Annotated in this window: 50 protein-coding genes and 1 pseudogene; 23 read left to right on the forward strand and 28 right to left on the reverse strand. The window is 74.3% G+C overall.

Features of this window, described 5'->3' with window-relative positions; genetic code table 11:
- Positions 1–279: pseudogene (locus tag H596_RS24980) on the forward strand (IS110 family transposase); the annotation flags it as partial.
- Here the strand turns inward: H596_RS24980 and H596_RS0112390 are convergent.
- The 9 genes from H596_RS0112390 to H596_RS0112430 all read right to left on the reverse strand — a co-directional run bounded on the left by H596_RS0112390 (position 276) and on the right by H596_RS0112430 (position 10,831).
- Entirely contained in the window at positions 276–1,418 is a 1,143-nt protein-coding gene (locus H596_RS0112390; protein WP_037301249.1) for a benzoate/H(+) symporter BenE family transporter, read from the reverse strand. The pseudogene H596_RS24980 and the gene H596_RS0112390 overlap by 4 nt on opposite strands.
- On the reverse strand, positions 1,418–3,700 hold the full coding sequence (locus H596_RS0112395) for a penicillin acylase family protein (RefSeq protein ID WP_027285160.1): 2,283 nt from the start codon (positions 3,698–3,700) through the stop codon (positions 1,418–1,420). Before H596_RS0112395 ends, H596_RS0112390 begins: the two co-directional genes overlap by 1 nt.
- Position 3,701: 1 nt before the next feature.
- Complete coding sequence (locus tag H596_RS0112400; RefSeq protein ID WP_027285161.1) at positions 3,702–4,685, reverse strand: Bug family tripartite tricarboxylate transporter substrate binding protein; 984 nt, start codon at positions 4,683–4,685, stop codon at positions 3,702–3,704.
- Positions 4,686–4,690: 5 nt separating this feature from the next.
- The gene (locus H596_RS0112405; protein ID WP_027285162.1) at positions 4,691–5,080 is read right to left on the reverse strand and encodes a cupin domain-containing protein; all 390 of its coding nucleotides are present in this window, start codon (positions 5,078–5,080) and stop codon (positions 4,691–4,693) included.
- Positions 5,077–6,300, reverse strand: coding sequence for a M20/M25/M40 family metallo-hydrolase (locus H596_RS0112410; RefSeq protein WP_027285163.1), 1,224 nt, complete (start codon positions 6,298–6,300; stop codon positions 5,077–5,079). The genes H596_RS0112405 and H596_RS0112410 overlap by 4 nt, the downstream gene beginning before the upstream one ends.
- The gene (locus H596_RS0112415; protein ID WP_027285164.1) at positions 6,297–7,688 is read right to left on the reverse strand and encodes an amidohydrolase family protein; all 1,392 of its coding nucleotides are present in this window, start codon (positions 7,686–7,688) and stop codon (positions 6,297–6,299) included. The genes H596_RS0112410 and H596_RS0112415 overlap by 4 nt, the downstream gene beginning before the upstream one ends.
- Positions 7,689–8,654 (reverse strand): D-2-hydroxyacid dehydrogenase, encoded by a 966-nt coding sequence (locus H596_RS0112420; RefSeq protein ID WP_211225275.1) that lies wholly within the window; start codon positions 8,652–8,654, stop codon positions 7,689–7,691.
- Positions 8,651–9,697, reverse strand: coding sequence for an alpha/beta hydrolase (locus H596_RS0112425; RefSeq protein ID WP_027285166.1), 1,047 nt, complete (start codon positions 9,695–9,697; stop codon positions 8,651–8,653). Before H596_RS0112425 ends, H596_RS0112420 begins: the two co-directional genes overlap by 4 nt.
- 75 nt (positions 9,698–9,772) lie before the next feature.
- Positions 9,773–10,831 (reverse strand): trypsin-like peptidase domain-containing protein, encoded by a 1,059-nt coding sequence (locus H596_RS0112430; RefSeq protein WP_037301252.1) that lies wholly within the window; start codon positions 10,829–10,831, stop codon positions 9,773–9,775.
- Between the two features lie 85 nt (positions 10,832–10,916).
- On the opposite strand from H596_RS0112430, the gene H596_RS0112435 reads away from it, so the two are divergent.
- From H596_RS0112435 to H596_RS0112445, 3 genes are read left to right on the forward strand one after another with little or no spacing between them, the layout of a single operon-like run.
- Positions 10,917–13,262 (forward strand): heavy metal translocating P-type ATPase, encoded by a 2,346-nt coding sequence (locus H596_RS0112435; RefSeq protein WP_027285168.1) that lies wholly within the window; start codon positions 10,917–10,919, stop codon positions 13,260–13,262.
- On the forward strand, positions 13,259–13,642 hold the full coding sequence (gene cueR / locus H596_RS0112440; RefSeq protein WP_027285169.1) for a Cu(I)-responsive transcriptional regulator: 384 nt from the start codon (positions 13,259–13,261) through the stop codon (positions 13,640–13,642). Before H596_RS0112435 ends, cueR begins: the two co-directional genes overlap by 4 nt.
- Positions 13,643–13,644: 2 nt before the next feature.
- Positions 13,645–13,842 carry a heavy-metal-associated domain-containing protein gene (locus tag H596_RS0112445; protein ID WP_027285170.1) on the forward strand — a complete coding sequence of 66 codons (198 nt, stop codon included), beginning with the start codon at positions 13,645–13,647 and terminating at the stop codon, positions 13,840–13,842.
- 66 nt (positions 13,843–13,908) lie between these two features.
- Here H596_RS0112445 and H596_RS0112450 read toward each other — a convergent pair whose 3' ends face one another.
- The 3 genes from H596_RS0112450 to H596_RS0112460 form a co-directional block, all read right to left on the reverse strand.
- Entirely contained in the window at positions 13,909–14,697 is a 789-nt protein-coding gene (locus H596_RS0112450) for a Bax inhibitor-1/YccA family protein (protein WP_027285171.1), read from the reverse strand.
- 91 nt (positions 14,698–14,788) lie between these two features.
- Complete coding sequence (locus H596_RS24865) at positions 14,789–17,287, reverse strand: ABC transporter permease (protein WP_027285172.1); 2,499 nt, start codon at positions 17,285–17,287, stop codon at positions 14,789–14,791.
- The gene (locus H596_RS0112460; protein ID WP_027285173.1) at positions 17,284–17,994 is read right to left on the reverse strand and encodes an ABC transporter ATP-binding protein; all 711 of its coding nucleotides are present in this window, start codon (positions 17,992–17,994) and stop codon (positions 17,284–17,286) included. Before H596_RS0112460 ends, H596_RS24865 begins: the two co-directional genes overlap by 4 nt.
- On the opposite strand from H596_RS0112460, the gene H596_RS0112465 reads away from it, so the two are divergent.
- The 7 genes from H596_RS0112465 to H596_RS0112495 all read left to right on the forward strand — a co-directional run bounded on the left by H596_RS0112465 (position 17,993) and on the right by H596_RS0112495 (position 22,602).
- Positions 17,993–18,652, forward strand: a complete 660-nt coding sequence (locus H596_RS0112465; protein ID WP_084602743.1) for an arylesterase — start codon at positions 17,993–17,995, stop codon at positions 18,650–18,652. The genes H596_RS0112460 and H596_RS0112465 overlap by 2 nt on opposite strands.
- A gap of 27 nt (positions 18,653–18,679) precedes the next feature.
- A complete protein-coding gene (gene thpR / locus H596_RS0112470; protein ID WP_027285175.1) occupies positions 18,680–19,216 on the forward strand; it encodes an RNA 2',3'-cyclic phosphodiesterase in 537 nt (178 codons plus the stop codon).
- A gap of 40 nt (positions 19,217–19,256) precedes the next feature.
- Complete coding sequence (locus H596_RS0112475; protein ID WP_027285176.1) at positions 19,257–19,628, forward strand: hypothetical protein; 372 nt, start codon at positions 19,257–19,259, stop codon at positions 19,626–19,628.
- Positions 19,629–19,695: 67 nt separating this feature from the next.
- Complete coding sequence (locus H596_RS21390; RefSeq protein ID WP_037301255.1) at positions 19,696–20,181, forward strand: copper chaperone PCu(A)C; 486 nt, start codon at positions 19,696–19,698, stop codon at positions 20,179–20,181.
- A gap of 131 nt (positions 20,182–20,312) precedes the next feature.
- Entirely contained in the window at positions 20,313–20,987 is a 675-nt protein-coding gene (locus H596_RS23840; RefSeq protein WP_027285177.1) for a hypothetical protein, read from the forward strand.
- Between the two features lie 14 nt (positions 20,988–21,001).
- A complete protein-coding gene (locus tag H596_RS0112490) occupies positions 21,002–21,694 on the forward strand; it encodes an NAD-dependent deacylase (RefSeq protein ID WP_027285178.1) in 693 nt (230 codons plus the stop codon).
- A 134-nt stretch (positions 21,695–21,828) separates the two neighbouring features.
- Positions 21,829–22,602, forward strand: a complete 774-nt coding sequence (locus H596_RS0112495; RefSeq protein ID WP_051212921.1) for a trypsin-like serine peptidase — start codon at positions 21,829–21,831, stop codon at positions 22,600–22,602.
- Between the two features lie 276 nt (positions 22,603–22,878).
- Here H596_RS0112495 and H596_RS0112500 read toward each other — a convergent pair whose 3' ends face one another.
- The gene (locus H596_RS0112500) at positions 22,879–23,277 is read right to left on the reverse strand and encodes a metallopeptidase family protein (protein ID WP_027285180.1); all 399 of its coding nucleotides are present in this window, start codon (positions 23,275–23,277) and stop codon (positions 22,879–22,881) included.
- A 27-nt stretch (positions 23,278–23,304) separates the two neighbouring features.
- Here H596_RS0112500 and H596_RS0112505 point away from each other — a divergent pair, with 27 nt between their 5' ends.
- The 5 genes from H596_RS0112505 (at position 23,305) to H596_RS0112525 (ending at position 26,947) form a co-directional block, all read left to right on the forward strand.
- Entirely contained in the window at positions 23,305–23,592 is a 288-nt protein-coding gene (locus H596_RS0112505; RefSeq protein WP_027285181.1) for a 4a-hydroxytetrahydrobiopterin dehydratase, read from the forward strand.
- Positions 23,585–24,061 carry an MmcB family DNA repair protein gene (locus H596_RS0112510; protein WP_027285182.1) on the forward strand — a complete coding sequence of 159 codons (477 nt, stop codon included), beginning with the start codon at positions 23,585–23,587 and terminating at the stop codon, positions 24,059–24,061. Before H596_RS0112505 ends, H596_RS0112510 begins: the two co-directional genes overlap by 8 nt.
- Positions 24,062–24,082: 21 nt before the next feature.
- Entirely contained in the window at positions 24,083–25,012 is a 930-nt protein-coding gene (locus H596_RS0112515; RefSeq protein ID WP_027285183.1) for a class I SAM-dependent methyltransferase, read from the forward strand.
- A gap of 61 nt (positions 25,013–25,073) precedes the next feature.
- Complete coding sequence (locus H596_RS0112520; protein WP_027285184.1) at positions 25,074–25,394, forward strand: c-type cytochrome; 321 nt, start codon at positions 25,074–25,076, stop codon at positions 25,392–25,394.
- Positions 25,395–25,528: 134 nt separating this feature from the next.
- Positions 25,529–26,947 (forward strand): M20 family metallopeptidase, encoded by a 1,419-nt coding sequence (locus H596_RS0112525; RefSeq protein ID WP_027285185.1) that lies wholly within the window; start codon positions 25,529–25,531, stop codon positions 26,945–26,947.
- A 144-nt stretch (positions 26,948–27,091) separates the two neighbouring features.
- Here H596_RS0112525 and H596_RS22975 read toward each other — a convergent pair whose 3' ends face one another.
- From H596_RS22975 to recG, 8 genes are all read right to left on the reverse strand, one after another.
- Positions 27,092–27,733, reverse strand: a complete 642-nt coding sequence (locus tag H596_RS22975; RefSeq protein WP_051212924.1) for a histidine phosphatase family protein — start codon at positions 27,731–27,733, stop codon at positions 27,092–27,094.
- 94 nt (positions 27,734–27,827) lie between these two features.
- Positions 27,828–32,471, reverse strand: a complete 4,644-nt coding sequence (locus tag H596_RS22980) for a choice-of-anchor I family protein (RefSeq protein ID WP_051212926.1) — start codon at positions 32,469–32,471, stop codon at positions 27,828–27,830.
- A gap of 166 nt (positions 32,472–32,637) precedes the next feature.
- Positions 32,638–33,078: an NUDIX hydrolase gene (locus H596_RS0112540; protein ID WP_027285187.1), complete on the reverse strand. Its 441-nt coding sequence runs from the start codon at positions 33,076–33,078 to the stop codon at positions 32,638–32,640.
- Positions 33,075–34,076 (reverse strand): DUF4340 domain-containing protein, encoded by a 1,002-nt coding sequence (locus H596_RS0112545; protein ID WP_084602748.1) that lies wholly within the window; start codon positions 34,074–34,076, stop codon positions 33,075–33,077. Before H596_RS0112545 ends, H596_RS0112540 begins: the two co-directional genes overlap by 4 nt.
- A complete protein-coding gene (locus tag H596_RS0112550) occupies positions 34,073–35,989 on the reverse strand; it encodes a Gldg family protein (protein WP_037301260.1) in 1,917 nt (638 codons plus the stop codon). The genes H596_RS0112545 and H596_RS0112550 overlap by 4 nt, the downstream gene beginning before the upstream one ends.
- On the reverse strand, positions 35,989–36,720 hold the full coding sequence (locus H596_RS0112555) for an ABC transporter permease (RefSeq protein ID WP_027285190.1): 732 nt from the start codon (positions 36,718–36,720) through the stop codon (positions 35,989–35,991). The genes H596_RS0112550 and H596_RS0112555 overlap by 1 nt, the downstream gene beginning before the upstream one ends.
- The gene (locus tag H596_RS0112560; protein WP_027285191.1) at positions 36,717–37,433 is read right to left on the reverse strand and encodes an ABC transporter ATP-binding protein; all 717 of its coding nucleotides are present in this window, start codon (positions 37,431–37,433) and stop codon (positions 36,717–36,719) included. Before H596_RS0112560 ends, H596_RS0112555 begins: the two co-directional genes overlap by 4 nt.
- A 58-nt stretch (positions 37,434–37,491) precedes the next feature.
- The gene (gene recG, locus H596_RS0112565; protein WP_027285192.1) at positions 37,492–39,579 is read right to left on the reverse strand and encodes an ATP-dependent DNA helicase RecG; all 2,088 of its coding nucleotides are present in this window, start codon (positions 39,577–39,579) and stop codon (positions 37,492–37,494) included.
- Positions 39,580–39,598: 19 nt separating this feature from the next.
- Here recG and H596_RS0112570 point away from each other — a divergent pair, with 19 nt between their 5' ends.
- Positions 39,599–39,886: an FAD assembly factor SdhE gene (locus H596_RS0112570; protein WP_408735278.1), complete on the forward strand. Its 288-nt coding sequence runs from the start codon at positions 39,599–39,601 to the stop codon at positions 39,884–39,886.
- The gene (mfd, locus tag H596_RS0112575) at positions 39,883–43,314 is read left to right on the forward strand and encodes a transcription-repair coupling factor (RefSeq protein WP_027285194.1); all 3,432 of its coding nucleotides are present in this window, start codon (positions 39,883–39,885) and stop codon (positions 43,312–43,314) included. The genes H596_RS0112570 and mfd overlap by 4 nt, the downstream gene beginning before the upstream one ends.
- Here mfd and H596_RS21405 read toward each other — a convergent pair.
- Both H596_RS21405 and H596_RS0112585 read right to left on the reverse strand, forming a co-directional pair.
- Positions 43,280–44,626 carry an MATE family efflux transporter gene (locus H596_RS21405; RefSeq protein ID WP_037301264.1) on the reverse strand — a complete coding sequence of 449 codons (1,347 nt, stop codon included), beginning with the start codon at positions 44,624–44,626 and terminating at the stop codon, positions 43,280–43,282. The two genes, mfd and H596_RS21405, sit on opposite strands and share 35 nt — an antisense overlap.
- Entirely contained in the window at positions 44,623–45,909 is a 1,287-nt protein-coding gene (locus H596_RS0112585) for an NAD(P)/FAD-dependent oxidoreductase (protein WP_211225277.1), read from the reverse strand. Before H596_RS0112585 ends, H596_RS21405 begins: the two co-directional genes overlap by 4 nt.
- Positions 45,910–45,931: 22 nt before the next feature.
- Here H596_RS0112585 and H596_RS0112590 point away from each other — a divergent pair, with 22 nt between their 5' ends.
- Complete coding sequence (locus H596_RS0112590; RefSeq protein ID WP_027285196.1) at positions 45,932–47,023, forward strand: Ldh family oxidoreductase; 1,092 nt, start codon at positions 45,932–45,934, stop codon at positions 47,021–47,023.
- A 9-nt stretch (positions 47,024–47,032) separates the two neighbouring features.
- On the opposite strand, the gene H596_RS0112595 is transcribed toward H596_RS0112590, so the two are convergent.
- Together H596_RS0112595 and H596_RS0112600 are read right to left on the reverse strand one after the other, a co-directional pair.
- The gene (locus H596_RS0112595) at positions 47,033–47,428 is read right to left on the reverse strand and encodes a nuclear transport factor 2 family protein (RefSeq protein WP_037301267.1); all 396 of its coding nucleotides are present in this window, start codon (positions 47,426–47,428) and stop codon (positions 47,033–47,035) included.
- Positions 47,428–48,639, reverse strand: coding sequence for a nucleotide sugar dehydrogenase (locus H596_RS0112600; protein WP_037301270.1), 1,212 nt, complete (start codon positions 48,637–48,639; stop codon positions 47,428–47,430). The genes H596_RS0112595 and H596_RS0112600 overlap by 1 nt, the downstream gene beginning before the upstream one ends.
- Before the next feature lie 75 nt (positions 48,640–48,714).
- Here H596_RS0112600 and H596_RS21410 point away from each other — a divergent pair, with 75 nt between their 5' ends.
- From H596_RS21410 to H596_RS23845, 3 genes are read left to right on the forward strand one after another with little or no spacing between them, the layout of a single operon-like run.
- Positions 48,715–49,698, forward strand: a complete 984-nt coding sequence (locus H596_RS21410; protein WP_051212928.1) for a Bug family tripartite tricarboxylate transporter substrate binding protein — start codon at positions 48,715–48,717, stop codon at positions 49,696–49,698.
- 9 nt (positions 49,699–49,707) lie between these two features.
- On the forward strand, positions 49,708–50,580 hold the full coding sequence (locus H596_RS0112610; protein WP_027285199.1) for an isocitrate lyase/PEP mutase family protein: 873 nt from the start codon (positions 49,708–49,710) through the stop codon (positions 50,578–50,580).
- Positions 50,577–51,293 (forward strand): haloacid dehalogenase type II, encoded by a 717-nt coding sequence (locus H596_RS23845; protein WP_027285200.1) that lies wholly within the window; start codon positions 50,577–50,579, stop codon positions 51,291–51,293. Before H596_RS0112610 ends, H596_RS23845 begins: the two co-directional genes overlap by 4 nt.
- Positions 51,294–51,377: 84 nt before the next feature.
- Here the strand turns inward: H596_RS23845 and H596_RS0112620 are convergent, their stop codons facing one another.
- The 3 genes from H596_RS0112620 to hemF all read right to left on the reverse strand — a co-directional run bounded on the left by H596_RS0112620 (position 51,378) and on the right by hemF (position 54,125).
- A complete protein-coding gene (locus H596_RS0112620) occupies positions 51,378–52,007 on the reverse strand; it encodes a tyrosine-protein phosphatase (RefSeq protein ID WP_027285201.1) in 630 nt (209 codons plus the stop codon).
- Between the two features lie 12 nt (positions 52,008–52,019).
- A complete protein-coding gene (locus H596_RS0112625; RefSeq protein WP_027285202.1) occupies positions 52,020–52,994 on the reverse strand; it encodes a Bug family tripartite tricarboxylate transporter substrate binding protein in 975 nt (324 codons plus the stop codon).
- Positions 52,995–53,234: 240 nt separating this feature from the next.
- Positions 53,235–54,125, reverse strand: a complete 891-nt coding sequence (gene hemF / locus H596_RS0112630) for an oxygen-dependent coproporphyrinogen oxidase (RefSeq protein WP_027285203.1) — start codon at positions 54,123–54,125, stop codon at positions 53,235–53,237.
- A gap of 154 nt (positions 54,126–54,279) precedes the next feature.
- On the opposite strand from hemF, the gene petA reads away from it, so the two are divergent.
- Entirely contained in the window at positions 54,280–54,870 is a 591-nt protein-coding gene (gene petA / locus H596_RS0112635; protein WP_456307601.1) for a ubiquinol-cytochrome c reductase iron-sulfur subunit, read from the forward strand.
- Positions 54,871–54,917 lie beyond the last annotated feature (47 nt).

Consider the following 54,917-nt stretch of genomic DNA (forward strand, 5'->3'; position numbering starts at 1 on the left):
GCCTGGGCCGCCACCCGCAAGAAGGACAGCTATCTCCGCGCCCAGTTCCACCATCTGCGACAGCGCCGCGGACCGAAAAAAGCCATCTGCGCCGTCGCCGCCTCCATCCTCACCGCCGTCTGGCACATGCTCCAAAACGGAACCTTCTGGCACGATCTCGGACCAAATCACTTCCACCAACGCTCGCCAGAACAGCAGGCACGTCACCTCGCCGCCCAAATCATAAAGCTCGGCTTCAAGTGCTCCCTCGAACCACAAGCCGAGGGAGTTTCTGTCTAGGCGCGCGGCGCGAGCAGCGCATAGAGCGCGCCCCCCGCGAGCAAGCCCCAGAAGGCCGCGCCGATCCCGAGCACCGAGAGGCCCGAGGCGGCGATGACGAAGGTGGCGATGGCGGGCAGCCGCGTCGCCTCGGCCGAGAGCGCCGTGGAGAGCGCCCCCGCGAGCGAGCCCAGCAGCGCGAGCCCGGCCACCGCCTGGATCAGCAGCGGCGGCGCGGCCGCCACCACGCTCGCCGCCACGCCCGAGACGAGGGCGAAGCCGAGATAGCCGAGGCTCGCCACCGCCCCCGCCACCCAGCGGCGCTTCGGGTCCGGATGCGCCTCGGGCCCCGCGCACAGCGCCGCGGTGATGGCGGCGAGGTTCACGAGCTGCCCGCCGAAGAAGCCGCCGGCGAAGCTGCCCGCCCCGGTGGCGAGGAAGACCGGCCGCATGGCGGGCCGGTAGCCATTGGCCTGCAGCACGGCGAGGCCCGGCAGGTTCTGCGAGGCCATGGTGACGAGGAACAGCGGCAGCGCGATGCCCACCATCGCCCCCCACTCGAAGGCGGGGCTCACCCAGACGAGCGCGGGCGGGGTGAAGCGCGCCGTCCCGGGCAGGCCGGGCCCCAGCGCCAGCGCCGCCACCGCGACCAGCACCGCCGCCGGCACGGCCCAGAGCCGCGCGAGCCGCAGCATCAGCGCCCAGGCCAGCACCACGGGCAGGGCGAGGAAGGGCAGCGCCCCCACCGCCCGCACCGGGGCGAGGCAGAGATCGAGCAGCACCCCCGCCAGCATGGCGGCGGCGAGCGGCGGCGGGATGCGCTCCACCGCCCGCGCGAAGGGCCGCCACAGCCCGGCCAGCACCAGCAGCAGCGCCGCCGCCAGGAAGGCGCCCACCGCGGCCGCGAAGCCGCCCTCCGGCGCGCCCGTCGTCACCAGCAGCGCCGCCCCCGGGGTGGACCAGGCGATGCTGACGGGCATGCGCCAGAGAAGCGAGAAGCCGAGCCCGAGCCCCCCCATCAGCAGGCAGAGCACCACGAGCCCCGAGGCCGCCTGCTCCGGGCTCGCCCCCACCGCCGCGAAGCCCGCCAGCACCACCGCGAAGGAGGAGGCGAAGCCCACGAAGGCCGCGAGCAGCCCGAGCGTGACGGGCTGCAGCATCAGGGCGAGAGGCGCAGCATGCCGGTGCTCGCGCCCGGCACGCGGGAGAGGCGGCGCATCCCGCCCGTCCGCCAGGCCTCGAACTGGTCGCTCCAATGCGGCGAGAGCGGATGGCCCGACTGGCCGGTGGCGATGACGGCGAGCGCTCCGTCAGGATCGGCGAGGTCGGCCACGAAGCGCAGCCCCGCCCCGTGCACGGCCTGGAAGGGCGCCCGCCCGCCCGCGCGGAAGGACTGGCGCTGCACCGTCTCGCCATCGCCCGAGACGGGGGCGGAAAGCCCGACCAGCGCCCCGAGGCCCGGGACGAAGCGCAGCAGAGGGTGTTCGAAGCGCGCGAGATGCGCCGCGCCCCAGCGCCAGCGCGCGGGATCGGGCCCGTGCTCGCGCGCGAGCTCGCCCACCGCCTCGGCCAGCGCCAGCGCCGCCATGGCGCGGCAATCGCCGCCGCACCACCAGGCGGCGCGCTCCTCGCCCGAGAGGAGGAAGCGCAGGAACTCGGCACTCGCCGGCGCCTCGGGCACCCGCGCCTGGGCGAGGGCGAGCTGCGGCATGCGCCGGGCGAAGCCGGCCCAGATCAGCGGCTCGGGGCGCTCGGCTGCCATGGTCCCGTCCCACTCCGCGAGCAGCGCCTGCGCCGCGGCGAGCGCGCCCGTCCCTCGCGGCAGGGCGCGCAGCAGGGGAAGGGATTCGCGGGCGAGCAGCGAGAGCGCGTCCATCTGCATGGCGGCGAAGCCCGCCGCATCGTGCCGCTCGCGCTCGGCCAGCAGGGCGTGGATGCGGCGGAAGCGCCAGTCGCCCGGCCAGTCCCGGCCCAGGAAGGCCGGGTGCCCCTCCGGGCTCACCCGGTTGTTGGCGTTGACCAGCACGCCCGAGGCCGGGTTCTCCACATGCGGCAGCGCCTCGAAGTCGAGGAAGCCGCGCCAGGGCTCGGTTCCGGGCTGCGCGCCGTCATGGCCCTCGGCGCGCAGCGGCGTGCGGCCGGTGAGATACATGGCGATGCCGCCCCCGCGCTCGGCCACCATCAGGTTCTGCGGCGGCGAGGCGATGAGCGCGGCCGCCGCCCGCGCCTCGGCGAGGCTGCGCGCGCGGTTGAGCGCGAGCAGCCCGCGCGCCGAGCTGTCGCGCGGCTCCAGGTTCGCCATGCGCAGGCTGAGCACGCGGCCATCGCCGCGCGGCGTCTCGTCGAGGTCGGAGACGACGGGGCCATTCGCCGTCTCGCGCACCGTCATCGTCACCGGCGCCCCCCCGCGCACGCGGATCACCTCGGTGCGGGTGACGCGCGCAGCGGATTCCGGGTCGAGGAACACGTCCTGCGTGTCGGAATGGGTGGTGGTGAAGCCCCAGGCGAGATCGGCGTTGCGGCCGATGACGAGGAAGGGCACGCCCGGCGCGGTGGCCCCGGCGAGGAAGCGCCCGTCGGGGAACTCGATGCGCGCGAGATACCACAGGATGGGCGCGCCATAGCCCAGATGCGGGTCGGCCGCGAGCAGCGGCGCGCCCGAGGCGCTGCGCGCGCCCGCCACCGCCCAGGCGTTGGAGGCGGAGGAGGGCAGGGGCGCGTCCTCGCCGAAGCGCGGGATGGCGGCGAGCAGCCGCTCGAGCCCCGGCAGCGCGGCGACATCCGCCCGCCCCGCGCTGCGGTCGAGCGGCCAGAGATCCCACACCCTCCCCTCGGGCAGCACGGCGGCGAGCCGCGCGCGCTCGATCTCCGTGCGCCAGTTGCCCGAGAGCCAGAGCCCCATCACCTTCGCCCAGAGCAGCGAATGTTCGGGCCGCCAGGCCTCGGGCGCGCCCAGGATCAGGAACTCCGGCGCGGCGAAGCGCCCGCGCTCGGCGATGCGCGCGTTCACGCCCAGCGCATAGGCGTCGAGCAGCGCGCGGGTGGGGGCGTCGAGGGCGGCGAGATCCTCCTCCGCCCGCTGCGCGAGGCCGAGCAGACGGGTGAATCGGTCCGCGCGCAGCGCCGCCGGCCCCGCCACCTCCGCGAGCCGGCCCTGCGCGCCGCGGCGCATCGTCTCCATCTGGAACAGGCGGTCGCGCGCGTGCAGGTAGCCGAGCGCCATGGCGGCGTCGCGCTCGTTCGCCGCGGCGATGCGCGGCACGCCCTCCGCGCCGAGGCGGATTTCCACCGGGGCGGAGAGGCCGGGCAGGGCGATGCGCGCCTCGCGCGCCGGCAGCGTCCACCACAGCGCCGCGAGCGCGCCGAGCGGCAGGGCGATCAGCAGCAGGAACAGGGCGCCGAGCGCCCGACGCCAGAGGCTGGGGCGGCGGCGCCGGCGCATGCTACTCGGGCTCGATCCCCGCGCTGCGGATCATCTGCCCCCAGGAGGCGATCTGCGCGACGATGAAGCGCCCCAGCTCCTCGGGCGTGGAGGTCACCCCCTCGAAGAAGACGCGCGCCATGCCCTCGCGGTATTCGGGCTTCGCGCCCACGCGCAGCATGGCGGCCGAGAGCGCCTGGGTCACCTCCGCCGGGAGCCGGGCGGGGCCGAGCAGCGCGGCCCAGCTCAGCATCTCGAAGCCGCTCATGCCCTGCTCGGCCAGGGTGGGCACCTCGGGCACCAGGCTGCTGCGGCTGCCGGAGGTGATGCCGAGCGCGCGCAGCCGCCCCTCGCGCACATGGGCGATGGAGGGGGCGAGGTCCACCACCATCGAGTCCACGCGGCCCGCCAGCACATCGGTCAGCGCGGGGGGCACGGAGCGGTAGGGCACATGCGTCATCTCCACCCCCGCGTGGCGGGCGATGGCCGCGCTCGCCACGATGCCGGAGGAGTTGCCCGAGGCGTAGGTGACGCGCCCCGGGTTGGCGCGCGCATGGGCCGCGAACTCCGCCAGGTTGCGCGCCGGCAGGGCCGGGTTCACCACCAGCCAGAAGGTGTAGTTGCCGAGCCGCGAGATGGGCGTGAAATCCGCGATCGGGTCGTATTCCAGCCGGCGCATCAGCCAGGGGTTGGCGGCGTGCGGCGTGTTGGTGGTGACGAAGAGCGTGTGCCCGTCGGCGGGGGCGCGCACCACCGCCATGGCGGCGATGGCGCCATTGGCGCCGGGGCGGTTGTCCACCGTCACCGTCGCGCCGCCGAGCTCGGCGGCGAGGAGCGGCGCGAGGGTGCGCGCCACCGCATCGGTGCCCGAGCCGGCCGCGAAGGGCACGACGAGGGTGATGGGGCGGCTGGGCCGCCACTCGGCGGGGCCCGCCCCCTGGGCGCGCGCGGGGCGCGCGAGGAGCGGCAGCAGCGGGGCGACGGCGATGATCTGGCGGCGGTGCATCTTCCTCAGTCTCCTTGGACGTGGCGGCGGATCACCTTCTGCGGGTTCTCGCCATAGGGGGGCGCGTAGATCACGAGCACGCGCACGGGCTCCTCGCCGATCACCTGGAACAGGTGTTCCGCATCGGCGGGGAAGAAGCAGGCGTCGCCGGGGCCGATCTCGCCCTCCTCGCCGTTGCAGGCGACGCGCGCGCGCCCGGCGAGGATGTAGCAGACCTGCTCGATGCCGGGATGGGCGTGCGGCAGGGCGGCGCCGCCGGGCTGCAGCGTGCCGTGCAGCACCTCCACTTGCCGCGCGCCCACCGTCTCGGGGCCGATCAGCCGGTGGTTCACCGTGCCGTGGTGGTTGGCGGGGGAATAGGGCGTCACATCGCCCATGCGCACGATCAATGTCATGCCGAGAGCTCCATCTCCGCGACGGCGAGGATCGTCGCCAGGCTCGCGCGCATGCCGCGCAGCGAGGATTCGATCTCCACGTCGATCCACTCCTCCAGCGAATGGGCCCGCCCGCCCGTGCCGCCCGAGCCGATGCGCAGCGCGGGGATGCCGAGGCTCATCGGGATGTTCGCATCCGTGGAGGACCATTCGAAGCCGGGCGTGTAGCCCTCGGCCGCCACCGCCGCCGCCGCCAGCCGCGCGATGGGCGCGCCGTTGGGCGTGTGGCCTGCGGGCCGGTCGCCCACCCGCTGCACCTCGGCCTTGAGCGTGCCCTGGCGCGCCGCGTTCTCCGCGGCCACCGCGGCCTCCACCCCGGCGAGGAAGGCGGCCTCCAGCTTCGCGAGTTCCTCCGCCCCGGCGGAGCGCAGATCCACCTCCATCGTCACCGCCTCGGGGATGGCGTTGATCGAGGTCCCGCCCGCGACGACGCTGACGCAATGCGTGGTCACCGGCTCGCGCGGGACGGGGATGGCGGCGAGCGCGCGGGCCGCCTCGGCCATCGCATAGACGGGGTTCACGAGGCCGAAGGCGGCAAAGCTGTGCCCGCCCGGGCCGCGGAAGGTGACGCGGTAGCGGCGCGAGCCGATGCCGCCGGTGACGATGCGCTCCACATCCGGGCTGTCCACCGTGAGGAAGGCGCGGAAGCGGGCGCGCTTCGGGTGATGGGCGAAGAGGTGGCGCACGCCGCGCAGATCGCCCAAGCCTTCCTCGCCGACATCGCCGAGGAAGAGGATGTCGTGCCGCGTGCGGATGCCGGCCGCGTCCATCGCGCGCAGGAAGGCGAGGTTGACGGCGAGGCTGCGCGTGTCGTCCCCCACCCCGGGGGCGAAGAGCTTCGTGCCCTCGCGGCGGACGCGCACATCGGTGCCGGCGGGGAACACCGTGTCGAGATGCGCCGCCACCACCAGGATGTCGCCATTGCCGAAGCCGCGGCGCAGGCCCATCACATTGCCCACCGCGTCCTGCTCCACCTCCTCGAGGCCATGGGCGCGCAGCATCTCGAGATAGGCGGCCGCGCGCTTCTCCTCGCCGAAAGGGGGTGCTGGGATTTCGGTCAGCGCGATGATGTCCTGCACCGTGCGCTCATGCTCGGCGCGCATCACCTCGCAGGCGTGGCGGAAGCGCGCGTCCGCGCGGATGGCGGCGATGGTCTCCTCGGTCTGCGGCGTGGCCCTCATGCGGCGGCCCTCCGCGCGGCGATGGCGGCGGGGATGGCCCCACGCCGCTCCGCCTCCGCCCAGACGCGCGCGATGGCGGCGGCCCCGCGCCGGGTGATGGCCGCGGCGTCGCCGCGCAGCAGGGTGCGGTGGGCCACCCGCAGCCTGCCCGCGGTGACGACCGTGTGCGCGTCCCGCCCCGCGCCGTTGGTGAGCAGCGCGCGGAGCGGGTTCCACACCGGCTGGTAGCGCGGGGCGGAGAGGTCGAACATCACGAGATCGGCCCGCGAGCCCGGCGTGAGCCGCCCGAGATCGGGCCGGCCCAGCGCATCGGCGGAATCCCGCGTCGCGGCCGCAAGCAGCCGCTCCGCCGCGCCCTGCGAGGGATCGCCCGACTGCGTCCGGGCCAGCACCGCCGCGGCGCGCAGCTCGTCCACCATGTCGAGCGTCACGCCGTCCGTGCCGATGCCGAGCCGCACCCCCGAGGCGAGGAAGCGCGCGAGCGGCACCGCCCGGCCCGAGCGCGCGAAGCCGAGCGGGCAGGAGGCGATGGCCGCCCCCGCATCCCGCACCTGCGCGATCTCCTCGTCGGTCGCGAACATGCAGTGGCCGAGGATCACGCCCGGCCGCAGCAGCCCGCATTCGGCGAGATGCGCCACGCTGCGCCGGCCGTGCGCCGCCTCCACCGCCGCGATCTCGAGCGGGTTCTGCGCGCAGTGGATGGAGACGAGCGCACCCATCTCGCGCGCCGCGCGGTCCACCCGGCGCAGCAGTTCGGGCGAGTTGCTGTCGGGCCCATGCGGGCCGAAGCCCACGGAGGCGAGCCCGTCCGGGCCCTCATGCGCCTCGGCGAAGAGGCGCATCACGAAGTCGAAGCTGGCCTCGGAGGCGTCCTCGCCGCGCCATTCGGGCCTGCCGTCCGCGCCCATGGCGAGGTTGGGCCGCGTGAACAGGTAGGGGCAGGACCAGGTGCGCAGGCCGAGCGCGCGCGCGCGCGGGATGAAGGCGCGCTGCTGCGGCCGCCAGATGTCGAGCATGGCCGTCGTGCCCGTCATCAGGCATTCGAGCAGCGCCATCTCCACCGCGTCCCCGATCTCCTCGGGGTCCATGATCTCGGCCACCAGGTCGCCGAGCGGCATGAGCAGCGAGAAGAGGATGTGCCCGGGCAGCGCGCCGGGCGCGATGTCGTCCGCGAGGCCGCGGAACAGGGGCGCGGAGAAGGCGTGGTTGTGCAGGTTGATCAGGCCGGGCAGCAGCAGCCCGTCCTCGAGCGCGATGCGCTCCGCGTCCATGGAGGGCGGCTCGGCGAGGATGGCCGCGATGCGGTCGCCCTCCACGAGGATGTGCGGGCGCTCGCGCAGCCCCGTCTCGGCGCACCAGGACCAGCGCGGCGAGAGCAGCAGCGCCATTCAGACGACCTGGTTCACGAGGGCGGCCTCGCCCCGCTGCAGCCGGGCGATGTTCTCCAGCATCAGGTCCAGCACGTTGTTCTCGTAGGCGCAGGTCTCGCCGCCCGTGTGCGGTGTGACGAAGCTGTTGGGCAGGCGCCAGAGCGGGCTCTCGGGCGGCAGGGGCTCGGTGGCGAAGACGTCGAGTGCGGCGGCGCGGATGCGCCCCTCGGCGAGGGCGGCGATCAGCGCCGCCTCCTCCACCACCGGCCCGCGCGCGCAGTTCACGAGGATGGCCGTGGGCTTCATGGCCGCGAAGCTGCCCGCATGGATCAGCCCGCGCGTGGCCTCCGTCAGCGGGCAGACGAGGATCACCGCATCGGCCTGCGGCAGAAGCGAGGGCAGGGCGGCGGCGGCGTGCACCTCGTCCGCCCCGGCCGCCCCGGCCTCGGGGTTCTGGCGCACGGCGATCACCCGCATGTCGAAGGCCTTGAGCAGCCGGATCAGCTTCGCCCCGATCCGCCCCGTGCCGACGACGAGCGCGGTCTTGCCCGCAAGCTCGTCCTCGCGCTCGGCGAAATCGCCCTTCATGCCGGACCAGTGCCGGCGGTGCTGGTCGTCGCGCGCCAGGAAGAGCCTGCGCGTGACGCCGAGCAGCAGCCCCACCGCGTGTTCGGCCACCGCATTGGCGTTGGCCCCGGCGGCGGAGGCGAGGCGGATGCCGTGCCGGGCGAACACCGCGCGGTCATACTGGTCCGTGCCGGCGGAGAGGGACTGCACGAACTTCAGCCGGGGCGAGAGGGCGGGCAGCGTGTTGCGCCACAGCCCGCTGACGACGAGCACATCCGCCTCGCCGATGCGCGCCTCGAGCTCGGGCAGCGAGCGCACCTCGAAGAAGGGAAAGGGCGCGCCGCGCGCGGCGAAGCGCTCGCCGCAGCGATAGGCCACATGGGCGAAGCAGATGCTGGGTCGGCTCGGAAAACTCACGCGGATGCCTCTTCGAGAAAGACCTGCACGGCCTGGAACAGCGCGCCCCGGTTGCGCTCCATCATCATGGTGTGGGTGCCCTCGCCCAGCACCACGAGGCGCCTGCCCGGCGAGGCCGTGAGCAGCGGCAGGATGGCGAAGGCCATGGAGGGGGGCGTGTCGCGGTCCCACTCGCCCACCACCAGCAGGGTGGGGGCAGTGATGCGGCCGGGGTCGTAGAAGGGGCGGCCGGCCTGCCAGAACTCGCGGCTGTCCAGCAGCACGCCGTTGGGCGCGCGGAGCGCGGGCGGGTTGCGGCGCAGCCCCTCGGGGTCGGTCGCCCAGGTCACGCCGGCCCAATGCTCGAACCAGCCGGCGGGGATGATCGTGTTGCGCGCCGAATCCGGCACGCCGGCGAGCCAGCGCTCGCGCGCCTGGGCTTGGGTGACGAAGCGATAGGCGCCGAGCTCCGCCGTGGCGCCGGCGGCGGCGGGCGAGGCGCCCTCGCGCAGCCAGACCGGCGCGTAGAGCACGAGGCGCTCCACCAGCCCGGGATTCTCGGCGGCGAAGCGCCCCTGCGTCGCCGTGCCCCAGGACCAGCCCATGTGCACGAGGCGCGGGAGGCTCCGGCGCTGGCGGATGAAGGCGGCGGCGGCGGCGATGTCGGCCACCGCCGTCTCGCCGCGCACGAGGGGCGGATTCGCCTCGGGCGGCTGGCCCATCTCCGGCGGGCGGGTGGAGCGGCCATAGCCGCGCAGGTCGAGGCTCCAGACATCGAAGCCGCGGCCGGCGATGTAGTCCATCCAGGAGAGGCCGCCGAGCGGCAGGTCGAAGCTCGTGTGCGCCGGATAGGTCGCGCCATGCACGAAGAGCAGGGTGCGTGCGGGCGAGAAGCTTGTCAGATTCGCCGGCCGCTTGTTGCGCAGGAACAGCTCGATTCCCGCATCGCGGGCGGGGATCATGAACTCCTCGGTGACGAGCGGGGCGGGCTGGGCCGCCGCCTCGGCGGAGATCAGCAGGGGCGCGGCGAGCGCGGGCGCGGCGAGCACGGCGCGGCGATGCATGACGGTCTCCCTCGGGCGTCTGCGGGCGAGACTACCGAAGGAACGCCCCCGCCGCGAGGGGGCGGGGCAGGGCCCTCAGCGCTCGCAGCGGATGAACAGGGTGGAGCGGTGCGCGATCTCGCCCACATCGGCGGTGGGCAAATCCCGCCCCGCGCCCTCGGCCACGCGCGGCTCCACCCCCGCCCGGCGGGCGAAGGCGAGCGCCGCCTGGCCCTGCACGGCGAAGTTCACGTTCTGCGCGATGTCGCCCGTGCGCTGGGCCACCCGCTGGGCGTTGAGCTTGGAGACGATCACGCCCACCACGCGCCCCTGCATGTCCAGAAGCGGCCCGCCCGAGTTGCCCGGCTGCACCTCGGCGCTGATCTGGTACTGGTTCGGATTGTCGCCCAGCCCGCGCAGCCCGTTCACCACCCCCTGGGTGAGCTTGGGGTCGGAAGAGAGCAGCCCCGCGAGCGGGAAGCCATAGGCCACCACCCCCTCGCCGCGCCGCACCTCGGGGCCGGTGCGGAAGGGCAGGGCGGGGCCGACCAGCCCCGGCACGTTCAGCAGCGCGAGGTCGAGCGCCGCATCCACCCGCGCGGGCGGGCGCGCCTCCATCCAGTGGCCCGAGGGCGTGCGCAGGATGACCCGGTTGCAGCCGTTGATGACGTGCTCGTTCGTCATCACCCGGCCCTCGGCGATCAGGAAGCCCGTGCCGGTCGAGACCTGGCGCGCCTGGCGGTTGGGCTCGACCACCAGCTCGCGCGAGGCTGGGCCCGCGGGGCGCGGCGCGGGCTGCGCGGCCTGGGCGGGGCGCGCGGCCTGGGTCACCTCGATCTGCCGGTTCACGCAGATGTCCTGCCCGGCGAGCCGCGCCTCGCGCCCGTCGGCGAAGACGAGGCGCAGGTCGAAGCGGCAGCCGGCGTCGGCGGCGGGGTTCACGCGAAAGCCCGCGCCATCGGCCAGCGGGCGGTCGGGGCGCAGCAGGTTGCCGCCCCAGTCGTTCTGCGCCCCGCGCGGGCTGCGCACGGCGTGCAGCGCGATGGCCTCCACCCCGGCGCGGTTCACCACCCGGAACTCCCCGGGCTGGGCCGCGTTCTGCGCCAGGGCGGGCAGCGGCAGGGCGAGGGCGAGGAGAAGCAGCAGGGCGCGCATGGCCGGGATGTGCGCTGCTCCTTGCGCCAGCGCAAGGTCGGGCGGGCTTGACCCTGCCACGGTGGCAGGCACCACCTCGCGGCGCATGATGGATCAGGTCACCCCCCTCGAACGCCTCCGCCTTCCCGTCTCGGGCATGAGCTGCGCGAGCTGCGCGGGCCGCGTCGAACGCGCGCTGGCCGCCGTGCCCGGCGTCGTCTCCGCCCGCGTGAACCTTGCCGAGGAGAGCGCCGAGGTGGCCGGAAGCGCCCCGCTTTCCGCCCTGGAGGCCGCGCTGCGCCAGGCGGGCTACGGGCTGCGCGAGCGCGTGATGGAGCTCGCCATCACCGGCATGAGCTGCGCGAGCTGCGCGCGGCGGCTGGAGCGGGCGCTCGCGTCCGTGCCCGGGGTGCTGGAGGCGGCGGTGAACTTCGCCTCCGAGCGCGCCACGCTGCGCGTGCTGGAGGGCACGCAGACGGCGGCGCTGGAGGCCGCGGTGGCGCGGGCGGGCTATGGGCTCGCTTCGGCCGGGGCGCGGCGCGGGCTTCCGTGGGAGGATCTGGCCCTCGCCCTCGCCGCGCTGCTGGCCGCGCCCTTCCTCATCGGCATGATCGGCATGGCGCTGGGCCGGGACTGGATGCCGGGCGGCTGGTGGCAGCTCGCGCTCGCCACGCCGCTGCAGTTCGGCCTGGGCTGGCGCTTCTACCGCGCGGGGGCGGCGGCGCTGCGCGCGCGCACGGGCAACATGGACCTGCTCGTGGCCATGGGCACCAGCGCGGCCTATGGCCTCTCGCTCTGGATGCTGCTGACCGAGGCGCAGGCCCATCACCTCTATTTCGAGGCGGTCGCGCTCGTGATCTTCTTCGTGCTGGTCGGCAAGCGGCTGGAGGCGCGGGCCAAGCGCGCCACCGCGGGCGCGATCCAGGCGCTGCTCGATCTCAAGCCCCGCACCGCGCGGCGCATCGAAGCGGAGGGCGAGCGCGAGGTCCCCGCCGCCCTGCTGCGCGTGGGGGAGAGGGTGGCGCTGCGCCCCGGCGAGCGCGTGCCGGCTGATGGCGTGATCGAGGCGGGCGAGGCGGGCCTCGACGAGAGCGCGCTGACCGGCGAAAGCCGCCCCGTGCCCAAGGGGCCCGGCGATTCCCTCGCCACCGGCACGGTGGTGCTCGATGGCGCGCTGACCCTGCGCGTCACCGCCGTGGGCGAGGAGACGGTGCTGGCCCGCGTGGCCGCGCTGGTGGCCGCGGCCCAGGCCAGCCGCGCGCCCATCCAGAAGCTGGTGGACCGCGTCTCGGCCGTCTTCGTGCCCGTGGTGGCGGCCATCGCCCTCGCCACGCTGGCGGGCTGGCTGATCGCCGGGGCGGGGGTGGAGGAGGCGGTGATCCACGCCGTCGCGGTGCTGGTCATCGCCTGCCCCTGCGCGCTCGGCCTCGCCACGCCGGCCGCCATCATGGCCGGGACGGGGGCGGCCGCGCGGGCGGGGATCCTGCTGCGCGACGCGGAGGCGATCGAGCGCGGGCACGCCGTGCGGCTCGTCGCCTTCGACAAGACGGGCACGCTGACCGAGGGGCGGCCCATCCTCGCCGCGCATCACGCCGCCGAGGAGGGGGCGCTCGCCCTCGCCGCCGCGCTGCAGCAGCACAGCGAGCATCCGCTCGCCCGCGCCGTGCTGGCCGCCCATGGCGCGCCGCCGGCGCCGGTGGAGGGCTTCCGCGCCCTGCCTGGCCGGGGTGTCACGGGGGTCGTGGCGGGGCGCGCGCTCTGGCTCGGCAACCGGCGCCTGGCGGAGGAGCGCGGCGCGGGCGGCGCCTTCGCGGCCGAGGCGGCCGAGGAGGAAGGGCGGGGCCGGACCCTCGCCTGGCTGGGCGAGGGGGGGCGGGCGCTCGCGCTGCTCGCCTTCGAGGATTCGCTGCGCCCGGGCGCGGCCGAGGCGGTGGCGCGGCTTCGCGCCATGGGCCTCGGCGTGGCCATGCTCTCGGGCGATTCGCCCGCGGCGGCGCGGGCGGCGGCGGCGCGCCTCGGCATCGCGGAGGTCGCGGCCGGGCTGCTGCCGGAGGAGAAATCCGCCTGGGTCGCGGCGCGCCGCGCCGAGGGCGCGCGGGTGGCGATGGTGGGCGATGGCGTGAACGACGCGCCGGCGCTGGCCGCGGCCGATCTCGGCATCGCCATGGGGCAGGGGACGGAGGCGGCCATCGCCGCGGCCGGGATCGCCCTGCTGCGCTCGGACCCCGCGCTGGTGCCCGCGGCCATCGCGGTGGCGCGGGCCACGCGCGCCAAGATCCGGCAGAACCTGTTCTGGGCCTTCGCCTACAACGCGGCGGGACTGCCGCTGGCGGCGTTCGGCCTCTTGTCGCCGGCGCTGGCGGGGGCGGCCATGGCGGCCTCCTCCGTCTCGGTGCTCGGCAATGCGCTGCTGCTCGCGCGGTGGCGCCCGGTCGAGGGATGGGAGAGATGAACATCGGCGAAGCGGCGGCCGCGAGCGGCGTCAGCGCCAAGATGATCCGGCATTACGAGACCCTGGGGCTGATCCGGCCGGAGCGGCGGGCGAACAACTACCGCCGCTACACCGAGCGCGACGTGGCGGTGCTGCGCTTCATCCGCCATGCGCGGGAGCTCGCCTTCCCGCTCTCCGAGGTGAAGCGGCTGCTCGCGCTCTGGCAGGACAGTTCGCGCCAGTCGGCCGAGGTGCAGCGCATCGCCATGAGCCATGTCGAGGCGCTGGAGGAGAAGGCGCGCTCCCTGCAGGCCGTGGCCGCCTCGCTGCGGCATCTGGCGCGCGCCTGCGCGGGCGACCACCGCCCGGAATGTCCCATCATCGAGCACCTGGAGGGGTGAGCATGGCCGTCGTGGAACTGACCGTGGAGGGGCTGAGCTGCGGCCATTGCGTGAAGGCGGTGACGGCGGCCATCCAGGCGCGCGACCCGGCGGCGAAGGTGGAGATCGCGCTGCCCTCGGGCGCGCTGCGCGCCGAGACGGTGCTGAGCCCCGCGCAGGTGGCCGAGGCGGTGGCGGGCGAGGGCTACGCGGCGCGCTGAGCGCGGATGAAAAAAGCCCGGCGGATCGCTCCGCCGGGCCATGCGGGCCGTGCTCCGGCCCTGCCGTCAGTCCTGGTTGCGGGCGCCCATGAACTGCAGCAGGAACTGGAACAGGTTGATGAAGTTCAGGTAGAGCGCCAGCGCGTCCATCACGCTGCGCTTGCCCGCCATCTCCGTGCCCTCGGCATAGGCGAACTCGATGTAGTCGTTCTTGATCCGCTGCGTGTCCCAGGCGGTGAGGCCGCAGAAGATCACGACGCCGAGCACCGAGATCGCGAAGGCGATGGCCGGCGAGCCGAGGAAGATGTTGACCAGCGAGGCCAGGATGATGCCGATCAGCCCCATCAGCAGGAAGCTGCCCATCTTCGTCAGGTCGCGCTGCGTGGTGTAGCCGATCAGGCTCATCGCCGCGAACATGCTCGCGCAGACGAAGAAGGTGCTGGCGATCGAGGCCTTCGTGTAGATCACGAAGATGTTCGACAGGCTCGCGCCCATCACCGCCGCGAAGAGCCAGAACAGCGCCTGCGCCGTCGTCTTGCTCATCCGGTTGATGCCGAAGGAGAGGACGAGGACGAAGGCGAGCGGCGCGAACATCGCGATCCAGCCCAGGATCGTCGGCGCCGTCGCCAGCCCGCGCGGGGTGCGCACGGTGGTGTAGAACAGCTCCGCGATCGCGGGGTTGTGGGCGATGAGATAGGCGACGATGCCCGTCAGCAGCAGGCCGGACGCCATCCAGTTGTAGACGCGCAGCATGTAGCCGCGCAGGCCCTCGTCGATCGCGGCCTGATCCACGGCGGCGCTGCGGCCCCAGCCTTGCAGCGGCTGCGTCCAGCGCGATTCGGGTTGAGTAGCCATGTGTGTCTGATCCTCCTGGGGACGCGGAAATCCCGCATGAGCAGGATATGGAGTTCTTGTAATCCGGTTCAACCGAAAACGGAAGCCCGCGTCATTCGTTCCTGAGCAGGGGCGCGGGCCGCGCGCGCAGCGCGAGCGCCGTGCCGGCATAGCCGAAGGCGAGCACCAGCGCCATGCAGCCCAGCACCGTCGCGGCGAGCGTGCCGGGCAGGAACACCCAGCCCTGGCGCATCACGCCCACCACCACGCCCCAGGCGGCCGCCGTGCCCGCCGCCGCCGCCAGCAGCCCCGCGAAGGCGCCGAGCACCCCGAACTCCACCAGGAAGGCGCGGCGGATCTGCGCGCGCGTGGCGCCCACGGTCTTGAGCACCACCGCCTCGCGCACCCGCCGGCGCTGCCCCGCCGCCACCGCGCCCGCCAGCACCAGCGCCCCCGCGAGCAGCGTGACCGAGCCCGTGGCCGTCAGCGCCGTGCCGATGCGCCCGAGCAGTTGCGCCACCTGCTCCAGCGCCTCGCGCACGCGGATGCCCGAGACATTGGGCAGCGAGTCGGTGATCCGGCGCAGCAGCGCCGAATCCTGCGCCGGATCGCCGCGCACGGTGGCGAGATGGGTGTGCGGCGCGGCCGAGAGCAGCCCGGGCGAGGCGATCAGCGCGAAGTTCATCGCCAGGCTGCGCCATTCCACATGGCGCAGATTGGCGATGGTCATCTCCACGTCGCGGCCCAGCACGTTCACCGTGATGGTGTCGCCGATGCCCACCCCCCAGCCGCGCGCGAGATTCGCATCGAAGGAGACGAGGGTGGGCCCCGCATGGTCCGCCGGCCACCATTCGCCCGCCACGAGGCGCGTGCCCGGCGGCGGTGCGGCCGCATAGGTCAGGCCGCGCTCGCCGCGCAGCGCCCAGGCCGTCTCGGGGGTGGCGCGCACCTCCTCGGCCGGCACGCCGTTCACCGCGCTGATGCGCGCGCGCAGCGAGGGCACGCGGCGGATTTCCTCGACGCCGGGGATGGAGCGGGCCAGGCGGTCGAACTCGCCCACCTGGTCGGGCTGGATGTCGATGAAGAAGAAGTTGGGCGCGGCGCGCGGCATCTCGCCGCCGATGGCCGCGCGCAGGTTCCCCTCGATCTGCGCGATGGCGGCCAGCGTGGTCAGGCCGAGGCCGATGGCCATGAGCATGATGGGGGTGGGGGCGCCGGGCCGGTGCAGGTTCGCAAGCCCCAGCCGCAGCGCCGGCCGGCGGATGTGGGAGAGCCGCCGCGCCCCCCACATCAGCAGCGCCGCACCCAGGCGGAAGGCGAGGATCGCCGCCGCCGCCCCGGCGCAGAAGGCCGCGGCGAAGAAGGGCTGCTCGGCCGTGCCGATGACGAGCGCCACCAGCGCCGCCGCCGCCAGCGCGTTCAGCAGCGCGACGCCGAGCCCCGGCCAGCGCGCCCCCCCGCCCAGCACGTCGCGGAACAGCGCCGCCCCGGGGATGCGCCCCGCCCGCCCGAGCGGCCAGAGCGCGAAGGTCAGCGCCGTGAGCAGCCCGTAGAGCGCCGCGAGCGCGAGCGGGGCCGGATAGACGCCCAGCCGCGGCGGCACCGGCAGCGCGCCCGAGAGCGCCTGCGCCGCCAGCATGGTCAGCCCCCAGCCCGCGACGAGTCCGAGCAGGATGCCGAGCCCCGCCAGGGCCAGCACCTGGAACAGATAGGCCGCGAAGATCGCCCCCGCCGGCGCGCCCAGGCAGCGCAGCGTGGCGATGCTGCGCGCCCGCGCCTCCAGCCAGGCGCGCACCCCCGTCGCCACGCCGATGCCGCCCACCAGCAGCGCCGTGAGGCCCGCGAGGGTGAGGAAGGCGGCCGCGCGGTCGAGGAAGCGGCTCACCCCGGGCTCGGCCTGCTCGGCGAGGCGGATGCGCCAGGGCGCGCCGGGGAAGGCCGTGCGCAGCTCGGCGGCGAAGCCGCGCGCCGAGACCCCGGCCGGCAGGCGGATGCGATACTCGTGCGCGATCAGGCTGCCCGGCTGGATCAGCCCCGTCGCCGGCAACTGGTCGAGGGGCAGGATCACGCGCGGGCCGAAGGCGGTGGGGGTGGCCACCCGGTCCGGCTCCTCGGCGATGCTGGCGGCGAAGGTGAAGCGCCCCTCGCCCAGCCGCACCGCATCGCCGGGCGCGAGGCCGAGGCGCTCGGCCACCGCGGGCTCGGCCGCCAGCACGGGGCCGCGCAGCGCGACCTCGGGCGCCAGGACGAGCGCGCCGTAGAGCGGATAGCGCCCATCCGCCGCCTTCACCTCCACGAGGCTGCGCTCGCCCGAGGAGGCGACGAGCATGGCGCGCAGCAGGCGCACCTCGCTCACCACGCCGCCGCGCGCCTCCACGGCGCGCAGCACCTCCGGCTCCAGCGGCTGGTAGCCGCTGCGGATTTCGAGATCGCCGCCCAGGATGCGCGCGCCATCGGCCTGCAGCCCCGCCTGCACCCCCGCGCGCAGCGTGCCCACCGCGGCGATGGCCGCAACGCCGAGCGCGAGGCAGAGCAGCACGATCAGCAGCCCGCGCGGGCCCGCGCGCAGCTCCCGCCGTGCGAGCGTCAGGCCGAGGCGGAGGTTCCTCATGCGGGGGCGAGCGCCGTGTCGCGCTCGATCATCCCGTCGGCCACATGCACCTGGCGCTCGCAGCGCGCGGCCAGTGCGGGGTCATGGGTGATGAGGATGAGGGTGGTGCCGTATTTCGCCCGCAGATCGAAAAGCAGGTCCATCACCGCCTGGCCGGTGGCGCGGTCGAGGTTGCCGGTGGGCTCGTCGGCCAGGATCAGCCGCGGCAGGGCCACGAAGGCGCGGGCCACCGCCACGCGCTGCTGCTCGCCGCCCGAGAGCTGGCCCGGGTAGTGCGCGAGGCGATGGCCGAGCCCCACCGCCCTGAGCGCCGCCTCGGCGCGGGCGAAGGCGTGTTCGTCGCCCGAGAACTCGAGCGGGATCGCAACGTTCTCCAGCGCCGTCATGGTCGGCACCAGGTGGAAGGCCTGGAAGACGATGCCCACCTCCTCGCGCCGGAAGCGGGCCAGCGCGTCCTCGTCCAGCGCCGTAAGGTCGCGCCCCGCCACGCGCAGCGTGCCCGCGGTCGGGCGCTCCAGCCCCGCGAGCAGCATGAGCAGCGAGGTCTTGCCCGAGCCCGAGGGGCCGACGACGCCGACCGCCTCGCCCTCGCGCACCGTCAGGTCCACGCCCTTGAGGATGTTGACCCGCCCCGCGCTTCCCCCCACCTCGAAGCGCAGGCCCCGCGCCTCGATGAGCGGCGGGGGGGGGGGGATGATCGTGTCCATGATGCACCGATATGGGCGGCGCGCTGCGCTGCGAAAGGCCCTGCTGCTGGCCGGGGGCGGGGCGCTGCCCGCCCGGGCGGCGCAGCCGCAGCGCCTGCTGGCGCTGGGCGACAGCCTGACGGCGGGCTACGGGCTGCCGCGCGGCCAGGGCTTCGTGCCCCAGCTCCAGGCCGCGCTCGCCGCGCGCGGGCGGGCGGTGCGGGTGCTGGATGGCGGGGTTTCGGGCGACACCATGGCCGGCGGCGCGGCGCGGCTCGACTGGGCGCTGGCCGACCGGCCCCAGGCCGCCCTCGTGGCGCTGGGCGGCAATGACGGGCTGCGCGGCCTGCCGGTCGCGCAGATGGCCGCCGCGCTCGACTCCATCCTCGCGCGGCTCGAGGCGCGGCGCATTCCCACCCTGCTCGCGGGCATGCACGCGCCGCCCAACCTGGGCGCGGATTACGGCCGCGCCTTCCACGCCATCTTCACCGAGGCGGCGGCGCGCCGGCCCGGGCTGGTGTTCATGCCCTTCTTTCTGGAGGGGGTGGCGGGCGAGCCGCGGCTGAACCAGCCCGACGGCATCCATCCCAACGCCGAGGGTGTGGCCGAGATGGTCCGCCGCATCCTGCCCTTCGTGGAACAAGTGCTGGACCGCGCCGCCGCCCAGGCCGCAGGATAAGCGCGCGAATCCGGAAGGGGGTGCCCGATGCGTCTCTTCGTCGCTCTCACGCTTCCGGAGGCGGTGCGCGATCGCCTGGCCAGCCTGACGCTCCGGATTCCCGGCCTGCGCTGGGTGCCGCCGGAGAACTACCACCTCACCCTGCGTTTCATCGGCGAGGTGCCGGCCTTCCAGTGCGAGGAGGTGGACCTCGCGCTCGCCGCCATCCGCGCGCGGCCCTTCGACCTGGCGCTGGCCGGGCTAGGCGTCTTCGAGAAGCAGGGCAGGGTGCAGTCCCTGCACGCGCTGGCCGAGCGCAGCCCGGCGCTCTCGCACCTCCAGGCCAAGATCGAGACGGCGCTGCAGCGCGCCGGCCTGCCGCCCGAGCGGCGGCGCTTCACCCCGCATGTGACGCTGGCGCGCTGCGAGGGCGCGCCGGTGGAGAAGCTCGCCGCCTTCCTCCAGGCCCAGGCCCTGTTCCGCACCGAGCCCGTGCCGATGGAGCATTTCGTGCTGTTCTCCTCGCGGCTCGGCAAGGAGCAGGCGGTCTATACGCCCGAGGTGGAATACGCGCTGGCGGCTTGAAGCGCGCGGGCGGGGGGGATAAGCCTCCCATGTGGCAAGGTTGAGGCCCTTCCTGGCGCGCTGCTTCGCGCTCCTGCTGCTGGTGCAGTCGGGGGCGGCGCTGGCCCATTGCCTGCGGGGGCTCTCGCCGGGCGAGGGGCTGCTGGCGGACATCTGCACGCCGGAGGGGAAGAGGCTCCTGCTGCTCGGCCCCGGCGGCGAGCCGCTGGAGCCGCCCGAGCCCGCCGCCGAGGGGGGCTTCTGCCCCGTCTGCCACGGGCTTCCCGAGCTGGTGCCGCCGCCGCCTCCGGTGCGGGCCGCGCCCCCGCGGCTCGCGGCGCCCGCCCCCTGGCACGGGCAGGGCGAGGCGCTGCGCCTGCCCCCCGGCCGCGTCGCGCCCCACGCCCCCCGCGCCCCGCCCGCCCTGGCCTGAGCCCCCACCCGACCGGCCGGGCGCTCGCCCGCGCCGTGACGCCACTCTCACGCCAGGACATGACACCATGATCTCCCGTCGCACCCTTGCGGGCGCCGCCCTGATGCTGGCCGCCCTTCCGCTTCGCCCCGCCCTCGCCCAGACCATCGAGGCCGGCGCGCTGCGCCTCGAGAACCCCTGGACCCGCGCCGCCAACCAGGGCGCGCAGGGGGCGGGCTTCCTCGTCATCCGCAACACGGCGGCCGAGCCGGACCGGCTGCTCGCCGCCTCCTCGCCCGCCGCCCAGCGCATGGAGCTGCACACCCATATCCGCGAGGGCGAGGTGATGCGCATGCGCCCGGTGAACGACATCCCCGTGCCGGGGAATGGCAGCGTCAGCCTCCAGCCCGGCGGGCTGCACCTGATGCTGATCGGCCTCACCCAGCCGCTGGTCGCGGGGCAGAGCGTGCCCGTCACCCTGCGCTTCGAACGCGCCGGCGAGGTGACCATCCAGCTCGCCGTACAGGCGGCCGGGGCGCGGCAGATGCAGATGGGGCAGGGGCATCGCCATTGATGCGGCGCCATGCAGGGCGCTCATGACATTTCCTTCATCAGTACCTTGCCATATTGGGGGCGCCCGGCCATCTGCCGGGCGCTTTCAACCAAGGAGCCCCCCATGACCCCCAGCCACCGCGAGCCCGCCCGATGAGGCGCTGGGTTCCCTTCGCCATCGCGGGCTTCATGCTCACGCCCTTCGCGCTCTGGGCGCTGTTCTCGGCGCTGGGCATCCGCTCCGGCTTCGAGGGGCTGCACAGCCCGGTGGGCTGGGCGCTGTTCCTCGCCTCGCTGCCGCTGGCGGGGCTGTTCTGGATCCAGAACCTGCGGCAGATGGGCGACTCCATGGGCGCGCCCTCGCGGGTCTCGGCCGCGGCGCGGCTCGCCGCCCTGCTGCCCTGGGCCATCGCGGGCATCGGGCTTGCGGGCGCCGCCTGGCTCTTCTCGGCCGGGGAGGGGGCGGGGGTGGCCCTGCTGGTGGGCGCAGCCGCGCTGGCTCTCGCGCTGCTGGGCGGGCTCGCCGCCCGCGCGCCGGTGGAGCCGCCCGTCTCCGGCGTGCCCGTCGAGGACGGCGCGGCGATGGACGCCCAGGGCCGCGCCTGGCTGCTGGCCATCGGCAATGTCGCGATGGCCCTCGCGCTGGCCGCCTATTACTGGACGCCCTGGGTGCTGCTCTGGGCGGTGGGGGCCCTGGTGCCGCTCGCCTTCGTCGCCATGTTGGCGCTGTGCTGGTGGGCCACCCTGATCCCCGCGACCTCCACGCCGCCCGCCGCGCGGCCCCCGCGCCCGGCGAACGAGGAGGCGCGCCCCGCCCGCGCGGCCTGAGGGGGGGTGCGGCGGTGAACCTCGTCGTCCTCACCGGCGCGGGGATTTCGGCCGAGAGCGGGCTCGCCACCTTCCGCGACCTGGGCGGCATCTGGAGCCAGGTGCGGCTCGAGGAGGTGGCGACCCCCGAGGCCTTCGCCGCCGATCCCGCGCGGGTGCAGGGCTTCTACAACGCGCGGCGCGCGCAGCTTTTCCGCGTCGCGCCCAACCCGGCCCATCTGGCCCTGGCGCGGCTCGACGCGCTCTGGACGCGCGGCGATTTCCTGCTCGTCACCCAGAACGTGGACGACCTGCACGAGCGCGCCGGCGCCCGCCGCCTGCTGCACATGCATGGCGAGCTGCGCCGCGCCCGCTGCCTTGCCTGCGGCGAGGACCACCCTTGGCTGGAGGACATCGCCCCGCACTCCGCCTGCCCCGGCTGCGGGGCGGCGGGGCGGCTGCGCCCGCATGTCGTCTGGTTCGGCGAGATGCCGCTGCACATGGCGCGCATCCAGGAGGCGCTGGCCGGCTGCGACCTCTTCGTCTCCATCGGCACCTCGGGCCGGGTCTGGCCCGCCGCGGGCTTCGTGGCCGAGCTGCGCGGCCGGGCGCGGACGCTCGAGATCAACCTCGAACCCTCGGAGGGCGCCTCGCTCTTCGACGAGACCCGGCATGGCCCCGCGAGCCGCCTCGTGCCCGCCTGGGTGGAGGAGATGCTGACCGCATGATCCGCCTCATGCCAGCGGCCGCTGATCTCGACTCCTTAAAAGTCCGTGCGGCCGCTGGTATGCCTTTGTTTCGGCGCGCAGCCGCCACACCAACCCTGCGCGCGATACGCTCGGCTTGTCATGCCGACCGTATCATGCCCTCGGCCGCTCGCCGTGACGCGGGCGAAAGCGGCCGCTGGCGTCATGCCGCGCTGATCGTCGCGCTGCTGCTGCTGGCCGCCGGCCCGGCGCTCGCCCAGGGCAAGCCCGGCGCGCCCCCGCCCGCCCCGGCCCTGCCCGGCATCGGCTCGGAGGACCCGCGCCGCGTGGTGAGCCCGCGCGAGATGCCCTGGGCGGCGCTCGGCCGGGTGGTGACGGGGCTGGGCAGCCGCTGCACCGGCACCCTCATCGCGCCCGACCAGGTGCTGACGGCCGCGCATTGCCTCGTCGCGCCCGGCAGCCTCGCCTTCGCCCACCCGCACGCGGTCCTCTTCCTGCTCGGCTATGAGCGAGGGGCCTTCCGGGCGCGGGCGCGCGTCGCCCATTACCGCATGGGCCTGGGCTACGATCCGGTGAGCGGCGGCCCGGCGCGCGAGGACTGGGCCATCCTCACCCTCGAAACCCCCCTGCCAGGGCCCTTCCTGCCCCTGCTCGATCGCCCGCCCCCGCCGCGCAGCCCCCTCATGCTTGGCGGCTACCAGGCCGATGCGCCCGAGGTGCTGCAGGCGGACCTGGACTGCCGACTCCTCGAGGCGCGCGACGGCGTGCTGCTGCACGATTGCGCGGGCACGCGCGGCGCCTCGGGCGGGCCAGTCCTCACCCGCACCCGGGACGGCTGGGCCGTGGCCGGCGTCGCCTCCCGCGTCGCCCGCGACCTCGCCCTCGGCGCCGCCGCATCCATCGAGGCGGTGCAGGAGGCACTCCGGTAGCGAGGCGAGAACCGGGAAGGGCGTTGCTGGAGAGGGGCGCCGCCCCTCTCCAGACCTCACCCCGCCAGGAGGCTGTAGCCTCCTGGACCTCGGGCATCAGTCGGGCTTGGGGGGAGGGGCCGACGCGAGCGTTTGGCCCGGCGGTTCCGCCGGCCCCTCCCCCCGAGCCCGACACGGTTCCGGGTTCCAAGGGGCCACTGCCCCTTGGCGGGATGGGGTGCGGGGAAGGGCAGCGCCCTTCCCCGGGGGCGCGCCCCTTCCCGGCTCTCGCCTTTGCTACTGGTCTTCCTCCTGTTCCAGCCGCGCGATGTCGGCGTCGGAGAGGCCGAAGTGGTGGGCGATTTCGTGGATCAGCACGTTGCGGACGAGGCGGAACAGGTCTTCGCCCGTCTCGATCCATTCGAGGAGGATGGGTTCGCGGTAGAGCAGGATGGTGTCCGGCTCGCCGGGGGTGTCGGCGAGGGATTTGCGGGTCAGCGGCGTGCCGCGGTAGAGCCCCGTCAGTTCCCAGGGGCTTTCCAGCTCCATTTCGGCCACCGTTTCGTCATCGGGGATCTCCTCGACGACGATGGCCGCCCCGCGCACCATCTCGCGCAGCTCGCGGGGGATGGCGGCGAGCGCATCCTCCGCCATCTCCAGTATGTCCTCGAGGCTCGGGGGCGTGGTCGGGCGCATGGTGCGTCATCGCATGGGGAGGGCCGGATGGTCGAGAAGCTGGACGAGGCGGCGCGGGCCGCGCTGCCGGAGCTGTTGCCGGAATGGCGCGTGCTGGAGGGGCGGGACGCGATCCAGCGCGCCTTCCGCTTCCGCGATTTCAACGCCGCCTGGGGCTTCATGGCGCGCGTCGCCCTGCTGGCCGAGCGGCAGGACCACCACCCCGAGTGGTTCAACGTCTACAACCGCGTCGAGATCACGCTGACCACGCATGACGCAGGCGGGCTCTCGGCGCGCGACGTGGCGCTCGCCCGCGCCATCGACGCGCTTGTCTGACACGCCCCTCGGCGCGCGGGCGCGCACCGAGGCCATCACCCGCGCGGTGCTGCGCTGGTGTCTCGCCCAGGGCTGGGCGCCGCTCGCCGAGGTGCCGCTGCCCGACGGGCGGCGGGCGGATGTGCTGGCGATTCGCGCCGATGGCGGGCTCGTGATCATCGAGGTGAAGTCCGGCGCGCGGGACTATCTGAGCGACGCGAAATGGGGCGACTACGCCGCCTGGTGCGACGCCTTCCTCTTCGCCGTGGACCTCGACTTCCCCGAGGCGCTGCTGCCCGCCGAGCCGGGGCTGCTGGTGGTGGCCGGGCGCGAGGCGGCGCTGCGCCGCGCTCCGCCCGAGGCGGCGCTGGCGCCCGCGCGGCGGCGGGCGCTCACGCTGCGCCTCGCCCGGCTCGCCGCCACCCGGCTCGCCGAGGCCGCGGACCCCGAGGGCGCGGCGGAGCGGCGGGCGGCGTTGCGCCTCGCCTGAGGCGCGGCCATAAGCCCCGCCATGGCCCATCTCGCGCGGCTCGCCGCCGGCTTCATTCCCTTCACGCCCTACCCCTATCGCGGCCGGCACGAGCCCTGCGCGCTGTGCGGCGGGGCGGAGACGCTGCCGCTCTCCGCGCATGACCGGCGCCTCAAGCGCCTCGGCACCGTGATCTGCGCCGGCTGCGGGCTGATCCGCACCGACCCGATGCCGACGGAGGAGGAGCTGGCCGAGTATTACCGCCACCACTACCGGATGGATTACCAGCTCGTCGGCACGAAGCCGCCGCGGCGGCACCTGGTCCGCACCCGGGCGGAGGCGGCGCGGCGCGTGGCGCTGCTCGCCCCCGTGCTGGGGCCGGGGGCGCGGGTGCTCGACTACGGCTCGGGCTCGGGCGAGTTCCTGCAGGCCGGCGCGGCGGCCGGCTGGGCCATGGAGGGGGTGGAGCCGGGCGAGGCCTATGCCGCCCATGCGCGGCGCCTCGGCGTCACCGTCCATGCCGCCCTGCCCGAGGGGGCGGGGCCCTATGACGCCATCACCTCGCACCATGTGTTCGAGCATCTGCGCGATCCGCTCGCGGTGCTGCGGCGGCTCGCGGCGGTGCTGAAGCCCGGGGGGGTGCTCTACCTCTCCGTGCCCGACATGGGCCCCAATCCGCGCCCCGCCTTCGACCGGCTGCACTTCGCCCATGTGCACGGCTTCGTGCCCGAGACGCTGGACCTTCTGGCCGCGGGCGCCGGGCTCGCGCCCGATCCGCGCTTTCCGCGCGAGCGCACCACCTGCGTCTATCGCCCCGCCGAGGTGGCCTTCCGCCCGGACCCGACGCTCGCCCCGCGCGTGCGCGCGGGCTTCCGCATGGTGGACCCGATCCGGCATGTGCTCACCCTCGGCTGGCTCGCGCCCGGCCTCCGCCGCCTCTCGCGCGATCTGCGCGACAGCTTCCGCCGCTGACTTGCGCAGCCGCGCGGGGCCGTGCCAGCGTCGCGCCGGTGAGGGACGAAAGGCGTTCGGCATGAAGCGGATGGCGCTGCTGGGGCTGCTGGTGCTGCTGGCGAGCCCGGCGGCGGGGCAGGGCCCCGCGCCGGTGCTGATCGGCGAGGGGCAGCGCCTCGCGCACCAGTGGTGCGCCAACTGCCACGCCGTGGCGCCCGGCCAGCGCCCGCCCGCCGGGGATGCGGCGGCGAGCTTCCCCGCCATCGCCGCGCTGCCCTCCACCACCGAGGCCTCCCTGCGCGTCTTCCTCCAGACGCCGCACGCCGGCATGCCCGACTACCGGCTGAGCCGGACGGAGATGGACGCGCTGGTGTCCTACATCCTCTCGCTGCGCCGCTAGGGCGGTTTCCAGACGACCGGGAACCGCTCTCGCCGAGTCGTTCCGAGCAGCTCGGCGCCATGGCCGATTGCAGCCATGGGCGATCTGCTCCGGGGGGCTCGCCACCCCCGCCCCGCCGGGTGCATGGTGGGGGCATGCAGAACAGCGAACCCATCTGGCGCCTGGTGGACGAGAAGGCGCAGCCGGCCATCGAGCTGTCCGACCGCGTCTGGGGCATGCCCGAACTCGCCTATGCCGAGACGCGCTCCGCCGCCGAGCACACGCAGTATCTCGAGCGCGAGGGCTTCCGCGTCACGCAGAACCTCGCCGGCATCCCGACCGCGATGATGGGCGAGGCGGGCGAGGGCGGGCCCGTCATCGCCATACTGGGCGAGTTCGACGCGCTGCCCGGCCTCTCCAACGAGGCCGGGGTGGCCGAGCCCCGGCCCATCCCCGGCGATGGCAACGGCCATGGCTGCGGCCACAACCTGCTCGGCGCGGGCTCGCTGCTCGCCGCCACGGCGCTGAAGGAATGGCTGAAGGCGGAGGGCATCCAGGCGCGCGTGCGCTACTACGGCTGCCCGGCCGAGGAGGGCGGGGCGGCCAAGGGCTTCATGGCCCGTGCGGGCCTGTTCGACGACGTGGATGTCGCGATCTCCTGGCACCCCTCGGCCTTCGCCGGCGTGAACGAGCCGCTGAGCCTCGCCAACACGCGCATCGACTTCACCTTCACCGGCCGCGCGAGCCATGCGGCGGCGAGCCCGCATCTGGGGCGCAGCGCGCTCGACGCGGTGGAGCTGATGAGCGTGGGCGTGAACTACCTGCGCGAGCACATCCCGCAGGAGAGCCGCATCCACTACGCCTATCTCGACGCCGGCGGGGTGGCGCCCAACGTGGTGCAGGCGCGCGCGAAGGTGCGCTACCTGATCCGCGCCGCGGATGTGACGGCGCTCAACGCCCTGGTGCCGCGCGTGCGCGACATCGCGCAGGGGGCCGCGCTGATGACGGGCACGCGCGTGGAGGCGCGGGTGATCTCGGCCGTCTCCAACCTGCTCGGCAACAGCGTGCTGGAGCGGACGATGCAGGACAATCTCGACCGCCTCGGCCCGCCCCCCTTCGACGCCGAGGACCGGCGCATCGCCGCCCGGTTCCAGGCCACGCTCTCGGAGGAGGAGATCGCCAGCGCCTTCCGCAAGATGGGGCTGCCGCGCGACGACTCGCCGCTGACGCAGCGCGTGGTGCCGCTCGAGAGCAGGCGCGCGCCGATGATCGGCAGCACCGATGTGGGCGATGTGAGCTGGGTGGTCCCCACCGTGCAGGCGCGGGGCGCGACGCACGCCATCGGCACGCCTCTGCATTCCTGGCAGGCCACGGCGCAGGGCAAGCTGCCCTACGCGCACAAGGGCATGGTGCATGTGGCGAAGGTGATGGCCGGCACGGCGGTGGACCTGCTGCGCCGGCCCGAGCTGATCGCCGCCGCGAAGGCCGAGCACCGCGAGCGCAGCGGCGGCAGATACGTCTGCCCGCTGCCCGAGGACGCCACGCCGCCCATCGGCATGTCGCTCGCCGTGTGATACGGTCGGCATGGCATGCCGACCGTATCGCGCGCAGGGTTGGCGTGGCGGCTGCGCGCCAAAGCAAGCTCATGCCAGCGGCCGCTCCGCCTTCTCAGGAGTCGAAATCAGCGGCCGCTGGTATGAGAGGCGCGGCGGGGCGGCCTACTGGCAGCCGTGGAAGCCGCCGTCCGGGAAGGGCGCGAACTCCACCACGCCGAGCAGGCTGCCCTGCGCCCCGCCCGGGGCGATGACCAGCGCCGCGCCTTCGGGGAAGGCGCGCCCGGCCACCGCATCGCCGAACACCATGATGCCCGGCGTGCGGTGGCCCACCAGCACGCGGTTCACCCCCGCGGGCACGGGGGCGGCGAAGAGGCGGCGGTGCTCGGCCAGCACCCGGTCGAGCCGCGGGCCCGCGTAGTCGTCGGCCAGCAGGCTCTCGGTCACCACCACATTCGCCGCGCCGAAGGCGATCTCCGCCGTGTCGCGCGCGCGATAGACGGGGCCGGCCAGCACCGGGAGCTGCACGGGAATGCCGAGCGCGCGCATCCGCGCCGCGATGGCGGCCGACTGCTCCCGCCCGCGCGGGGAGAGGTTGCGCTGCCCCGCGCGGTCGCCCAGGCGGTAGCTGCGGTCGCAGGGCTCGCCCAGCGTGTCGGCGTGGCGGAAGAACAGCACGAGGCCGCCCGCGCGCAGCCGGGGCAGAAGGCCCGAGGCCTCGACATCCACGGGCGCCAGGCGTTGCGCCCGGGCGGGGGCGGCGAGCAGCAGGGCGGGAAGCGCCCGCCGAGGGAGGGAGTGGCGCATGGGGCGGGGAGTGGGCCGCCCCGGAGGAATGTCAAGCCTCGCGCCGGGCGCATCGGGGGTGGACGGGCCCGCAGGCGCCGCCGCCCCCCAGCGCTCAGCCGATGATGATCTGGTCGGCGAGCTGCCCCGGCGTCAGGCCCACCACGAGGATGCCGCCCGCCCCGCCCAGCGCCTGGGTGGACACCAGCGTGCCGCCGCTGACCGCGGTGAGCGTGATGCCCGAGGCCAGCCCCTCGAAGCGCAGGAAGTCGAAGTTCCCCGCCGCCTCGCCGAAGTCGAAGATGCGGTCGAAGACGCCGGCCTGGAAATCCGCCGCCTGGAACCAGAACACGTCGTTGCCGGCGCCGCCGTAGAGGTCGTCCGCGCCCGCGCCGCCGAAGAGCTGGTCGTTGCCCGCACCGCCCACCAGGATGTCGGCCCCGCCCTGGCCGTAGAGCCAGTCGTCGCCGGCGAGGCCGTAGAGGATGTTCGCCTGCGCGTCGCCGATCAGATAGTCGCCATGGGCGGAGCCGATGACGTTCTCCACGGCCAGCATCCGGTCCTCGGCCGCCTCGCCGCCCGCGCCCACGCCGATGTCGAGGCGCACCACCACCCCTTGGGCGGACTCGAAATAGGCGATGGTGTCCACGCCGTCGCCGCCGTCGAGCCAGTCGGCGCCGAGCCCGCCGTAGAGCAGGTCGCCGTCCAGTCCGCCGAGCAGGATGTCGTTGCCGCCCTCGCCCACCAGCGTGTCGGCCCCCGCGCCGCCCCGGGCGCGGTCATTGCCCGCGCCGAGGAAGACGACGTCGTCGCCCGCGCCCGCATCCACATCGTCGCGGCCGTCGCGGAAGACCAGCCGCTCGTCGCCCGCCCCGCCGGCGAAGGCGAAGTCGAAGGGGCCGGAGCTGGCGCGCTGCGCCTGCACGAGGCTGACGCGCTCGCCCACGATCACCTGCACATAGGGGTCGCCCACCGTGTCCTGGCGGAAGGCGAGGTTCTGGATGCGCGTGTCCTCGGCCCGGCCGAGGTCCAGCACGTCGAAGGCCTTGGCCTGGGTGCCGTGGCGGGCGGCGAGATACTCCGCCAGCGCATCCTGCTCCGAGCCCTTGGCGGCGAAGCTGGCCACGCCATCGGGCAGGGCCGGGTTGTTGAGCAGATCCACCCGGCTGCCGGGGATGGTGAAGGCCGGGAAGGGGTAGCCGTCGCCGCCGAGCAGCGGATTGGCGCCCGGGTTGGCCAGGAAGTTCAGCGTGACCAGCGAGATGACGCGGTTCGGGTCGCCCTGGAGCACGCCGTCGCGCACGATCACGTCGGCCACCGTGCCGTCGTCGTTGTAGAGGACGAGGTTGCGCACCCGCTCGCCCACCACGCCGCCGGGCGCGGTGTCGGAGAGGGTGGCGCCGGCGCCGCTGCCCACCGTCACCAGCACCTGGGCGGGGCGGCTCAGGTCGAAGGAGAAGGCGGCGCCGCCGATCTGCGGGAACTGGCCCGGGGTGTTGGTGGGGGTGCTGCCCGCCACCGCATGCTCGAAGATGCGCTCGAGATTGGCGGCGGTGACGCTGAGCTTGGTGAGGCTGTTGTTGAAGCGCAGCGAGTTCTCGATGTCGAGCTGGCTGACCGCGCCCTCGGGCTTGTTCACGCTTGGGTTGGCCGGCGGCGGCAGCTCCTCGGGCGTGGGCTGGCCCGCGATGCGGCCGATCTCGGCGCGGATGCCGCCGCCGTTCTTCAGCGAGAGCGCCACGGTCGGGTCGAGCTGGCGCGCGACGAAGAGGTTCGCATCCGCCGTGAGGTTGCCCAGATTCGTCTCCTCCGTGCGCACCTCGCTGCGACGGCCCTCGAGGAAGACCTCGGTGAAGCCGAAGACGTTCCCGTCCTTGGCGTTGATCACGGCCTGCACGGCGTTGGAGATGGTCTGCACCTGGCCGCCGCGGGTGCCCGCCGCATAGGGGTCGCTGCCGCCCCACAGCGCCGCCACATTGGCGTCGGTGGTGGCGATGGGGCCGTTCAGCGCCGGGTCGAGGGCGGAGGTGTTGATCACGCCCTGGGCGTCGAACTCCACCACCAGCCGGCCGACATAGGCGTATTCGCTCGCCGTGTTGACGACCACGACGGGGTTGCCGTCCAGCCCCGTGCGCAGCGTGGGGTAGGGCGAGGCGATGCTGTCGCCGGGCCGCAGCGCGTCGTTCCCGTCGGCGAAGACGGCGTGGCTGCCGCCGGCGATGATGATGTCCACGCCGCGCAGCAGCGTGGCGAGCTCGAGCTCGAGCTGGTACTGCTGCAGATGCGAGAGCAGGATCACCTTGTTGATCCCGAGCGCCGTCATCTGGTCCACATAGGGCTGCAGGATCTGCGCGAGCTCGGCCATGTTGTTCAGCCCGCCATCGCCGGCGGGATCGAGCACGCGCACCCCGTCCACCGTCGAAATCTGGCCGAGGATCTGGGTGGTGACGCCGAGCACGCCGATCGGCTCGCCGTTCTCGTGGATCACCGTCCAGGGCGAGATCTGCCGGTCGAGGTTCTCGGCCGCCACGGCGTTGTTGTCGGCAAGGTCGGCCGCGGTGGTGGCGTAGCTCGCCGCATCGCGCAGCATGGGCGTGAACAGCGGGTTGAGCGCCGCATCGCCCGAGAAGTTCAGGTTGGCCGAGAGATAGGGGAACTGCGCGCCGATATTGGTCACGCGCAGCCCGGGCGTGGTGCCCGTGGTGTTGGAGGTGAAGTCGATGGCGGCGGCGAGCGCGTTGGTGCCGAGGTCGAACTCGTGGTTGCCCAGCACCGAGGCCTGCACGCCGATGGCGTTGAGGATGGCGATGTCGGCCGCGAAGAAGGGCGAGGAGCTGCCGTTCAGCGCGCCCAGCGTGCCCGGCGGCAGGCCCAGCGCCTGCTCGTAGAAGGCGCGCAGCACGGGCACGACGGTCGCATCCGTGCCGGCGGCGGCGAAGGGGCCGGGGATGAAGTTGTCGCCGGAGGAGAGGGTGATGCTGTTGGGCAGCGCATCCTCCAGCCGGTCCACGATGGCGGCGAACTGCTTCATGCGGCCGCCCGCGAGCAGCCCCGCCTCGAAGTCCGATCCGTGCAGGATCTGCAGCACATAGCTTCCCGAGGGGCCGCCCGAGGCGTTCACGTCGTAGAGGGTGGTGGTGCGGCTCACCTCGTTCGCCACCGCAAGCCGCGCATCGCCCGTCCCGCCCACGCCGGGGGTGGCGGGGGGGACGAAGACGCTCGTCTCCGGCGCCGTGTCGCCCGGCTTGTTGATGAAGCCGAGGAAGGCGACCTCCGTCGGGCTCTCGATGCGGAACACCATGTTGGCGTTGGCACGCTCGAGCCCGACGAAGACGTGGATCTCGCCGCCGATGGTGGCGAGGGTGATGTGCTCGGGCTCGGCGCCCTTGTCGTCGGAGCGCGTGTCGGCATAGCCCTGCGGCAGCAGCGCGGCCACGGTGCGGTCGATGAAGTCGCCCGAGTCGAAGACCTGGGTGAGGGTGGGCGCGGAGGCCGTGCCGCCCACCTCCCAGATCGAGAAGCTGCGGCCGCCGAAGATGTGGATCTGGTCGAGCTGCCCGTTGCCGTCCGTGTCGCCCGACCAGCGGCTGACGTTGAGCCGGCCGAGATCGCCATCGGCCCGGCGCGACTGGATCTGCGCGAGCAGCCCGGCCTCGATCTGCGGCATGCCCGCGGGCGGGGTGCCGCCCGAGGCCGGCACCAGCGCCGAGAGGCGCACCGCCTCGTTCAGCGGGTGGGCGTTGCCGGCGCTATCGCCGCTCGGCAGCAGCCCGTATTCGCGCGCATCGCCCTCATTGGCGGTGACGAGATAGGTCCGCCCGCCCGATTCGAAGGCCGCGATCGCGTCGGGCTGATACATGCCGAAGACGGGGAGCTGGCGGATGTTCGGCCCGCCATCGCGGTCCGAGCTGTCGATGCCGCGCCCGGCGAGGCTGTGATCGGCGAGGCCGAGCGGCAGCACCGTGACCCAGCCCAGCGGCCCCGCCATGGCGTCGAGGTTGAACACGCCGATGGCGTTGTTCTCCTGCAGGGTGACGAAGGCGCGCGCGCCGTCGGGCGAGATGGCGATGTATTCCGGCTCGAAGTCGAGCGAGGGCAGGGCGGTGTTGTAGGCCGCGCTGCCCGGGATGGCGGTGTTGATCTTCACCCCCGCCGCACGCAGCGCCGCGGCCTGCGCGTCGAAGGCGCCGAAGCCGAAGAAGGTCGAGGTCCAGTTCAGCGGATCGGGGTCGGCGATCTCGATCACCGTCACGCCGCCCGGCGGGTCGGCGGGGAAGCTCGAGGCGTAGGGCGTGGCGCCGGAGGTGTCGGGCACGGGCTCGCCCTCGATGGCGACCAGAAGCCGGGCGCCATCGGGGGTGAACACCACCATGTCGGGCACCGCGCCCACCTCGAAGGTGGCGGTCCAGGCCGCCCCGGTGCCGGCCCCGTTGATGGTGTAGAAGGCGACATAGCCGTTCGCGCCGGCGGCGGGGCCATCGAGCGCGATGGCGAGGGTGTCGCCATGCACGGCGATCGAGTTGCCCGTGCCATAGGCCGGCGGGGCGCCCCCGCCCGGGGCGGGGATGGCGCTCTTCGGAATGGCGAAGGCGAGCGCGCCGTCCGCGAGCCGCAGCGCATCCACCCCGTCCGCGCCGATCACGAACAGCAGGCCGCGGGCGGCGTCCAGCGCCACCACCTCGGAGCCCCGGGCCGCGCCGGCGGGCAGGGCGGTGGCGGCGTGGTTCACGGTGAAGAGCGGGCTGGCGATGCTGTTCATGTCGACCCCGTGCGGATGTTTCGGGCGTCATGACCTATCCATGCGCCGCCCGGCGGTCGTTGCAGCAACCCTTAAGCTTCGATGAAGAGTCCTTGAAAAGATGCGGTTATTTCTGCCTGAAACCTGGGCAGCGACATCCTGCTGCCCCCGGCTGGTCAAGCTTTCGTCATGCCGAGGCCATGCGGCGGCCCGATGCAGCGGCGGCGATCACCTCCTGCGCCTCCCGCGTCAGGCCGAAGGGCGCGAGCGCCGACAGCCCCGCCCAGGCCACCGCCGAGACATCGTCGCCCGGCGCCGCCTCGCCCGCCAGCCATTCGGCCGCGTAGTCCACGATGGTGTAGTGGAAGCGCAGCGCCCCCTCCGCGTCATGGGTGAGGGAATCCACCACCGCGACGAGGCGGAGCGGGCCCACCTCCACCCCCGTCTCCTCGCGCAGTTCCCGGCGGGCGGCCTCCTCGGCACGCTCGCCCAGGCGCTGCGCGCCGCCGGGCAGCGACCAGGCGCCCAGCCGCGGCGGCCTGCCCCGGCGCACCAGCAGCACCTCCTCGCCGCGGAACACCACCACGCCGATGCCGATCCAGGGCCGGTCGGGGTATTCGCGGCTCATTCGGGCATCAGATCGGCGAGGCGGGGGATGATGGCCTTCTCCTTCCATTGGCCGAGCTGATAGGCCCAGCCGCGCAGGCGCGCCTCCAGCGCCTGCGCCTCCGGCCCGCCCTCGGCGCGCAGCACCACCCAGAACTGGCCCTCATGCAGCCGCGGCCAGGCGGTCAGCGTCACCTCGTCGGTGTAGAGGAAGCGCGCCTCGCCCAGCGCCTCGCCCGGCAGATCGGGCCCGGCGCGGCGCACCTCGGTGAAGGTGAGCATCTCGAAGGCGCGCCCGATTTCGTCCAGCGCCAGCGGGTCCGGGGAGGGGGCGTTCTCGGGGGCGACGAGGCGCAGCGGCGCCTCCGGCGCGGCCTCGCGCGCGACGACGAGCGGCTCCTCGCCCGCGCGGCGGATTTCGGCGCGGCGCAGCCGTTCGGCGGGGAGGTTGGCGATGTCCCGATCCACCCAGAGCTGCGGGTCGGCGTCCGCCACGAGCCGCCCCTCGGCGAGCCAGGCGCGCGCCTCGCCCGCGCGGCGCAGATAGACGGTCTCGGGCGCGGCGCCCTGGGTGCGGACGCGCCGGCGGCCGAGCAGCAGGTCCACGAGCGGCGCGCCCGATGCGTCCAGCACGCGCAGCCGCAGGGCGGTGCTGCCCGGGCTCGCGGGGTCGTCCACGCCGAGCCGTGCATGGGCCGCCGCGTCGCTGCTGCGCTCCTCGATCAGGCGCAGCTCAGTCAGCCCCGTCAGGGTTTCGCGCACGCGGCCGGGCCGGGCGGGATAGCCCTCGAGTTCCTCGATCCGCCAGCTCTCGCCTTCCCGCAGCAGGGTGACGCGCTGGGCGTGACGGATCACCTCGATCCGCGCCGCCCCGCCCAGGCGCTCGGCAAGGCCCGGATAGGCCAGGTCGCCGGGGGCGAAGCGGCCCTGCTCCTCGCCGGGCGGCGCGAACCAGAGCCCTGCGCCGAGCGCCCCCGTGCCCGCCAGGCCCAGCAGCAGAAGGCCGCGGCGCGAGATCATGCCCGCGCCGCCCGGCGCCGGCGCGCCCGCCAGAGCCCCATGCCCAGCGCCGCCGCCGCCACCAGCAGCGGCACCAGGCCGATGTTGAGCGCGCGCAGCCAGCCCTCCAGCGCCTCGATGTCGCGGCGCATCTCGAGCTGTACGGCGCGCAGCTCGCGCCGGGTGGCGGCGATCTCCTCGCGCGCGCGGTCGATCTCGGCGCGCTGTTCGGGGGTGATCACGGTCTGGTTCGCGTTGCGCTCGCCGCCGCCCGTGCCCTGGCGCAGCTCGCGCAGGCGGCGCTCCGTGGCCTGCAGCCGTTCGGTGAGCTGCTGCTCGCTCTGGCGGAAGCGGGCGTCCGCCTCGCGGCGGATCGCCTCCACCACCTCGAAGGGGCGCTGGCTCTCGCCGCGCGAGCGCAGGCTGATCATGGCGTCCGAGCCGGCGAGCGTGTCGGCCAGGTTCACGATGAAGCTGCCATTGCCCGAGAAGGGGGTGGCGACGGGCTGGCCGAAGAACTCCTGCACGCGCACCCAGAAGCGGTCCTCCAGGATGTCGCTGTCATGGATCACGACGAGGTTCGCCGGCCCCTCGCTGCGCGGGAGATGGGCGGGAAGCCCGGCGGGGCGCTCCGCCCCCTCGGGCGGGGCGGGCGGGCCGTCGGGGAAGGCGGAGACGAGGTTGCCCCGGATTCGCGCGGCGATCACATGCCGTTCGCCATCGGCGCGGAAGCCCGCGAGCAGCCGCGCCGCCTGGGGCTGGCCGCGCACCTCCGCCGCATCGGCCAGCATGGACTGGCGGGAACTGGTCAGCAGCGGGACGAACTCCACGCCCGCGCCGGGGCGCGGCCGCAGCACGCCCGCCGAGGCCACCGTCACCTGGTCGAGCGGGGCGGTGGCGATCTCCTCGCGGTTCAGGCTGTCGCCCTGCAGGTTGAACCAGGCGATGTAGTCCACCGCCTGCACGCGGTCCCCCGGCGCGGCGCGCACGCGCCAGGCGCCGCGCAGGTCGAGCACCACGCGGTCCTTGGGCGCCTCCACCCCCCAGGGCTGGAGCAGCCGGTCGAGCGAGGAGGAGGTGTCGCGCGGCGCGCCGGGCATGGCGGGGGGCCGGGCGGCCTGCATCTCGCTGTGCGGGTCGATGAGCAGGATCAGCCGCCCGCCGCGCATCACGAACTGGTCGAGGGCGTAGAGGGTCGCCTCGGACAGGCCCTGCGGGTGCGCCACCATCAGCAGCCGCAGATGGGCGGGGATGAGCGGCGCGTCGGTCGGCACCTCCTCCACCGCGAAGGCCTCGCGGAGCTGGCGCATCACCACCATCGGCTCCGCCAGCCGCGGCTGGCGCAGCATCAGCGCGCGCGGATCGCCGTTCAGCGGCAGCCCCGTCATCACGCCCAGCGCCGGCTTCTCGGGGTTGGAAAGCTCGAAGATCAGCCGCGTCAGGTCCGCCTCCAGGAAGCGTTCGCGCTCGGCCTGGAAGAAGGGGATGACGCGCTCCTCGTCGGCGAGGTTGGCCGCAGCGAGGCCGAAATAGACCTGCTCGCCGCTCTCGTTCAGCGGCACGCCCTGGATGCCGAGGGCGATGGCGCGGTCCTCCACCTCCGAGAAGGGCTCGGGGTCGAAGAGTTCGAGGCGCAGCCGGCCGCCCGCGGCGGCGACGTATTCGCGCAGCAGGGCGCGCACCCGCTCGGCATAGGCGCCGTAGTGCGGCACCTCGGCGCCCAGCCGGCGCGAGTAGAAGAGGCGCAGTGTGATCGGATCCTGCAGCCCCGCCAGCACCTGCCGCGTGCCGGGCGAGAGGGTGTAGAGCCGCCCCTCGGTGAGATCGAGCCGCGCCGAGGGCGGCAGCCGCTCGGCCAGCAGATTGACGCCCACCGCGAGCAGCAGCGCGAAGACCACGCCGAGGGAGGAGAAGATCAGGCGCTGGCGGCGCATCAGTCGGCCTTCCGATGGTCGAGCACGGCGGCGTTCACGAAGAGCCAGAAGCCGATGAAGCTCGCGAAGAACACCACGTCCTTCGCCGCGATCACGCCGCGCGCGAAGCCCGCGAAGCGCTCGGCGACGGAAAGCGCGCGCGCGGTCTCCGCCAGGGCGGGCAGCCGGGCGGAGAGGAACTCGCTCACCACCGGCGAGCCGGCCGCGGCGAAGAGGAAGCAGGCGGCCACCGCCAGCACGAAGGCGATCACCTGGTTGCGCGTGCTGGCCGAGAGCGCGGCGCCCAGCGCCAGATAGGCCCCGGCCACCAGCAGGCAGCCGACATAGCCCGCGAGGATCGCGCCGTTGTCCGGGCTGCCCAGGAAGTTCACCGTCAGCACGAGCGGGAAGGTGAGCAGCAGAGCCACCGCGCAGAAGGCCCAGGCGGCGAGGAACTTGCCCAGCACCGCCTGCCAGGGCGAGAGCGGCAGCGTCAGCAGCAGCTCGATGGTGCCCAGCCGCCGCTCCTCGGCCCAGAGCCGCATGGTCAGCGCCGGCACGAGGAAGAGGAACAGCCAGGGCACCAGGTTGAAGAAGGGGATCAGATCCGCCTGGCCGCGCGCGAAGAAGCCGCCGACCGTGAAGGTCAGCGCGCCCGCCAGCACGAGGAAGATCACGAGGAAGACGGCCGCCACGGGGGTGGCGAAATAGGCCGCGAACTCGCGCCGCGCGACCGCGAGAAGCCCCCTCATGCGGCCTCCGCCGGCAGGGTCAGCGCGCGGAACACCTCCTCGAGGCTGCGCCCGTCGCGCACCAGCCCCGCGGGCGTGTCGTCGGCCAGGATGCGCCCGCGCGCGATCACGATGGCGCGGGTGCAGACCGCCGCCACCTCCTCCAGGATGTGGGTGGAGATCACGATCGCCTTCTCGGGCGCCATGGCGCGGATCAGGCCGCGCACCTCGTGCTTCTGGTTGGGGTCGAGGCCGTCCGTCGGCTCGTCCAGCACCAGCACGGGGGGGTCGTGCAGCAGGGCCTGGGCGAGGCCCACGCGCCGCTTGTAGCCCTTGGAGAGGGTCTCGATGGGCTGGCGGCGCACGGCTTCGAGCTGCGTCAGCGCCATGGCGCGGGCCACCGCCTCGCGCCCGCAGCCGCGCACCCGCGCGCAGAAGGCGAGGAAATCCTCCACCTCCATCTCGGGATAGCTGGGCGCGCCCTCGGGCAGGAAGCCGAGATGGCGCTTCGCCGCCACCGGCCTTTCCACCACATCCTCGCCGCAGATGCGCGCCGTGCCGGCGCTGGGCAGCATGAAGCCGGCCAGCATCCGCATGGTGGTGGATTTGCCCGCGCCGTTGGGGCCCAGGAAGCCCACCACCTCGCCCCGCGCCACGGAGAACCCCACGCCCTCCACCGCCGTGAAGGCGCCGAAGCGTTTCGTCAGCCCCTCGATCTCGATGAGCGCCGCCACCTCACACCCCCGGTGAATCGCGGCGCCCGGTTTACCGTCCGCGCCCCGGTTTTCAAGGTCATCCGGCGGCGAGGTAGCCGGCCGCCTCGCGCTTGCCGAACAGGTCGAGCAGCAGCCGCGCCGCCCGCCCGCGCGGCGAATCGAGCATGGGGTCCTGGTGCAGCAGATGCGCCGCGTCCTGCGCGGCCATGGCGATGAGCGCCGCCTGGCGGCGGGCGGCGCGCTCGCCCTCCTCCTCCTCGCCGCGCAGCGCGAGGCGGTAGAGCCGCTGCCCCGCCTGGCGCGTGCCCAGAATGTCTCCGCCGCCGCGCAGGCGGAGATCCTCCTCGGCGATGGCGAAGCCGTCCTCGCTGTCGCGCAGGATGGAAAGCCGCTCGCGCTCGCGCGCCGAGAGCCCCTCGGAATGCACGAGCAGGCAGGAGGAGGGGCGCGCGCCGCGCCCCACCCGTCCGCGGAGCTGGTGCAGGGCCGACAGGCCGAAGCGCTCGGCCTGCTCGACGAGCATGATGGTCGCCTCCGGGACATCCACCCCCACCTCGACGACGGTGGTGGCGACGAGGAGCCGCGTGCGCCCGGCGGCGAAATCGGCCAGCGCGGCCTCGCGCACCGCCACGTCCAGCTCGCCGTGCGCGAGGCCGACGAGGCCCGGGAAGCGGGCCGAGAGCTCGGCGAAGCGCGTCTCGGCGGCCACGCTGTCGTCGTGCTCGCCGCCGGTGATCGCGCGCACCACCCAGTAGGCGCGCTCGCCGCGCGCGAGGGCGGCGGCCAGGCGCTCCACCACCTCGGGCAGCCGTTCCGCGCCGATCACCCGGGTGGCGATGGGCTGGCGGCCGCGCGGCTTCTCGGCGATGCGGCTCACCTCCATCTCGCCCCAATGGGTGAGTTCGAGGGTGCGCGGGATGGGGGTGGCGGTCATCACCAGCATGTCCGCGCCCATGCCCTTGGCGGCGAGCTCCAGCCGCTGGGCCACGCCGAAGCGGTGCTGCTCGTCCACCACCGCAAGGCCGAGATCGCGGAAGCGCACCCCCTCCTGGAACAGCGCATGGGTGCCCACGACGATGGGCAGCGTCCCCTCCGCCAGCCCCTCCAGCACGCGCCGCCGCGCGCGGCCCTTCACGCTGCCCGCGAGCAGCGCCACCGGCACGGGGCACAGGCGCTCCAGCGTGCGCAGGTGCTGCCGGGCGAGGAGCTCGGTCGGCGCCATCAGCGCCGCCTGCGCGCCGCTCTCCACGGCCTGCAGCATGGCGAGGACGGCCACCAGCGTCTTGCCCGCGCCGACATCGCCCTGCAGCAGCCGCAGCATGCGGCGCGGCGCGGCGAGGTCGGCCGCGATCTCGGCCAGGGCGGCCTGCTGGGCGGGGGTGGGCGCATGGCCGAAGCGGGCCAGCGCCTCGGCCTGCAGCCGGCCGTCTCCCGGCCGCGCGCGCCCCGGCTGCCCGCGGCGATGCCGGCGCAGCAGGGCGAGGGCAAGCTGATCGGCCAGCACCTCGTCATAGGCCAGCCGCTCGCGCGGGGCGGGGCCTGGCGGGGCGATGGGCGCGTGCAGGGCGCGCAGGGCCGCGGCGAAGCCGGGCCAGCCCTCGCGCCGCAGCAGGGCCGCATCCTGCCATTCGGGCAGGGCGGGCAGGCGTTCCAGCGCGGCGCGCATGGCCGGGGCGAGGTGGCCGCGCTTCAGCCCCTCGGTGAGCGGCCAGACGGGCTCGAGCGGCGGCAGCGCCTCCGGGCTCTTCGCCACCTCGGGATTGATGCAGGAGAAGCCATCGCCCTCCGGCCGCAGCCTTCCCGCGATCCAGCGCCGCTCGCCGCGCGGCAGCAGGCGCTCGATGTGGCCGAGCGCCCCGCCCATGAAGCGCAGCGTCACCCGCTCCTCGGTGCGCACCTCCACATAGCGGCGGCGCGTGGCCTTGCTCAGCGCGGCCCGGGCCATCAGCGGGGTGAGGGGCAGCACCGCCTCCGCCTCGGCCGGCGCCTCCTCGGGGCTTGCGATCGGATGCCGCTCGGCGATGCGCTCGGGCAGGTGGAAGAGCAGGTCGAGCACGCGCCCGCCGCCCACCGCCTTCTCGATCAGCGCCGCGCGCGCGGGGCCCACGCCCGGCAGGCTCGTCACGGGGGCGTGCAGGGGGGCGAGGCTGACAGCATCCGACACGGGGCCCTATATGCCACCCGTGACGAGTCCCGACGAAACCCCCGCCCTCTCCCCCCGCCACCGCCGCCTTCTCTTCCGCGCGCAGCACCGCGGCACCAAGGAGTGCGACCTGATGATCGGCGGCTTCGTGCGCCGCCACATCGCCGCGCTGGGCGAGGCGGAGCTGGCGGAGCTGGAGGCCATCCTCGAGCTGCCCGACGTGGACCTGGCCGACTGGCTCTGCGGTCGCCGGCCCATGCCCGCCGATCTGCGCTCGCCGCTGCTCGAGCGCATGGCGCAAGAGGCGCGCGCGGGCCTCGCGCGATGACGCTCGCCGTCTTCGGCGCGCCGGAGGGCTTCGACGCGCTGCTGCTGCGCGCCCGCCGCGTGGAGACGGCGGCGCCCGTGCTGCATGTCTGCCGCGACGACGCGCGCATGGCGCGGCTTGCGGAGGCGCTCGGCTTCTTCATGCCCGAGGCGGAGGTGCTGCGCTTCCCCGCCTGGGACTGCCTGCCCTACGACCGCGTCTCGCCCAACCCCGACATCCTGGCCGAGCGGGTGGCGACGCTGGCCGAGCTCGGCACGCCGCCCGCGCGCCCGCGCATCGTCCTCACCACCGTGAATGCGCTGGTGCAGCGCGTGCCGCCGCGCCGCGTCTTCGAGGGCGCGGCGCTCGCGCTGAGGAAGGGCGGGCGCGTGGCCATCGCGGAGGTGACGGCCTTCCTCGAGGCCAACGGCTACGGCCGCACCGGCACGGTGATGGAGCCCGGCGAATACGCGCTGCGCGGCGGCATCCTCGACCTCTTCCCCGCCGGCGAGCCCGAGCCCGTGCGCCTCGACTTCTTCGGCGACGAGATCGAGAGCCTGCGCCGCTTCGACCCCGGCACGCAGCGCAGCGGCGCGGCGCTGGAGCGCCTGACGCTGCGGCCGGTGGGCGAGGTGTTCCTCGATGCGGCCTCCATCCAGCGCTTCCGGACGAACTACCGCGAGCTGTTCGGCGCCGCCGCGGCGGAGGATCCGCTCTACCTCTCCATCAGCGCCGGCCGCCGGCACCCGGGCATGGAGCATTGGGCCGGGCTGTTCCACGAGGCGATGGAGACGCTGCTCGACCACCTGCCCGGCGCCTCGGTCAGCCTCGACCACCAGGCGGAGGAGGCGCTCGCCGCGCGCCTCGAGATGATCCAGGACCATTACGAGGCGCGGCGCACCCCCTCGCGGCTGAACGAGGGCGAGACGCCCTACCGCCCCGCCCCGCCCGGGCTGCTCTACCTCGACCGGAGCGGCTGGGAGGCGATGCTCGCGGGGCGCGAGGTGCTCGGCTTCTCGCCCTTCGCCCGCCCGGCGGGGGCGGAGGGCATGGACGCGGGCGGGCGGCCCGGCCGCCTCTTCGCCGAGCTGCGCGCCGCGGGGGAGAACCTGTTCCGCGCCTATGCCGCCCATGCCGAGAGCGAGCGCGGCCGGGGGCGGCGCCCGCTGCTCGCGGCCTGGACGCGCGGCTCGCGCGAGCGGCTTGTCGCGCTGCTGCGCGAGAACGGCGTGGCGGCCGAGCCGATGGAGGATTTCTACGCCTTCCAGCGCCTCGCCGCGGGCACGGTGGGCGTGGCGGTGCTGGGGCTCGAGCGCGGCTTCGTGGCGGAGGGCCTCTCCGTCACCGCCGAGCAGGACCTGCTGGGCGAGCGCATCGCCCGCCCGCCGCGCCGGCGCAAGCGTGCCGACCAGTTCATCGCCGACGCCACGCAGATCGAGGTGGGCGACCTGCTCGTGCACGCCGAGCACGGCATCGGCCGCTACGAGGGGCTGGAGACGGTGCAGGTGGGCAACGCCCCGCACGACTGCCTCAAGCTCGCCTATGACGGCGACGCGAAGCTCTACGTGCCGGTGGAGAACATCGAGGTGCTCTCGCGCTTCGGCAGCGAGACGGCCGGCGTGGCGCTGGACAAGCTCGGCGGCGCCTCCTGGCAGGCGCGGAAAGCGCGGGCGAAGAGCCGCATCGCGGACATGGCCGCGCACCTCATCCGCGTGGCCGCCGAGCGGCAGACGCGCAGCGCCCCCGTCATCGCGCCGCCCGAGGGCAGCTACGACGAGTTCTGCGCCCGCTTCCCCTACGCCGAGACGGAGGACCAGGCGCGCGCCATCGCCGATGTGCTGGAGGATCTGGCGGCGGGCCGGCCCATGGACCGGCTGATCTGCGGCGATGTCGGCTTCGGCAAGACGGAGGTCGCCCTGCGCGCGGCCTTCGCGGTGGCCATGGCGGGCTCCCAGGTCGCGGTGGTGGTGCCCACCACGCTTCTCGCGCGCCAGCATTTCCGTACCTTCCAGCGCCGCTTCGAGGGGCTGCCGGTCAGGGTCGAGCAGCTCTCGCGCATGGTCGGCGCGAAGGAGGCGAAGGCGGTGAAGGCCGCCCTCGCGGACGGCTCGGTGAACATCGTCGTGGGCACCCATGCGCTGCTGGGCAAGGAGATCGCCTTCGCCGATCTCGGCCTCGTCATCGTGGACGAGGAGCAGCATTTCGGCGTGAAGCACAAGGAGCGGCTGAAGGAGCTGCAGGCCGGCGTGCATGTGCTCACCCTCACCGCCACACCCATCCCGCGCACGCTGCAGCTTGCCCTCTCCGGCGTGCGGGAGATGAGCGTGATCGCCACCCCGCCGGTGGATCGCCTCGCGGTGCGCACCTTCATCATGCCCTGGGACGGGCTGGTGCTGCGCGAGGCCATCCAGCGCGAGAGGTTCCGCGGCGGGCAGGTGTTCTGCGTGGTGCCGCGCATCGAGGACATGGCCCGCATGGCCGAGCGCCTGGCCGAGATCGCGCCCGAGGCGCGCGTGGTGCAGGCGCATGGCCGCCTCTCCGCCAGCGAGCTCGAGCAGGTGATGACCGAGTTCGCGGACGGCAAGCACGACATCCTGCTCGCCACCAACATCGTCGAGAGCGGCCTCGACATGCCGGCGGTGAACACGCTGATCGTGCATCGGGCGGACATGTTCGGCCTCGCCCAGCTCTACCAGCTCCGCGGGCGCGTCGGGCGCGGCAAGCAGCGCGGCTACGCCTATCTCACCTGGCCGGCGCAGCAGCGCCTCTCGCCCGGCGCGCAGAAGCGGCTCGAGGTGATGCAGACGCTGGACAACCTGGGCGCGGGCTTCACCCTCGCGAGCCACGATCTCGACATCCGCGGCGCGGGCAATCTGCTGGGCGAGGAGCAGTCGGGCCAGATCCGCGAGGTGGGGATCGAGCTCTACCAGGAGATGCTGGAGGAGGCGGTGGCGGAGCTGCGCGCCGGCGCGCGCAGGCGGCCCGAGGCGGAGGGCGCCTTCACCCCGCAGATCAACCTCGGCCTCGCGGTGCTCATCCCCGAGAGCTATGTGAGCGAGCTTCCCGTCCGGCTCGGCCTGTATCGGCGCATCGGCGCGCTGGAGACGGAGGCGGAGCTGGAGGCGATGGCCGCCGAACTCGCCGACCGCTTCGGGCCCCTTCCGCCCGAGGTGCGGAACCTGCTCGACGTGGTGGCGCTGAAGCTCGCCTGCCGCGCGGCGGGGGTGGAGAAGGTGGATGCGGGGCCGAAGGGCATCGTGCTCGCCTTCCACCGCAACCGCTTCGCCAACCCTGCCGGGCTGATCGCCTGGGTGCAGGGGCAGAAGGGGCTGGTGGCGCTGCGCCCCGACCAGAAGCTCGTGCTGAGCCGGGAACTGCCCTTCGACCAGCGGCTGAAGGCCGCGCGCGGGCTGGTCACGAATGTGCTGAAGGTGGCGAAGGCGGCGTGAGGGGCCCCCACACCCCCGGCCGCACCGCCACCGCCGCCAGCACGCCATAGGCGGTGATGCCGAGCGCCACGGCCAGGAACTGCCCCGCCATGCCGAGGCCCAGCGCATCGCCGAGCAGCCAGCCCCCGCCCACCGCGATCAACAGCCGCGACAGCCCCGCCGCCACCGGCCAGCCCATCCGCCCCGCGCCCATCGCCGCGAAATACATCGCCATGCCGAGGCCGAAGCCGCCGAAGGCCGGCCCCACATAGGAGAGCGCCTGCGCGGCGATGGCCGCCACCTCCGCATCCGAGGCGAAGAGCCGGGCGAAGAACAGCGGAAACACCGCCACCGTCGCGCCGATGGCGCTGCACAGCGCGAAGGCCATGCCCCCGCCCACCCAGGCGGTGCGCCGCGCCGTCTCCCAGTCGCCCTGGCCCACCGCGCGGCCGACCAGCGCCGTCAGGGCCGAGCCCACGCCGAAGGCGAGCGGGATCATCATGAACTCGAGCCGCGCGGAGACGCCATAGGCCGCCACCGCCGCCGCGCCATGGGCCGCGAGCCGCGCGGTGACGAGGATGGTGGCGAGATTCGCCACCAGCGCCAGCGTGCAGGCCACCGCGCCCACGGCCAGGATGCGCCGGAAGAGCTCCCAGCGCAGCCGCAGTGTCAGCGCGGGCACGAAGCCCGCCGCCCCCGAGAACACCACCCGCGCCATCACCGCCGCCGCCGCCCAGAAGCACAGCGCGAAGCCGAGCCCGAGGCCCACGAGGCCGAGGCCGAGCGTCTCGGCCAGCAGGAAGCCCAGCGCCGGATAGGCCATCCAGGCCAGGTTCAGCACCCGCGCCGCCAGCCCGTGCCGCCCCGCCCCGCGCAGGATGGAGGCCAGCGTGTTCGCCGCCCAGGCGGGAACGGCGCCGAGCCCGAACAGCGTCATGGCGTAGGGCGCGCCCGCCGCCGCCGCCACCGGCCCGCCGATCCAGCCCAGCAGCGCGAAGGGGAAGAGCGCGAGCGGGACGATGAACAGCAGCGCGAAGCCGAGCGCGATGAGCAGCGCGTGCAGCGCGAGCGCCGCCGCCTCCTCCGGCCGCTGCGCCCCCAGCGCGCGCGAGATCGCGCCCACCACCCCGCCGCCCATCGCGCCTGCCGACATCTGCCCGAGCAGCAGCGCGAAGGGCAGCACCACCGCCCAGCCCGCCAGCGCCTCGCGCCCCAGCCGCGCGGCGATCCAGGTCTCGATCAGCAGCGCGGCCACCTGCAGCGCCGAGAGCAGCGTGGTGGGCGCGGCGAGGGCGAGGATGCGGCGCGCCAGCTCGCCGGCCGAGGGCCTCACGCGAAGCGCCCGATGGAAAAGGGCGAGAGATCCGTGTTCGGCGCGGGCCCCAGCATCGCGCGCGCCAGCAGCGCCCCCGTGGGCGCGGAGGCGGTGAGGCCGAGATGCCCGTGCCCGAAGGCGCACCACAGCCCGGGATGGTTCGGCACGGGGCCGAGCACGGGCAGCGTGTCGGGCAGGCAGGGGCGATGGCCCATCCAGAAGGGCCGCGCATCGGCGGTGCGCGCCTGCGGATAGACCATGCGCAGATCCTCGAGCAGCAGCGCGGCGCGGGCGGGGTTCGGGGCGCGCTCGGTGCCGCCGAACTCCACCGTGCCGCCCACGCGCAGCCCCTCCTCCATGGGCGTGAGGAAGGCCTTGCGGTCGGCCGGCACGACGGGCCGGCGCGGCATCACGCCCGGATCGGGCAGCATGACGTGATAGCCGCGCTGGCTCTCCAGCGGCACGCGCAGGCCGAGCGGCGCGAGCAGCCTGGCCGACCAGGCGCCGGCCGCCAGCACCACCTCATCGGCGAGGATCGCCTCGCCCTCCGCGCGCACGCCGATGACGCGCGGCCCCTCGGCGAGCAGTGCCTCCACCCGCGCGCGGCGGATCGCGCCCCCCATGCGCGCGACGCCGCGCGCCACCACCCGCGCATGGCGCAGCGGGTTCACGCAATGTCCCTGGCGCGGGAGGAAGACGCCGATGCTGTAGGCCGCGCTCACCTCCGGCTCCAGCGCGAGCACGCCCGCGCGGTCCAGCACCTGCATCTCGAGGCCGTGCGCGCGGCGCAGCGCCCAGGCGGCCTCGTCCTTCGCCAGGTGCGCCTCGTCCCGGTAGAGGTAGAGCTGGCCTTCGTCGCGGATGAGGTCGAGCGCACCCTCGGCGCGCAGGATGTCGCGGTGCCGCTCCTCCGCGCCCGCGAGGAGCTGCGCCATGCCGTCCGCGATCTCGCGCACGCGCGCGGGCCGCGCGCTGAGCACGAAGCGCCACAGCCAGGGCAGGGCGGCGGGCCAGTAGGGCGCGGGGATGTGCAGCGCCGCCTTGCGGTCGAGCAGCATGCGCGGCACCTGCGCGAGCACGCCGGGCATGGCGAGCGGCGCGACGCTGCCCGCCGAGATCGCGCCCGCATTGCCCGAGGAGGCGCCCTCGCCCGGGCCGTCGCGGTCCAGCACCGTCACCGCCGCGCCGTCGCGCTGCAGGAACCAGGCGACGCAGAGGCCGACGATGCCGGCGCCGACGACGATCACGCGGGGCGGGTTGGGCATCGGGCGATGCTCGCGCATCATGCGCGCGCCGTCCATGCGCCCCTTCGGAGGAAACGCCATGCTCCACGCCACCGTCGATTCCGTGCGCGCGCAGATCGCGGCCATCCTCGCCGCCTGGGGCGCGCCGCCGCACCTCGCCGAGACCACGGCCGAGGTGATGGCCGAGACGGACCTGATGGGCGTGGACAGCCACGGCATCTCGATGCTGACCATGTACGAGGAGATCCATCGCGCCGGCGTGCTGCGCCTCGCGGGGGAGCCCTTCCTGCGGCGCGACTATGCCGCCACCGCGCTGGTGGATGGCGCGGACGGGCTCGGTCATCCGGCGGCGATGATGGCGATGAAGCTCGCCATCGAGAAGGCGCGCGCCTTCGGCATCGGCGCGGTGGGCGTGGTGAACAGCCACCATTTCGGCGCGGCCGGCTGCTACGCGCGCATGGCCGCCGCGGCGGGGCTGATGGGTCTCGTCACCTCCACCGCGCGCGGCGTGATCCTCGTGCCGACGCGCGCGGCCGAGCCGGTGCTCGGCACCAACCCCATCGCCTTCGCCGCCCCGGTGCCCGGCGCGCCGCCCATGGTGCTCGACATGGCGACGACGACGGTGGCGGCGAACAAGGTGAAGGCCTACCACCTGAGGGAGAAGGATCTGCCGCCCGGCTGGGTGGTGGACGGCGCGGGCCGCCCCGTCACCGCCCATGCGGAGGCGATGGAGTTCGTCTTCCGCCGGCGCGAGGGGGGAATCACGCCGCTCGGCGGCGGCGAGGAGACGGGCGGGCACAAGGGCTATGGCCTCGCGCTCATGGTGCAGATGCTGGCGGGCGCGCTGGTGGGCGGCAGCTTCTCGGCCCTGCGCGCCCGCACGGCGCGGCCCGGCCAGCCGCACAACATCGGCCATCTGATGATCGCGCTCGACCCGCGCGCCTTCCGCGACCTGGCCGACTACGAGGCCGATGCGGCGGCGACCCTCGCCCTGCTGCGCGAGACGCCGCCGGCCGATCCGGCCCTGCCCGTGCTCGCGCCCGGCGATCCGGAGGAGGCGGCGCGCGCCGAGCGGCTTTCGGGCGGCATCCCCATCCCCGAGGCGCTGGAGCGGGAGCTCCGCGAGATCGCGGCGCGCGCGGGCGCGCCCTTCCTGCTGCGGGCGGCCTGATGGCGGCGCTCAGCCCGCCCGCGTCTCGGTGCGGAAGGCCTTGCTCACGATGCGCCAGCCCTCGGCGGTCTTGAGCAGTAGCAGATAGTCGGTGAACCAGCGCGGCGGCAGGCAGCAGGCCAGCTTCACGCAGGCCGCCTCCTCGCCCGCGAGGTCGATCGCGAGGATGCGGTCCTCGCGCACCAGGCCCTGGGACTGCGCGGAGGGCCGCGCGCGCACCGCCGCGAGCCATTCCTCGCGCGGCAGATCGGCCACCTCGCCCGCGCTGAGGCTGTAGAGATGCGCGCAGGGATGGAAGGCGCGCGCGAGCTTCTCCGCATCGCCCTCGTGCAGCCCGTCGAGGTAGAGGCGCACCACCGCCTCGATGGCGGCGAGCTCGGGCAGGGTGGGGGGCGCTTCGGGCATCACTCGGTCTCCTCGTCGCGGAACAGGCCGCGCGTGTCGATCACGGCGCGGCCCTCGAGCCAGGCGCGCGGGATGCGCGCGAAGGCGGCATGGTCGGTCAGCAGCAGCACGGCGCCCGGTGCGGCGAAGGCCTGCTCCAGGGTGAGGAGCGGCGCGGCGAGCCCCTCGGGGGGCGCGGCGAGGTGCGGCTCCACCGCCACCACCTGCCCCGGGAAGCGGCGCGCGAGTGCCGTGGCGATGGCCAGCGCGGGGCTTTCGCGTAGATCATCCACATCCGCCTTGAAGGCGAGGCCGAGGCAGATCAGCCGCTCGCCCGCCTCGGCCAGCGCGGCGGCGCGGGCGATGACATGCGCGCGCTTCGCCGCGTCCACCGCCCGCGCGGCGGGGATGAGGCGCGCGGCCTCGGGTGCGGCGGCGGCGAGGAACCAGGGGTCCACCGCGATGCAATGCCCGCCCACCCCGGGCCCGGGCCTGAGGATGTTCACCCGCGGGTGGCGGTTGGCCAGCGCGATGACGCGCCAGACGTCGATGCCCTGCGCCTCGGCGATGAGCGAGAGCTCGTTGGCGAAGGCGATGTTCACGTCGCGGAAGGCGTTCTCGGCGAGCTTGACCATCTCCGCCGTCGCCGCATCCGCGCCCAGCACAGCGCCGCGCACGAAGAGGCGGTAGAAGTCCACCGCCCGGCGCGTCGCCTCGGGCGTGAGGCCGCCGGCCACGCGGTCGTTCTCGGTCAGCTCGGTCAGGATGCGGCCGGGCAGCACGCGCTCGGGGCCATAGGCGACGTGCAGCGCCGAGAGATCGGGCCGCAGCGCGCCGAGCAGCGCCGCCACGCGCGCGGTGGCGCCGATGGGGCTCGTGCTCTCGAGCAGCACCAGGTTCTCCTCCGCCAGCGCGGGGGCGAGGGCGCGCGCGGCGGCGAAGACATGCTCGAGCACCGGCGCGTGGTCCGGCCCGAGCGGCGTGGGCACGGCGATGAGGAACACCTCCGCCGGGGGCGGCTCGGCGTGCAGGGTGAGCAGGCCCGTGCGCAGCCCGCGCTCCAGCAGCGCCTCCACCTCCGGCTCGGCGATGTGCGCGCGGCCGGAGGCGAGCCGCGCCAGCACGGCGGGGTTGCTGTCCACCCCCTGCACGCGGAAGCCCCGGCTGGCGAGCAGCGCGGCGGTGGGCAGGCCGATGTAGCCGAGGCCGAGGATGGTGACGCGCGGGAGCATGGCCCATCCTGCCATGGCCGCAGGGCTTCCGCACCCGCGCGCGCCGCGCCACAAAGGCGATGGAGGAAGAACGCCATGACCCAGCGCCGCGCCCTGCTCGCCCTGCCTGCCCTGTGGCCTGCCCTGCAGCCCGCGCTCTCGCCCGCGCCGGCCGCGGCGCAGCCCGCCTGGCCGCAGCGGCCCGTGCGCCTCGTCGTGCCCTATGCGGCCGGCGGCGGCACGGACATCCTGGCCCGCGCCCTGGCCGAGGCGCTGCGCCCCGCCCTGCCGCAGCCCGTGGTGGTGGAGAACCGCGCGGGCGCCGCGGGCGTGATCGGCAGCGAGATGGTGATGCGCGCCGAGCCCGACGGGCAGACGCTGCTCATGGTCGTCTCCACCCATGTGATGAACCGCCACGTGATGGCGCAGCTTCCCTTCGACCCCATCCGCGACTTCACGCCGGTGGCGATGCTCACGCGCAACACCATGGTGCTGGCGGCCAGCGCGGCGCTGCCCTTCACCGATCTGCGAGGCATGGCCGCTTATGCGCGCGCCAACCCCGCGCGGCTTTCCACCGGCAGCACCGAGGCGCTCTCGAGCTTCCTCGGCCAGGAACTCGCGCGGCGGCTCGGCATCGAGACGCCCGACGTGCAGTACCGCTCCGGCGGGCAGCTCATGACCGACATCGTGGCCGGGCACCTGCCCATGGGCTGGACCAGCACGGCGAGCGTCACGCCGCACATGGGCACGGGGCGGGTGCGGGTGATCGCCGTCTCCACCGCCACGCGCACGCCCTTCTTCCCCGATGTGCCGAGCGCGCAGGAGCAGGGGGTGGCGGAGTTCGACCTGGCGGGCTGGGTCGGCCTCTTCGCGCCGCCGCGCATGGCCGAGCCGCTCGCCGCGCGCATCCGCGAGGCCTTCATGGGCGCCTTCCGCGACGAGGCGCTGCGCCAGCGCCTCGCCACGCTCGGCATCGAGCCCGATCTGCGCGACGGGGCGGGGCTGCTCGCCGCCATGCAGCGCGAGGACCGTCTCTGGGCCGCGGCCGCCGCCGCCGGCCACATCCAGCGCCAGCAATAGGAACACGTCATGGCCAATCCCGCCCTCAAGGCCGCCTTCGCGGCCAGGCGCTTCATCGTCGCCCCCGGCGTCTTCGACATGATCAGCGCGAAGATCGCCGACGGCATGGGCTTCGACTGCCTCTACGGCACGGGCTTCGGCACGGTCGCCTCGCATCTGGGCGTCGCGGATGCCGGCATCGCCACCTACACCGACATGGTGGCGCGCATGGGCCAGATGGCGCGCGGGGTGAGGACGCCCATGATCGCCGACGCCGATACGGGCTATGGCGGGCTGCTCAACGTGCGCCACACGGTGCAGGGCTACGAGGCGGCGGGGCTTTCGGGCATCCAGCTCGAGGACCAGGAGATGCCGAAGAAATGCGGCCACACCCCGGGCCGCCGCGTCATCCCCGCCGAGGAGATGGTGCTCAAGATCCGCGTCGCCGCCGAGGCGCGGCGCGACCCCGACTTCCTCATCGTCGCACGCACCGATGCGCGCACCACCCTCGGCCTCGAGGAGGCGATCCGCCGCGGGCGGATGTACGGCGAGGCGGGGGCGGACATCGTCTTCATCGAAAGCCCCGAGAGCGAGGCGGAGATGGCCGAGATCGGCCGCAGCATCGACAAGCCGCTGCTCGCCAACATGGTGGAGGGCGGGCGCACGCCCATCCTGCCCGCGAAGCGGCTGGAGGAGCTGGGCTACGCCATCGCCATCTATCCGGCGGTGGGCTTCCTCGCGGCGGCCGCGGCGCTGGAGCGCGCCTATGCGCACCTCAAGGCCGCGGGCGACAGCCTCGCGCTCGGCGAATCCTACGGCTTCCGGCGCATGACGGAGCTGATGGGCTTCCCCGAGGTCTGGGCCTTCGAATCGCGCTGGGCCGCGAAGGACGCCGCCGAATGAAGGAGGTCCAGGCTCTCGTCTTCGACGTGTTCGGCACGGTGGTGGACTGGCGCAGCGGCGTGGCGCGCTGGCTCGGCCCCTTCCTCGCCGCGCATGGCCGGGGCGATCTCGACCCCTTCGCGCTCGCCGACGCCTGGCGCCGGCGCTACCAGCCCGCGATGGAGGAGGTGCGCTCGGGCCGCCGCCCCTTCACGCGGCTCGACGTGCTGCACCGGGAAAATCTCGAGCTGGTGCTGCGCGAGCACGGGATGGACCCCGGGCGCATGGCCGAGGCCGATCTCGATGATCTCAACCGCGCCTGGCACCGGCTCGACCCCTGGCCCGATGTGCTGCTCGGCCTGCACCGGTTGAAGCGGCGCTTCTTCATCGCGCCGCTCTCCAACGGCAACATCCTGCTGCTGGCGAACATGGCCAAGCGCGCCGGCCTGCCCTGGGACGCGATCCTGGGCGCGGAGCCCGTGCGGGCCTACAAGCCGCAGCCCGAGGCCTATCTGCGCACGGCGGACATCCTCGCCCTGCCGCCGGGGCGCCTCTGCCTCGTCGCCGCGCACAACGGGGATCTGGCGGCGGCCCGCGCCGCGGGGCTCGCCACCGCCTTCATCCCGCGCCCCACCGAGCACGGGCCGGGGCAGAAGATCGACCTCGCGCCCGAACAGGCATGGGACTGGGTGGCGGAGGATTTCGTGGATCTCGCGGCGCAGCTCGGGGCGTGATCATGCCAGCGGTCGCCGGCATGGCTTTGTCCCGGCGCAGCGCCGCCCGGCGACACATACGGTCGGCATGCCATGCCGACCGTATCACTCCCGCCGCAGCACCTTGTCGGTGAACCAGGAGGCGACCGGGCGCGGGCGGAAGGCGGCGCGCAGCGCCTGCTCGTCGTACTCGCGCGAGAGCCACTCCTCGAAGGAAAGGCCGCGCGCCTCCGCCTCGGCATAGGCGGCGAAGAAGGCGTCGAGGATGCCGGTCTTGGCCGCGGCGACATGGCCGTAGCGCAGCGAGAGCTCTTCCGCCGCCCGCGCCGCGCCCTGGCCCTCGATGAGCCGCCACACCCCCGCCGCCAGCCCGGTGCGGTCCGCGCCCGATTTGCAGTGGATCAGGATGGGCTCGGGCAGGCTGCGGTAGAGGTGGATCAGCCGCCGCAGACGTTCCTTGTGCGGCGCGCCGCGGCTCTCGAAGGGCTGGTCGGCATGGGCGAGGCCGAGGGCGGCGGCCGCCTCTCGCCCGAGCGAATCGGCGCCGCAGCCCGCGCGCTGGCCGCGCAGATTGATCACGCTGCGGATGCCGAAGCGCCGCACCGCCTGTTCGAGCTGCCAGGGCAGGGGGTGGTTGGAGCGATAGAGCCGCCCATGCTCCACCACCCCCCAGTTGCGCCAGGGAATGCGCAGCAGCGCGTGGTCCACCAGAAGCGCGTTGAGCCAGCGGGACATGCCCGCCTGTTACTACTCCAGCCGCGCGCCGGAAATCCGCACCATTTCCTGCCAGAGCGGGCGCTCGCGCCGCGCGCGCTCCCACACCCCGTCGGGGGCGGAGGAGATGGCGCGCGCCCCGGTCCGCAGGAAGCGCTCCTGCGTGGCCGGCTCGGCCGCGATCTGCTGCATCAGCGCGCTCGCACGCTGCACGATGGGCTGCGGCACCCCGGCGGGGAAGCTGAAGGCGCACCAGGACTGGACGTTGAAGTTCTCCACCCCGGCCTCGGCCATGGTGGGCACATCGGGCAGGGCCGGGTGGCGCTCAGCGCTGGTGACCGCCAGCGCGCGCATCCGCCCCTCCTGCACCACGGGCACATAGCTCGCGAGATTGTCTATGGCGAAGCTCACATCCCCCGAGAGCATGGCCGGGATGGTCTGGGCCGCGCCGCGGAAGGGGATGTGCGTGGCGTCGAGGTTGTGCCGCGCGGCGAAGAGCGCGCCCGAGAGGTGCGGCGTGGTGCCGATGCCCGGCGAGCCGTAGGAGACGCCCTGCCGCCGCGCCCGCGCCCACTCCACGAACTCGCGCACATTGCGCGAGGGGTTGTGCGCAGCGGGCACCACCAGCACGTTCGGCAACTCCCAGTGCAGCGAGATGGGCTGGAAGTCGCGGTCCGGGTTGAAGGGCAGGCGCTCGTAGAGGAACATCGCGATGGCCCAGACCGTGAGCGTCAGCGGGCCCATGGTGTAGCCGTCGGGCGTGGCCTTCGCGATGGCGTCCGCGCCGATGTTGCCGCCCGCGCCGGGGCGGTTCTCCACCGGGAATGACTGGCCGGTGACGGCCTGCAGCCGCTCGCAGAGAATGCGGCAGAGCACGTCGGTGCTGCCGCCCGGCGGCCAGGGGACGATCACGCGCACCGGGCGGTCGGGCCATTGCGGCTGGGCGAGGGCCGGGGCGGCGAGGGGGCTGAGCAGGCCGGCGGCGAGCAGGGTGCGGCGGTGGGTCATTCTCGGTTCCTCCCGTTCGGCGGGGAGGATGCGGCGGTCTCGGCCGTTCAACAACCCGGCATTAAGGGCTGTGCCATGAAAATGCCCCGGGCCCGGCGCGAAACCGCCCCGACGGGCGGCGAGAAACGGGCCGAACAGGGGTGCCGGCCATGCTCGTTCGATTCCTCCGCCGCTTCCGCCACTGGCTCCGCTACCGGCCGGAGCGCCGCTACATGCGCGGCGGGCGCGGGATGGCGTGAATCACCACGCCGCCTCGGGCGGCAGCGACATCAGAATCGCCTCCACATTCCCGCCCGTCCTGAGGCCGAAGATCGTGCCGCGGTCGTGCAGGAGGTTGAACTCCACATAGCGCCCGCGGCGGCGGAGCTGGTGCTGGCGCTCGGCCTCCGTCCAGGGCTCGTGCATGCGCCGGCGCAGGATGGCCGGATAGACCTCGAGGAAGGCGAGTCCGACATCCCGGGTGAAGGCGAAATCGGCCTCCGCCCCCTTGCCGGGCGTGCGATCGCCCAGCCAGTCGTAGAAGATGCCGCCGAGGCCCCGCGTCTCGCCCCGGTGCGGCAGGTAGAAATACTCGTCGCACCACTGCTTGAAGCGCGGGTAGTAGCCCGGGTCGTGCCGGTCGCAGGCGGCCTTGTAGGCGGCGTGGAAGTCGGCCGCGTCCTCTCTCGCCTCGGGGCTGTCCAGATCCATCGGGGTGATGTCCCCGCCGCCGCCGAACCAGGCGCGGGTGGTGAGGATGAACCGCGTGTTCATGTGCGCCGTGGGCGCGCGGGGCGAGCGCGGGTGCGCCACCAGCGAAATCCCGGTGGCGAGGAAGCGCGGATCCTCCTCCGCGCCCGGGATCTGCTTGCGGAAATCCGGGCTGAACTCGCCCCACACGGTGGAGACGTTCACCCCCACCTTCTCGAGCACCCGCCCGCGCATCAGCCCCATCACGCCGCCGCCGCCCTCGGCCCTGGTCCAGGGGGTGAAGGTGAAGCGGCCGGGAGGCAGATGGGCGTGCGGGCCCTCGGCCAGAGCGTCCTCCACCGCCTCGAAGGCGGCGCAGAGCCTGTCGCGCAGGGATTCGAACCAGAGGCGGGCGGGCTCCGCCAGCGGGTGGGTCGGCGGGCTGGGTGCGGATTCGGTCATGGCGGCAGCCTAGCACCGTAGGCGCGGAATCCATGTTCCGCGCCCGGGCGGACGGTTGCCACTTCCCGGCAGCCTCCCTAATACGCCACAGGCGCGACGGAGAGGCGCGGGCCGAGGCCTGCGCGCCGACCCGGAACGGAAGGCGAATGCCCCCATGGGGGGCGACATCGAGGTGATCGCGATGGCGGAGATGGTGACGGCGCAGGGCGCTTCGCAAGGGGCCGGGCAGCCGGAGGCGACGAAGCGGGACTTCCTGAAGCTGACGACGACGGCCTTCGCCGCGGTGGGGGTGGGGGCCATCGTCTGGCCCTTCATCGCCTCGATGAACCCGGCGCGCGACGTGCTGGCGCTGGCCAGCACCGAGCTCGACCTCTCGCCCATCGCGGTCGGCCAGTCGGTGACGGTGATGTGGCGCGGCAAGCCCGTCTTCGTGCGCCACCGCACGCCCGAGCAGATCGCCGCCGCCCGCGCCGTGCCGCTGTCGGAGCTGAAGGATCCCGCCACCGACGAGAGCCGCGCGCCGCGGCCCGAATGGCTGGTGATGATCGGCGTCTGCACGCATCTGGGCTGCGTGCCGCTCGGCCAGAAGCCGACCGACCCGACGGGCGATTTCAACGGCTGGTTCTGCCCCTGCCATGGCAGCCACTACGACACCTCGGGGCGCATCCGGCGCGGCCCCGCGCCCTCGAACCTCGAAATCCCGCCCTACAGCTTCATGAGCCCCACCCAGATCCGCATTGGCTGAGGGCGCGCGGGCGGCGGGTATGGTCCCGCCCCGCCCGGCCCCACCCG

The organism is Rubritepida flocculans DSM 14296 (genome assembly GCF_000425365.1).
In the GTDB taxonomy this organism is placed as follows: Bacteria; Pseudomonadota; Alphaproteobacteria; order Acetobacterales; family Acetobacteraceae; genus Roseococcus; species Roseococcus flocculans.

What these genes read in the sequence shown, in the direction of transcription:
- H596_RS0112390 (WP_037301249.1), bottom strand. Translation starts at nt 1,418, where the DNA reads ATGCTGCAGCCCGTCACGCTCGGGCTGCTCGCGGCCTTCGTGGGCTTC.
- H596_RS0112395 (WP_027285160.1), bottom strand. Translation starts at nt 3,700, where the DNA reads ATGCGCCGGCGCCGCCGCCCCAGCCTCTGGCGTCGGGCGCTCGGCGCC.
- H596_RS0112400 (WP_027285161.1), bottom strand. Translation starts at nt 4,685, where the DNA reads ATGCACCGCCGCCAGATCATCGCCGTCGCCCCGCTGCTGCCGCTCCTC.
- H596_RS0112405 (WP_027285162.1), bottom strand. Translation starts at nt 5,080, where the DNA reads ATGACATTGATCGTGCGCATGGGCGATGTGACGCCCTATTCCCCCGCC.
- H596_RS0112410 (WP_027285163.1), bottom strand. Translation starts at nt 6,300, where the DNA reads ATGAGGGCCACGCCGCAGACCGAGGAGACCATCGCCGCCATCCGCGCG.
- H596_RS0112415 (WP_027285164.1), bottom strand. Translation starts at nt 7,688, where the DNA reads ATGGCGCTGCTGCTCTCGCCGCGCTGGTCCTGGTGCGCCGAGACGGGG.
- H596_RS0112425 (WP_027285166.1), bottom strand. Translation starts at nt 9,697, where the DNA reads ATGCATCGCCGCGCCGTGCTCGCCGCGCCCGCGCTCGCCGCGCCCCTG.
- H596_RS0112430 (WP_037301252.1), bottom strand. Translation starts at nt 10,831, where the DNA reads ATGCGCGCCCTGCTGCTTCTCCTCGCCCTCGCCCTGCCGCTGCCCGCC.
- H596_RS0112435 (WP_027285168.1), top strand. Translation starts at nt 10,917, where the DNA reads ATGATGGATCAGGTCACCCCCCTCGAACGCCTCCGCCTTCCCGTCTCG.
- cueR (WP_027285169.1), top strand. Translation starts at nt 13,259, where the DNA reads ATGAACATCGGCGAAGCGGCGGCCGCGAGCGGCGTCAGCGCCAAGATG.
- H596_RS0112445 (WP_027285170.1), top strand. Translation starts at nt 13,645, where the DNA reads ATGGCCGTCGTGGAACTGACCGTGGAGGGGCTGAGCTGCGGCCATTGC.
- H596_RS0112450 (WP_027285171.1), bottom strand. Translation starts at nt 14,697, where the DNA reads ATGGCTACTCAACCCGAATCGCGCTGGACGCAGCCGCTGCAAGGCTGG.
- H596_RS24865 (WP_027285172.1), bottom strand. Translation starts at nt 17,287, where the DNA reads ATGAGGAACCTCCGCCTCGGCCTGACGCTCGCACGGCGGGAGCTGCGC.
- H596_RS0112465 (WP_084602743.1), top strand. Translation starts at nt 17,993, where the DNA reads ATGATGCACCGATATGGGCGGCGCGCTGCGCTGCGAAAGGCCCTGCTG.
- H596_RS0112460 (WP_027285173.1), bottom strand. Translation starts at nt 17,994, where the DNA reads ATGGACACGATCATCCCCCCCCCCCCGCCGCTCATCGAGGCGCGGGGC.
- thpR (WP_027285175.1), top strand. Translation starts at nt 18,680, where the DNA reads ATGCGTCTCTTCGTCGCTCTCACGCTTCCGGAGGCGGTGCGCGATCGC.
- H596_RS21390 (WP_037301255.1), top strand. Translation starts at nt 19,696, where the DNA reads ATGATCTCCCGTCGCACCCTTGCGGGCGCCGCCCTGATGCTGGCCGCC.
- H596_RS23840 (WP_027285177.1), top strand. Translation starts at nt 20,313, where the DNA reads ATGAGGCGCTGGGTTCCCTTCGCCATCGCGGGCTTCATGCTCACGCCC.
- H596_RS0112495 (WP_051212921.1), top strand. Translation starts at nt 21,829, where the DNA reads ATGCCCTCGGCCGCTCGCCGTGACGCGGGCGAAAGCGGCCGCTGGCGT.
- H596_RS0112500 (WP_027285180.1), bottom strand. Translation starts at nt 23,277, where the DNA reads ATGCGCCCGACCACGCCCCCGAGCCTCGAGGACATACTGGAGATGGCG.
- H596_RS0112505 (WP_027285181.1), top strand. Translation starts at nt 23,305, where the DNA reads ATGGTCGAGAAGCTGGACGAGGCGGCGCGGGCCGCGCTGCCGGAGCTG.
- H596_RS0112515 (WP_027285183.1), top strand. Translation starts at nt 24,083, where the DNA reads ATGGCCCATCTCGCGCGGCTCGCCGCCGGCTTCATTCCCTTCACGCCC.
- H596_RS0112520 (WP_027285184.1), top strand. Translation starts at nt 25,074, where the DNA reads ATGAAGCGGATGGCGCTGCTGGGGCTGCTGGTGCTGCTGGCGAGCCCG.
- H596_RS0112525 (WP_027285185.1), top strand. Translation starts at nt 25,529, where the DNA reads ATGCAGAACAGCGAACCCATCTGGCGCCTGGTGGACGAGAAGGCGCAG.
- H596_RS22975 (WP_051212924.1), bottom strand. Translation starts at nt 27,733, where the DNA reads ATGCGCCACTCCCTCCCTCGGCGGGCGCTTCCCGCCCTGCTGCTCGCC.
- H596_RS22980 (WP_051212926.1), bottom strand. Translation starts at nt 32,471, where the DNA reads ATGAACAGCATCGCCAGCCCGCTCTTCACCGTGAACCACGCCGCCACC.
- H596_RS0112540 (WP_027285187.1), bottom strand. Translation starts at nt 33,078, where the DNA reads ATGAGCCGCGAATACCCCGACCGGCCCTGGATCGGCATCGGCGTGGTG.
- H596_RS0112545 (WP_084602748.1), bottom strand. Translation starts at nt 34,076, where the DNA reads ATGATCTCGCGCCGCGGCCTTCTGCTGCTGGGCCTGGCGGGCACGGGG.
- H596_RS0112550 (WP_037301260.1), bottom strand. Translation starts at nt 35,989, where the DNA reads ATGCGCCGCCAGCGCCTGATCTTCTCCTCCCTCGGCGTGGTCTTCGCG.
- H596_RS0112555 (WP_027285190.1), bottom strand. Translation starts at nt 36,720, where the DNA reads ATGAGGGGGCTTCTCGCGGTCGCGCGGCGCGAGTTCGCGGCCTATTTC.
- mfd (WP_027285194.1), top strand. Translation starts at nt 39,883, where the DNA reads ATGACGCTCGCCGTCTTCGGCGCGCCGGAGGGCTTCGACGCGCTGCTG.
- H596_RS0112585 (WP_211225277.1), bottom strand. Translation starts at nt 45,909, where the DNA reads ATGGACGGCGCGCGCATGATGCGCGAGCATCGCCCGATGCCCAACCCG.
- H596_RS0112590 (WP_027285196.1), top strand. Translation starts at nt 45,932, where the DNA reads ATGCTCCACGCCACCGTCGATTCCGTGCGCGCGCAGATCGCGGCCATC.
- H596_RS0112595 (WP_037301267.1), bottom strand. Translation starts at nt 47,428, where the DNA reads ATGCCCGAAGCGCCCCCCACCCTGCCCGAGCTCGCCGCCATCGAGGCG.
- H596_RS0112600 (WP_037301270.1), bottom strand. Translation starts at nt 48,639, where the DNA reads ATGCTCCCGCGCGTCACCATCCTCGGCCTCGGCTACATCGGCCTGCCC.
- H596_RS21410 (WP_051212928.1), top strand. Translation starts at nt 48,715, where the DNA reads ATGACCCAGCGCCGCGCCCTGCTCGCCCTGCCTGCCCTGTGGCCTGCC.
- H596_RS0112610 (WP_027285199.1), top strand. Translation starts at nt 49,708, where the DNA reads ATGGCCAATCCCGCCCTCAAGGCCGCCTTCGCGGCCAGGCGCTTCATC.
- H596_RS23845 (WP_027285200.1), top strand. Translation starts at nt 50,577, where the DNA reads ATGAAGGAGGTCCAGGCTCTCGTCTTCGACGTGTTCGGCACGGTGGTG.
- H596_RS0112620 (WP_027285201.1), bottom strand. Translation starts at nt 52,007, where the DNA reads ATGTCCCGCTGGCTCAACGCGCTTCTGGTGGACCACGCGCTGCTGCGC.
- H596_RS0112625 (WP_027285202.1), bottom strand. Translation starts at nt 52,994, where the DNA reads ATGACCCACCGCCGCACCCTGCTCGCCGCCGGCCTGCTCAGCCCCCTC.
- hemF (WP_027285203.1), bottom strand. Translation starts at nt 54,125, where the DNA reads ATGACCGAATCCGCACCCAGCCCGCCGACCCACCCGCTGGCGGAGCCC.
- petA (WP_456307601.1), top strand. Translation starts at nt 54,280, where the DNA reads ATGGGGGGCGACATCGAGGTGATCGCGATGGCGGAGATGGTGACGGCG.